We start from the raw sequence: 57,395 nt of genomic DNA, 5'->3' as shown, positions 1-57,395 counted from the left end.
ACTCCCCCGCCCGCACGTCGAGCCAAACGTCGTCCAGCAGCCGCCGGCCCGGCTGCCGGCCACGCGGTCCGGGACGGCGGGCAGTCCGACGGAAGCGTGGACGACGGCGCGGGGTCGCCGGGGCGTCCAGCTCGGTGCGGTCCTCCGCGGGGAAGCTGAAGCCGACGTCCCGGTAGGACAGCAGCACCTCCGGGCCGGAACCGGCGGCCGGATCCGGCTTGCCGGCGGAACCGGGCTCCCCGGGCGGCGGCACGGCGGCGGGTACGGAAGGGGTGCCTGGGCAGCGCCGGGCCGCCGGCCTGCCCGACGTCGCCGGTTCCATGACCGGCCCGGCGACTGCCCCGAATGCGCTATCGGCACCCAACACAACCCCGGCCACGGCAGCTTCACGGCGCACGCCGGCCGCGCCCTCGGCCGTCACCGCGCCGTCCTTCAGCAGCAGCAGGTGTCCGGCTTCTTCCACCAGATCATCGAGCGTCTGGGTCAGGAGCACGACGGCGGTGCCCGCGCCGCGCAGTTCCCGCACCGCGGCGGTCACCCGCGAGGCCACGTCCCGGTCGAGTCCGGCCAGGGGCTCGTCCAGCACCAGCACCGGGGCCCGCCCCACGGCGGCGGCCGCGATGGCGACGAGCCGTTCCTGGCCGCCGGAGAGCCGGGCGGGGTGGCGCGGCAGCAGGTGTTCGAGGCCGAACAGCGCGGCAGCCTCGCGCACCCGCTCCCGCATCGCTGCGAGCGGCAGGCCGGCGTTCTCCAGACCGAAGGAGAGCTCTTCCGCGACGGTGGGACGCACCTGGGACAGGTAGTTCCGCGCATCCTGCGGCACGCAGGACACCTGGCCTGACCACTGCCGGAGGTCGACGGCGGGCGGCTCCGCGCCGCCGTCGTACGCCACCTGTTCCCCGGCGAGGCGGACCGTGCCGGCCATCCGCCCGCCGGTCCGCCCGGGGAGGGTGCCGGCCAGGATCCCGGCGAGGGTGCTCTTGCCGCTGCCGGAGCCGCCGGCAATCACGGTCAGCGTGCCCGGCTCGACGGTCAGGCGGAGCCCGGAGAGCGCGGGGGCGCTGCGCTCCTGGTGCCAGTAGTGCTCAAGCTCCAGCTGCATCAGAGGCCGCCAGCCAGCAGGAACACCACCAGGGCGGCGAGGAACAGCACGGCGGCGGCGGCAGGCAGCTCCCACCGCCGGGCCCTCACCGTGACGTATTGGGTACGTTCGGGGCCGCCAGGGAACCCGCGCAGCTGCAGGCTCACGGATCGCTCCGTGGCGTCCTGGAGGCTGGCGAGCACCAGCGGCACCGCCAGCATCCGGGCCGCCATGAGGCGACTGGCGGGGCCTCGGCCGCCCGCGCCACGGACGGCCTGTGCCTGGGAAATCGCCCTCGCGCGCTCCATCGTGGCGGGCACCAGCGCCAGGGTGGCGGCGATGACGTAGCCGAGCTGGGCGGGCACCCCGGCCCGGTCCAGCGCCCTGACGAGGGCGTAGCGGTCCAGGGTCAGCGAGTAGAGCAGGAACACCGTGGCGAAGGCCGCCACCCGCAGCCCCAGCCCGCCCGCCGTCGTCAATCCCTCCGCCGTCAGGCGCACCGGTCCCCAGGCGAGGAGCACGTGGCTGCCGGTCCGGTCGAATACCGCGTGCACCAGCAGCTGGGAGAGCCAGAGCGGCGCCAGCACCGCGGCGGCCGTGCCCGCCAGGCGCCGGGTGATGCCGCGCCGGTGGGCCAGCACCAGGCACGCGGCGACAATAGCAAGGCTCAACCACCAGCGGTCGGCGGCCAGGCTGACCATGGCAGCGGCGCCGGCAAAGGCCAGGCCGGTGAACGGATGGAGGCGTGCCATCGTGCGGAGGTCAGTCCCGGTTCGCGGCGGCGCGGCGCGGAAGCGGGAACTGCAGCCGGGTCCGCCGCGGCAGGACCAGCACGAGCACGGCCGCGACCAGGAAGGCCACCGCCTTGTCCGCCGGGTCGGAGATCAGAGCCTGCTTGGTCACCGAGGCGAGCAGCGAATCGCCCATGGCGCGGAACATGCCCACGATGGCGCCCGTAGCGGCACCGGACGTGCCGCCGTAGACGAAGGCCGCGACCGGCGCGGAGACCACGGCGGCGACGATGCCGGTGAGGAACCCGGCGACCGGGGCCAGCCAGGCGCGGCGCAGCACCAGCGTGCCGACGGAACCGGCCAGGAAGCCGACCACGGCTGCGCCCGCGGCGAAGGGCAGCACGGTGGGGTTGAACAGGGACCAGACGAGCGAACCGAGCACCCCGGTGGCGGCACCGGCGGAGCGGCCCGCGAGCAGGCCCACCAGCACGGTGCCGATGGAATCCAGGTACAGCGGCACGAGCGTGCTGCCGACGAACTGGCCGAACACGATGTTGAGCACCAGGCCCACGGGGATGACGGTCAGGACGGAGGCCGGCAGCTGCGGCAGGACGCCGGCCAGCAGCAGGACGGCGCCGGCCAGGTAGCCCGCGAAGGCAACGACGGCCGGCCAGCTGGAGAGCCCTGCTGCGGCCTCCGCGGGCTGGAGCAGCACGAGCATGGCGTAGGTGGCGGCGATGAGGGCCGCGCCAACCAGCGGCAGCAGCCGTGTGCGCAGCGTGGCTCTGGAACGGGCGGGCAGGAGCAGGGAATTGGACATAGGTCTTCCTCGGAAAAGCTGGCGGGGATGGGCCTATGTCACCTCGACCCGGTGCCCATTCTACCGAACCGGCCCGGGCTGCCCTTCCAGCCGGCGGGCCAGGGCGGAGATGGAGCCGAGGACTTCGTCGAACACCGCCGGCGGGTCGTTCCAGCTCACGATGCGCGCGTTGGGCTTCCTCCCCCACAGCCCGCGGTAGTCGGCCACGGTGGTGCCCACCAGCGGGCCCGGCGCCGTCTCGACGTGCACGGTGGCCGGCCGGGCGCGGTACTCGACGGTCCCGGCGGCCACGGCCGCGGCGAAGACGTCGTGCACGTGCGCGACGTAGCCCTGGTCGTACTGGCGGTGGAACTCGAAGTAGAAGCGCAGCGCGTCCGAGAGGAAGCGGACCAGCGGGCTGGAGGCCGTGCTGCGGGTCCCCGCGGCATCGTCCGGGCGAAGCAGCTCCTCCGCCGCGCAGCCGGACTCCCGGGCGAGCCGGGCCACATGCGCCGGCTGCAGCTCGATCCGCTCGGTGGTCTCCAGGGCACAGACGACCGGCAACTGCTCCTCCGGCAGCCCCTCGAACGCGGCGAAGACCTCGGCCGCCGCGTGCGGGTCCACATGGGTGTTCCACTCGGCCGTGGGCGTGGTGTTGCCCTGGTAGAAGTAGCAGCCGCCCATGATCACGGTGCGCTTGAGCAGCCGCGGCAGCTCCGGGTCGCGGCGCAGCGCAAGCGCGAAGTTCGTCAGCGGCGCCGTTAGCAGCGCCGTCAGTTCGCCGGGGGCCCGGCGGACTTCCTCGATCCAGAGGTCGACGGCGGCGCGCGGCGAGACCTGTGCGGAGCCTGCGGCGAGTTCCGCGTAGCCGAGGCCCTGCTCTCCGTGCGTCTCCGGGGTGGTGACCAGCGGGATGGACAGCGGATCGCTGGCCCCGGCCGCCACCTCCACGTCCGGCCGGCCGCACAGCCGCAGCAGGGCGAGGTTGTTCCGGGCCACCTGCTCGGCCGAGACGTTGCCGGCGGAGCAGGTGATCGCCGCCAGTTCGACGTCGGGCCGGCTGAGCAGGTAGACGAGCGCCAGGGCGTCGTCGATCCCGGTGTCGTTGTCGAAGATGACGCGCACGGACCGGCCTAGAAGAGGGCGACCTTGGGCGTTGCCGGGAAGATCCCGTCCAGCGCGGCCAGGTCGTCGGCTGATGGCTTCCACCCTGCGGACGAGGCGTTCTGCCGGATCTGCTCCGGCTTGGTGGCTCCGGCAATCACCGAACCGACCGACGGGCGGGACGCGAGCCAGGAGAAGGCCACCTCGATTTCCGCCAGCCCGCGGTCCGCCGCGAACTTGGAGAACGCACCGAGCTGCTCCCAGTCGGCGTCCTGGAGCAGGTTGGTACGCGAATGGCTCAGCCGGCTGCCCTCGGGCGCCTTGCCGTCCTTGTACTTGCCGGTCAGCAGCCCGTTGGCCAGCGGGAAGTACGGCAGCACGCCCAGCCCGTACGCCTCGGCCGCCGGGGTGACCTCAAGCTCCGCCCGGCGGTCCAGCAGATTGTAGTGGTTCTGGCTGGAGACGAAGCGCGTGAAGCCATGCATCCGGGCGGTGAACTCGGCCTCGGCGATCTGCCAGCCGGCACGGTTGGAGTGCCCGATGTAGCGCACCTTTCCGGCCCGGACCAGGTCGTCCAGGGCGGAGAGGGTCTCCTCGATCGGCGTCAGCGGGTCCGGGGTGTGGAACTGGTAGAGGTCGATCCACTCCGTGCCCAGCCGCCGCAGCGAGGCCTCGGCTGCCCTGACGATGTAGCGCCGCGAACCGCGGGCGCCGAAGTCCTCGCCGTTGGCACCGCGCATGTCCATCCCGAATTTGGTGGCGACGACGACGTCATCCCGCCGCTGTCCCAGGGCCCGCCCAAGGAACTCCTCGCTCAGCCCGGGCTCTTTCCCGTAGCTGTCCGCGACGTCGAACAGCGTGACGCCGGCCTCCAGCGCCGCATGTACGACGGCGTCCGTCCCGTCCTGGCTTTCCGTGGGCGTGCCGGCACGGCCCAGGTTGTTGCAGCCGAGCCCCACAGCGGAGACAGTGAGACCGGAGTTGCCGAGTCGGCGGTATTCCATCCTTGGTTCCTTCGCGTTGGCCTATGTAACCCGCCTCGCATCCTACCGCTCCATGCTGGTGCAAAACCGGGTGCACGGGTGATTTCGCGCACGTCACGAAGCCGCTAACGCGCGGCCGCTTCGGCCTTTGGCGCCCGGTGCACCTATTATCGAGAACATGGCCAAAGTTCTCACTTCTCTTCCCGTCGGCGAACGCGTCGGCATCGCCTTCTCCGGCGGACTCGATACTTCCGTGGCAGTTGCGTGGATGCGTGACGGCGGCGCCGTGCCCTACACCTACACTGCGGACCTCGGTCAGTATGACGAGCCGGACATCGACGCCGTTCCCGGACGTGCGGCCGAATACGGCGCGGAGCTCTCCCGCCTGGTCGACTGCAAGCCCGCCCTGGTGGAGGAAGGCCTGGCCGCGCTGGCCTGCGGCGCCTTCCACATCCGTAGCGCCGGGCGCGCCTACTTCAACACCACCCCGCTGGGCCGTGCGGTCACCGGCACCCTGCTGGTGCGTGCCATGCGCGAAGACGGCGTGGACATCTGGGGCGACGGCTCCACCTATAAGGGCAATGACATCGAGCGGTTCTACCGCTACGGGCTCCTGGCGCACCCGCGCCTGCGCATCTACAAGCCCTGGCTCGACCCGAAGTTCGTCTCCGAGCTGGGCGGCCGCAAGGAAATGTCCGAGTGGCTCACCGCGCATGACTTCCCCTACCGCGACTCCGCGGAGAAGGCCTACAGCACCGACGCGAACATCTGGGGCGCCACGCACGAGGCCAAGACGCTGGAGCACCTGGACACCAGCCTCGAGGCCGTCGAGCCCATCATGGGCGTGGCCTTCTGGCGCGACGACGTCGAGATCGCCACCGAGGACGTCACGATCCGCTTCGAGGCGGGCCGCCCCGTGGCCATCAACGGCACCGAGTTCGCCGACGCCGTCGCCCTGGTCAACGAGGCCAATGCCATCGGCGGCCGCCACGGCCTGGGCATGAGCGACCAGATCGAGAACCGCATCATCGAGGCCAAGAGCCGCGGCATTTACGAAGCTCCGGGCATGGCCCTGCTGCACATCGCCTACGAGCGGCTGCTCAACGCCATTCACAACGAAGACACCGTGGCCAACTACTACGCCGAGGGCCGCCGCCTCGGCCGCCTGATGTACGAGGGCCGCTGGCTGGACCCGCAGTCGCTGATGCTGCGCGAGTCGCTGCAGAAGTGGGTCGGCTCGGCAGTGACCGGCGAGGTCACCCTGCGCCTGCGGCGCGGCGAGGACTACACGATCCTGGACACCTCCGGACCGCACCTGAGCTACCACCCGGACAAGCTCTCCATGGAGCGCGTCGGCGACGCCGCGTTCGGGCCGCTGGACCGGATCGGCCAGCTGACCATGCGCAACCTGGACATCGCGGATTCGCGGTCGCGCCTGGAGCAGTACGCCGCGCAGGGACTCGTCGGCGGACCGACCGCGGAACTGGTCGGCGCACTGGAGGCCGGCGGAGCCAACGAGATCGCCGACACCAAGCAGGTGGACGAGGCGGACCGGGCGGCAGACGAGGCCCTGGACCGCGCAGCGTTCGACGCCGGAACGGACTAAGGGTATTCCCCGCCGTCGCACGTGACGGCGGGCAAGGGCCCGGTGCTCCCGCCTGAGAGGCGGGGCGCCGGGCCCTTGCCATGCCCGGCACTTCGCCCTGGACGGCTCGTGCGTGACAGAGTGGGACGGTGCGCTTTACCCGTGACGAACTGCTCAGCTACCGCGACGCCACGGTGCCGGACCTGCTGGGGCCGGGGCTGCGCCTGCTCTTCGTGGGCATCAATCCCGGCCTGTGGTCGGCGGCGACGGGAACCCACTTCGCGCGGCCGGGCAACCGCTTCTACCCCGCTCTGGCGGCCGCGGGCATCACGGACCACCTGATCGATGCAGGAAGCGGCATGGCGGATGCAGACCGCGGCCAGCTGGTGGCCCGCGGTGTGGGCATCACCAACATCGTCGCCCGGGCCACGGCGAGGGCGGACGAACTGGCGGCTGCGGAGCTCAGGGACGGAGCGGACCGCCTCGCCGCGAAGGTCGGGTCGCTGGGCCCGCGCGTCGTGGCGGTGGCCGGAATCACCGCCTACCGCGTCGGGTTCGGCAGGCCGAAGGCGCGGCTCGGACGGCAGCCCGAGACGATCGCCGGGGCCGAGCTGTGGGCCGTACCGAACCCCAGCGGCCTGAACGCGCATGAGAGCGTGGCCAGCCTGGCGGACGCCTATCGCGCCGCGGCGCGCGCCGCAGGCCTGTGCCTGCCCGGAAACGGCGCGGACGGCGAGGCGTAGCCCCCAAAGAGCGCTTCCGGTCAGCCCAGGCTGAACGGCGCCTTGGCCGGGAGCGGATGCTTCTGCTTCAGCGCGGCCCGGTCCTCAGGCGGGGCGGTGGCGATGGTCAGCTTGGTGAAGTCCAGCTTGGCCTCGCGCAGGCAGACCTTCAGGCCGGCCACGGCCTTGGAAGCGTCCGGGGCCAGGCAGTAGATGTTCAGCTTGTGCGGGGCGAACTCGGTGCGCTCCACGGTGCCAAGGCCGCGCCAGGCAAAGAACTCGGTGATGGCGCGCCGGGCCTTGTCCTCCAGGTAGCGGTCCCGCTCGCTGCCGTCCGCGGTCTTCAGCGCGTACTGGGCCACCACCGTGGACTGTTCCTCCGGCGGGATCTCGGCATAGCCGTCCTCGGCACACTGCTGCGCGAAGGCGTCCAGCAGCGCGCCCGCGGCCTCGGCCGTGACGTCGCGGGTCTCCTTGGTGCTGCTCTGGTGTCCGACGGTGCCGTGGTTGACCACGAACTGGGCATAGTCCTCGTCGAACCACGCCTCCCGGAATACCAGGGTGCCGTCGTCGAGACGCTTGTAGAGTCGGAGGAAATTCATGCGCGTGCCTTCCTGAACCAGTCTGCTGCCGTGCCGTCGAAGGGGGCCGCATGGTCCCGCACAGCGGTGTAGATGCGGTCCGCCTCCGCGCGCATCGCCTCGATCACCGGTTCCGGATAGGACATGGCCGCCTGGTGCGCGGCGAACTCGTCTTCGTCATCGATCCAGGTGCCGGGCCCGTTGAAGGTCCTGATCACATCCAGGTCCATATCGACGAGGGTCACCTCGAAGCCGCGGCCGGCGTGCAGCTCGCCCCACCTGATGTCCGTGGCGATATCAACATAGATTTCCACGTCTTTCGGGTGCAGCTCGTCGAAGAACGTCACCACATGGTTGCCGCTGTGCGGCACCATCACCAGCGCATCCGAGGCCGCGTAGAATCCGTAGCCGGGCTTGGACACGAAGGAGCCCTCCGGCTGCCAGATCCAGTGTCCGAAGCCGTCCCGGCCCAGGTATTCGCCCGGGACCACCCAATGGGGCGTCCCGTCCCACTTGCGGTTGCGCAGCACCACCAGCTGGCCGCGGTCGATGGAGTCCGGTTCCCTCACTGGATCTTCGGGATCTGTCCGGTGGGCAGTTCCTGCCCCGGCAGCGGCCGCGCGAACGGAACCTTCGTGCCCAAAACCTGGGCAACGACGTCGTGCGTCACCTGCTGCGCGGTGAGCCCCACCCGCTCCATCACCTGCGGGCGGGTACCGTGGGCGAGGAACTCGACCGGAAGTCCGACCTCGTTCAGCGCTGTGTCCACGCCGGCCGCGCGCATCTCCTGGCGGATCCGCGAGCCGACGCCGCCGGCCCGGACGCCGTCCTCGATGACGATGACGATCCGGTGCCGGGCGGCCAGCGAGATGATCGACGGCGGGACCGGCAGCACCCAGCGCGGATCCACCACGGTGGAGCTGATGCCCTGGGCTCCGAGCCGGTTGGAGACTTCCAGCGCCAGCTCTCCCATGGCGCCGACGCTGACGATGAGGACGTCGTTCTCGGTGGATCCGGAGGGGCGCCGCGCAAGCACGTCCACGCCGTCGGACAGCCGCTCGATGGCACGGACCTCCTCGCCCACGGAGCCCTTGGAGAAGCGCACCACGGTGGGCGCGTCATTGATCGCCACCGCCTCGCGCAGTTCCTCGCGCAGCCGGGTGGCGTCGCGGGGAGCCGCAAGGTGCAGTCCCGGGACGATCTGCAGCATCGACAGGTCCCACATGCCGTGGTGGCTGGGCCCGTCCGGCCCGGTGACGCCGGCACGGTCCAGCACCACGGTCACGCCGGCCTTGTGCAACGCAACATCCATCAGCAGCTGGTCGAAGGCGCGGTTCAGGAAGGAGGCGTAGACCGCGACCACGGGATGCAGGCCGCCGTAGGCCATTCCCGCGGCGCTGGTCAGCGCGTGCTGTTCGGCGATGCCGACGTCGAATACCCGGTCCGGGTGCTTGGCCGCCAGCTTGTGCAGGCCGACCGGGATGAGCATGGCGCCGGTGATGCCGACGATGTCCGGGCGCTCGTCCGCGATCGCCGCGATCTCGTCCGAGAACACGGACGTCCAGGACTGCACGCCGCCGGCGTCCAGCGGCTCGCCGGTTTCCGGGTCGATGACCCCGACGGCGTGGAACTGGTCGGCCTCGTGGGCACGGGCGGGCGCGTAGCCGCGCCCCTTCTCCGTCAGCGCGTGCACGATCACCGGGCCGCCGTACTTGCGGGCCTGGGTCAGGGCATCTTCCACCGACGCCATGTCATGGCCGTCGATGGGGCCGATGTACTTCATGCCCAGGTCCTCGAACAGGCCCTGCGGGGCCCACCAGTCCTTGATGCCCTTCTTGGCCGCGTGCAGGCTCTTGTAGGCCAGCTGGCTGAGCAGGCCGCCGTGCTGAAGGCGCCGCTTCCACCAGTCGAGCGTGCCCTCGTAGGCCTTATGCGTGCGGACCCTGTCGATCGTGGCGCGGAGCGCGGCCAGCTGGTCAGCGAGGCCGCCGATCGTCGGGGCGTAGGACCGGCCGTTGTCGTTGACCACGATGACCACGCGGCGGCTCTTGTCCGCGGCGATGTTGTTGATGGCCTCCCAGGCCATGCCGCCGGTCAGGGCGCCATCGCCGATCATGACGACGACGTAGCGTTCCCCCTCGCCGTTCAGCTGGCGGGCGCGGGAGATGCCGTCCGCCCAGGACAGGGAGGACGACGCGTGCGATGATTCGACGATGTCGTGGATGGATTCCGCGCGGTCCGGGTAGCCCGACAAGCCGCCCTGCTGGCGGAGCGTGGAGAAGTCCTGCCGCCCCGTGAGGAGCTTGTGCACGTACGACTGGTGCCCCGTGTCGAAGACAATGCTGTCGCGCGGGGAATCGAAGACACGGTGGATCCCCAGCGTCAGCTCCACCACGCCGAGGTTCGGGCCGAGGTGCCCGCCGGTCTGGGCGACATTCGTGATCAGGAACTGCCGGATCTCCGCCGCCAGGCTCATCAGCTGCGCCGTGCTGAGCTTGCTGAGGTCCTGAGGATTACGGATTGTCTCCAGTAGGCCCATAGTGCCTCCCTTGCCGGTGTCTAGACTGCCTCCGCGCGCTGAAGACTTCGCGGTGGCCAACACTTAACCATAACGCGCAGCGGGCCCCCGGCCCGCCCGAAGGACGGATTGCCGGGGGCCCGCTGCGCTGGGGCCGAACGCGCTTAGGCCGCGGTCAGCTGACGCAGAACGTACTGCAGGATGCCGCCGTTGCGGTAGTAGTCGGCTTCGCCCGGCGTGTCGATTCTCACGACCGCGTCGAACGTGGTGACCTTTCCGTCTTCGTCGGTGGCGGTGACCTTCAAGGTCTTCGGGGTGGTGCCGTTGTTCAGTTCGGTCACTCCCTCGATCGCGAAGGTCTCGGTGCCGGTCAGGCGCAGCGAGGCGGCGCTCTCCCCGGCCGGGAACTGCAGCGGCAGCACGCCCATGCCGATGAGGTTGGAGCGGTGGATGCGCTCGAAGCTCTCCGCGATGACGGCCTTGACGCCCAACAGCGCCGTGCCCTTGGCAGCCCAGTCGCGGGACGAGCCGGAACCGTACTCCTTGCCGGCCAGGACGACCAGCGGAGTTCCGGCGGCCTGGTAGTTCATCGCCGCGTCGTAGATGTAGGCCTGGGGCCCGCCGGTCTCGGTGAAGTCGCGGGTGAAGCCGCCCTCCACGCCGTCCAGCAGCAGGTTCTTCAGCCGGATGTTCGCGAAGGTGCCGCGGATCATCACTTCGTGGTTGCCGCGGCGGGAACCGTAGGAGTTGAAGTCCTTGCGCTCCACGCCGTGTTCCAGCAGGTAGCGGCCTGCCGGGCTGTCGGACTTGAAGGAGCCGGCCGGGCTGATGTGGTCCGTGGTCACGGAATCGCCCAGCTTGGCCAGCACCCGGGCCCCGCTGATGTCCTGGACGGGCTCCGGCTGCGCCTTCATGCCCTCGAAGTACGGAGGCTTGCGCACGTAGGTCGAGTCCTCGGCCCAGGCAAAGGTGTCGCCCAGCGGGGTCTCGAGGGCGCGCCAGCGGTCGTCGCCGTCGAACACGCCGTCATAGCCCTTGGCGAACATCTCTTCGTCGATGGAGGAATCGATGATGCTCTGGACCTCGGTCGGGCTCGGCCAGATGTCCTTCAGGAAGACCTCGTTGCCCTCGGAGTCCGTGCCGAGCGCGTCCTTCTCGAAGTCGAAGTCCATGGAACCGGCCAGGGCGTACGCGATGACCAGCGGCGGCGAGGCCAGGTAGTTCATCTTGACGTCCGGGTTGATCCGGCCCTCGAAGTTACGGTTGCCCGAGAGCACCGCGGTCACGGAGAGATCGTTGGCCTGGATGGCCTCGGAGATCTCGCCTTCCAGCGGACCCGAGTTGCCGATGCAGGTCGCGCAGCCGTAGCCCACGGTGAAGAAGCCGAGCTTCTCCAGGTAGGGACCCAGGCCGGACTTCTCGTAGTACTCGGTGACGACCTTGGAGCCGGGGGCAACAGAGGTCTTGACCCACGGCTTGGAGGTCAGGCCCTTCTCGACGGCGTTACGCGCCAGCACCGCGGCGGCCAGCATGACCGACGGGTTGGAGGTGTTGGTGCAGGAGGTGATGGACGCGATGGTGACGGCGCCGTGGTCCAGCACGAACTCGCGGCCGTCCTCCATCTTGACGTCGACGGCCTTGCTCGGGCGGCCGTTGGAGTTCGAGGCTGCCGAGTGGCGCACGGTCGAGGTCATCGCCGGCGCGTCCGAAGCCGGGAAAGACTCTTCCAGCGCCTCGTCGAGGGCGTCCTCGTTGGCTGCCTTGACGTAGCTGCCCAGGTCCTTGCGGAACTGGTCCTTGGACTCGCTGAGCTCGATCCGGTCCTGCGGACGCTTCGGGCCGGCAATCGAGGGAACCACGGTGGAGAGGTCCAGTTCGAGGTACTCGGAGAAGCGCAACTCGCGGCTCGGGTCGTGCCAGAGGCCCTGTTCCTTGGTGTAGGCCTCGACGAGGGCAATGTTCTCCTCGGAGCGGCCGGTCAGGCGCAGGTAGTCCAGGGTCACGTCGTCGATCGGGAACATCGCGGCGGTGGAGCCGAACTCGGGGCTCATGTTGCCGATGGTGGCGCGGTTGGCCAGCGGCACCGCAGCAACGCCCTCGCCGTAGAACTCCACGAATTTGCCGACGACGCCATGCTTACGCAGCATTTCGGTAATGGTCAGCACCACGTCGGTGGCGGTGGCACCGGCAGGGATCTCGCCGGTGAGCTTGAAGCCGACCACGCGCGGGATCAGCATGGAGACGGGCTGGCCCAGCATCGCGGCCTCGGCCTCGATGCCGCCGACGCCCCAGCCCAGCACGCCCAGACCGTTGACCATGGTGGTGTGGGAGTCGGTGCCGACGCAGGTGTCCGGGTAGGCACGCAGCTTGGTCTGCCCGTCTTCGACTACCTCGCGGGTCATGACCGTCCGGGCCAGGTATTCGATGTTGACCTGGTGCACGATGCCGGTGCCCGGCGGGACAACCTTGAAGTCGTCGAAGGCGGTCTGGCCCCAGCGCAGGAACTGGTACCGCTCGCCGTTGCGCTGGTATTCGATCTCCATGTTGCGCTCGACCGCCTGGGCGTTGCCGAAGACGTCGATCTGGACGGAGTGGTCGATGACCATCTCGGCCGGGGCCAGCGGGTTGACGCGCTTCGGGTCGCCGCCGAGCTCCTTGACGGCCTCACGCATGGTGGCCAGGTCGACCACGCAGGGAACGCCGGTGAAGTCCTGCATGATCACGCGGGCGGGCGTGAACTGGATTTCGGTGTTCGGCTGGGCGTTGGGGTCCCAGCCGGCCAGGGCGCGGACGTGGTCCGCCGTGATGTTGGCACCGTCTTCGGTGCGAAGCAGGTTCTCCAAGAGAACCTTGAGGCTGAACGGAAGGCTGTCGGCGCCTTCGATCGAATTCAGCCGGAAAATTTCGTATTCGGTACCGCCGACGTTCAATGCGCCTTTGGAACCGAAGCTGTCCACATTGCTCACAGGGGACTCCTCTCGCCATTCACATCTTTGTTGCCCGTCCGGGCGAGCCGCCAGTTAGGGCGGCCTTATCGGCAGGGGTGCGGTTGGATTGCGGCCGAGCCGTGGCCAGCCTATCCCCGCACCCCTGAGGGCAGACCCCCGGGGCCGGGGATCTCTTGACATCAAGATTTACAACGACCCTACTTTCCCCATATCTTGATGTCAAGATAGTTTGGGGTGGACAGAGCCGGCGCGAACGATCAACGGGACCTGGAGCGGCACATGGATGCGGTGGACGAAATCATCGATGGATGGCAGCGTGTTTTGCCGTCGGAGGACGTCGAGCCGATGGGCGTCTTCAGCCGCATCGGCCGGCTGGCCCAGCGCTTCGACGCTCTGCGGCGCAACGCCTTGGCCGCCCACGGCCTGCAGCTGGGTGACTTCGATGTGCTCTCGGCCATCCGACGCTCCCCGGACGGCACGATGACCGCCGGGCAGCTGGCCAAGGAGAACCTGGTGACCTCAGGCACCATGACCAACCGCATCGACCGGCTGGTGGCCCGGGGCCTGGTGGGCCGCTCGGCGGACGTCGCCGACGCGCGGATCGTCCGGGTGAAGCTCCACCCGGAAGGGCGGCGGATCGTGGATGCCGCGTTCGTCGAGCTCCTGCGCATCGAGCACGAGCTCCTCGGCTCCATCCGGGACGCCGACCGCCAGCCGCTGGTGGACCGGCTGCGCGAGCTGCTGGCGCGGATCGAGGCCTAGCCGCTTCCACCGTCCCTTGCGCGTCAGGCGCGCACCAGCCGGGCGAAGGACTCCATGTGGTGCGTGTTCGGATAGAGGTCGAACACCCGCAGATCCTGCAGCTCCCATCCAAGCTTGAGGAAGTAGCCAAGGTCACGCGCGAAGGACGCAGGGTCGCACGCCACGTAGCCGACCACCGAGGGGCGTTTGCCGTGCAGCTGCTCCACCACCTTCCGGCCGGCGCCGGCGCGAGGCGGATCGAGCACCACGGCATCCAGCCGGTCGTGGTGGCGGCTCAGGACGTTCTCGACCTTGCCCTGCACGATCTGCACCTGTTCCATCCCGTGCAGGTTCTTGCGGGCGTCGCGGCTGGTGCCCGGGGAACCTTCCACGGAGAGTACCGCCCCGGAAGGCCCGACGGCGGCGCCCAGTGGCGCGGTGAACAGTCCGGCACCGGCGTAGAGGTCCGCGACCCGCTGCCCCGGCTGGGGGTCCACCCCCGCCAGCACGGCGCCGGTCAGCACCTGCGGAGCCAAGCGGTGGATCTGCCAGAACCCCTCCCCGGTCACGCGGTATTCGTGGCCACGGCAGCTTTCGGCCACCCAGGTCCGGCCGCGCAGCCGCGTCAGCCGCTGTTCCTCGGGTTGCCATACGGCGACCGACGCCGGCGCCGGAATCCGGCCCGCGATGGCGGCCAGCCGGCGGGGGCTCGCTCCCTCGGCCGGCACAAGCAGCACCAGCGGCGCAGAACCGTTGGCAGGCGCCGCCACCTCCACCCGCACCAGCTGGCTCAGGTCCTGTTCCCAAAGCCGCAGCTCATTGATGGCGGGCACGGCCAGCGGCATGTCGGTCACCGGGATCAGCTGGTCCGAGCGGTGGGCATTCATGGCCAGCCGCCCGGACGGGTCCACGGCAAAAGCCGCCCTTGTACGCCAGCCCAGCCCGCCGTCGTCGTTGGCGTCCGCAGGTTCCACGCTGACGCTGCGCTCCACCCCCGCCAGGCGGTGCAGCTGTTCCTCGAAGATCGCGGCCTTCAGCGCACGCTGTTCGGCGAGGGCGATATGGCCGAACTCCGCACCGCCCACCGGAGGCTTGCCCGCCCTGGCGGCCAGGAGCGCGTCGGCGGGGGCCCAGGGGTGCGCCACGCGGTGCGGCGAGGCCTCCAGCACCTCGACGGTGTCGGCGCGCCAGAACCCGGCGTCCGGGCCCCCGTCCGTGACGCGGACCCGCACCCGCTCCCCCGGCAGGGCGTGCCGCACGAAGACGACGCGGCCCTCATGCCGCGCCACGAAGTGGCCGCCATGGGCCGGCGCGGAAACGGTCAGTTCTAGTTCAAGGTCGGAGTAACGCTCCGTGGCCTGCGGCATTTTAGGAAAGCTCCTGGAATTTGCGGACCGCATCGGAGGACGCGAGCTGCCATGGCACGCTGGCCACCATGACGCCCGGTTCGAAGTGCAGTCGGGTCTTGATCCGCAGGGCGGTCTGGTTGTGCACGAGTTGCTCCCACCAGCGCCCCACGACGTACTCGGGAATGTACACGACCACCAGGTCCCGCGGGGAATTGCGCCGGATGCTCTGGATGTAGTTGATGATCGGCGTGGTGGTGTCCCGGTAGGGCGATGCGAGCACGGTGATCGGCACCGGGATCTTCAGCCGGTCCCAGTCCGCCAGGGTCTGCGCGGTCTCCTCCTCGTCGATGTCCACGATCACGGCGTCCAGCTTGGACGGCCGCGAGGCCCGGGCGAACGCCAGCGCGCGCAGCACCGGCTTGCGGACATGCGAGACAAGAATCACCGCGTGCACCCGCGACGGCAGGGCCGTGGCCTGGCCCGTCTCGTCCACCGCCAGCTCGCGGGCGACCTGCTGGTAATGCCGGTTGATGCTGTACATCGCCAGCCCCAGCAGGAAGATGCCGGCGACCGCAATCCAGGCGCCGAAGACGAACTTGCTGACCAGCACGACCACCAGCACCGTGGCGGTGAGGATGAAGCCGATGAGGTTGATCAGCCGGGACCGCATCATCTTCCGCCGCAGGCGCCGGTTCGGCGTGGAGCGGATCAGCCGCGAGAAGTGCTTGATCATGCCCAGCTGGCTGAAGGTGAAGGAAACGAAGACACCAACCACATACAGCTGGATCAGCTGGGTCACGTCGGCCCGGAAGAGCAGGATCAACAGCAGCGCCGCCCCGGCCAGCGCCAGGACCCCGTTGCTGAAGCTGAGCCGGTCGCCGCGGGTCCGCAGCTGGCGCGGCAGGAACCCGTCCGTGGCCAGGATGGACGCCAGCGCAGGGAAAGCGGTGAAGGCCGAGTGGCTGGCCAGCACGAGGATCAGGCCGGTCACGGCGACCACGAGGTAGAAGAGCACGTTGCCGCGGTCGAACACGGCGGCTGCCAGCTGGCTGATGACCGGCATCTGCACGTAGTCGGCCGGCAGCGGCCCGCCATTCAGGCGCAACTGCTCCGCGGGAACCTGCACCACGTGCACGCGGGTGGCCCGGGCGAGGTACAGCACGGCCATGGTCATCACGGTCGCGGCGACGCCAAGCACGAGCAGCGCCGTCGCCGCGTTCCTGGCCCGCGGCGGCCGGAAGGCCCTCACGTTGCTGGCCGGGGTCTCCACGCCGGTCAGCGCGGCGGCGCCGGTGGAGAACGCCCGCAGCACCAGGAAGGCGCCGGCCAGGCCGGTCAGGCCGGCCTGGAACTCGGCGTCCGGCACGATGTCCAGCGCGGCGCTGGGGGCCAGTTCCAGCTGTCCGCTAAGGTCCTGGATGAAGCCGACCAAGCACATCAGCAGGATGAGGCCGACGAACGCGTAGGTGGGGATGGCTACGGCTCGACCGCCGCGGCGCAGACCGCGCAGGTGGAGGAACGCCAGGACAACGACGCCGAGGGCAGCGGCCATCGGTTGTCCTCCGTGGAGTGCGGGGAACGCGGCAATCAGGTAGTGTGCCGCCGACGACATCGACACCGCGACGGTGAGCACGTAGTCGAACATCAGCGCCGAGCCGACGGTGATGCCCGCGGTCTTGCCGAGGTTCTCGCTGGCAATCTGGTAATCGCCGCCGGAGGGGTAGGCGTGCACGCTCTGCCGGTAGGAGGCGATGATAACCAGCAGGACCACCATGACCGCCAGTCCGACCAGCGGCGACAGCGCCACGGCCGCGACGCCGGCCAGCGCCAGCGTGAGCAGGATCTCGTCCGGCGAGTAAGCCACCGAGGACAGCGCGTTGGCCGAAAACACCGGCAGGGCCAGCCACTGCGGCAGCGGCTGCACCTTGGCCCGCTCCGTCCGGAAGGGCCGGCCCACCAAGATCCGCTTGAGGGCGTCGAGATATGTCAGCACAGCCCACAACCGTAACCGCTTGCCTGCAGGGTTGTCATGGAATCACTCTAAGCCGCCGGGCGGGCAACAAAGGGTTAAGCTGGCAGCAGGACAGCTTGGATCAGCGGAAGAGGCATCGACAGTGGCGCATTTCGTCATCATGGGCTGCGGACGCGTAGGCGTCACCCTGGCCCACACGCTCGACGACTCCGGCCACAGCGTCGCGGTCATCGACCAGGACGACCGCGCCTTCCGTCGCCTGCGCAGCGATTTTTCCGGCCGCAAGGTCACCGGCGTGGGCTTCGACCGGGACACGCTCCGCCACGCCGGCATCGAGAAGGCCTACGCCTTCGCGGCGGTTTCGAGCGGCGACAATTCGAACATCCTCGCGACCCGGGTGGCGCGGGAGACCTTCCACGTACAGCACGTCGTCGCCCGCATCTACGACCCGGGGCGCGCGGAAATCTACCAGCGGCTGGGCATTCCCACGGTGGCGGCGGTGCGCTGGAGCGCGGACCAGGTGCTGCGCAGGATCCTGCCCGAGCAGAGCATCAAGGGCGACTACCGCGAAGCCTCCGGCCGGCTGATCCTGGGCGAGGTGTCGCTGCACGAGGCGTGGGCCGGCCACTTCCTCACCGAGATCGAGGCCCTGTCGGGGGCTCGGGTGGCCTACCTCACCCGCTTCGGCGAGGGCATGCTGCCGGGCCCGGAGACCCGCTTCCAGCACGGGGACATCGTGCATGCCATGATGCGCGTCGATGCCACGCATGAAATTTCCGCAGTCCTGTCCAAGCCTCCGGTGAAGGAGTCCGAATGAAGGTCGTCATTGCCGGCGCCGGCAGCGTCGGCTCCTCGATCGCCCGCGAACTGCTGTCCAACAACCACGACATCCTGCTCATCGACCAGAAGCCCGAGGTGATCGGCCGCAGCGGGCTCAAGGGAGCACGCTGGCTGATCGGTGACGCGTGCGAGATCACTACCCTGCGCGACGCGAAGCTGGAAGAAGCCGACGTCGTTGTGTCCGCGACCGGCGATGACAAGGTGAACCTCGTGGTGTCCCTGCTGGCCAAGAGCGAGTTCGGCGTCGGCCGGACCGTGGGCCGGGTCAATAACCCGAAGAATGACTGGATGTTCGACGATTCCTGGGGAGTCGACGTCGCCGTCAACACCCCGCGGCTCATGACGGCCCTGGTGGAAGAGGCCGTCGAGATCGGCGACCTGGTCCGCCTGCTGACGCTGCAGACAGGCGTGGCCTCGATCGTGGAATTCACCGTACCCGGGGACTCTGCACTGATCGGCAGCACGCTCGGCTCGGTGGACTGGCCCCAGGACGCGACGGTGGTCGCCATCCTCCGCGACGACGCACCCATTACCCCCAGCGCCGATGACGTGATCGAGGCAAGCGACGAACTGTTCTTCGTCACCACGATCGCCGCCGAACAGGAACTGCGGTCAGTCCTGCTCGCCCGCCCGGCCGGCGCTGCCGCCGGGGAGGGCGCTGCCGGCCGGGCGTGAAACCAGCCAGGCCAGCCACAGCCCGAGGGCATATAGCGGCAGGCCCATGACCAGCCGCGCGGTGCCGAGTGCGACCAGGCCGTCTTCGCCCATGAAGTACAGCGGCACCTGCACCAGCAGCCGCAGCACCAGGACCGAGGTGACGATCCAGGTGGCCAGCACGTACGCCTTGAGCCGGCGCGGGTGCTTCCGCCAGTCGATGCCTTCGCCGCGGATGAAGCCGAAGAGCAGCCCGGCGAGCGGCCATTTCACCAGGACGGATACCACCATGCCGACGATGTACGCGGCGTTGGTGATGAAGCCCCAGACGTAGAAATCCTCGGCACGCCCCGTGCTGTTGGCCACGAACGCGCAGATACCTACGCCGACCAGGCCCGAGAAGGCCTGAGTCACGGTTCCGCGCTGGATGAGCCGCAGCACAGTGAATACGGCCGCCGTGCCGAGGGCGCCGATCAGGGCGGGACCGAGGTCCCGGCTGACGGTAAAGACAACCAGGAAGATGATGCCGGGCAGGACGCTCTCGACAAGGCCGCGGACTCCGCCGATGGATTTGAGGACGTCGATTTGCCCGTCGTCGCGCCGCTCCATGCCCGCCTTGGCGGCATAGCTGCCGGCCAGGTCGGACAGCGACTTCTCGGGTTCGTCCCGCGGTGCGGGCTTTTCAGTCATGACTCGTTCTCCAACAGGCTCAGGATCTCGTACCCCGGGTTGTACATGGTCGGCAGGCCGTCGACCTCGGACACCATACCGTCGAACCCCAACCGAATTCCGGCGTCGATCCCCGGCACCCTGCGCTGGCCGAGCCAGACCAGGCGGATCCGGCCCCGCCGGGACGCCGTCTTGGCCCCGGGCTCGGCGGCGGGCAGTTCGGAGGCGACCACGGCCGAGAAGCTCGGGGCCTCGCCCGCGGGCAGGATGGTCACCGACTCAACGAAACCGGACGAACGGATCCGCCCGCGCCCGGGCATCCGGTCCAGCGGCACCGTTGCCGCCGCCGGCCGCAGCCGTGCACCGGAATCAACCAATGTGCGTGATTTCCGGCCCGCGTTCCGGGGCGCTGAGCCCCGGTGCGGCCTCGGCCTCGGGCTGCGGAGCCGCGTCCTTCGGAAGGCGCAGCTGCAGCAGGTCCCGGGGAGGCAGCGGCTGGCTTCCGCGGACCACGACGGTGGAGCGGAACAGTTCTTCCAGGTCTGCCGACTTCTCCCGGTCGAGAGCCGCGGCGCCGCCGATCACTCCGCGCAGGAACCAGCGCGGCCCGTCCACGCCGACGAAGCGTGCGACCCGGTAGCCGGTCTTGCCGTCCGGGGTCTGTGCCGGAAGCTTGGCCACTACTTCGGTACCGAGCGGTCCCTCAAGCTCCTCGATCTGCCCGCCCTGCGATCCGACCGAGGCAGCGATCTGCTCCCGGATCTCCGGCCAGAGCGACTCGGTCTTCGGCGCGGCAAATGCCTGCAGCTGAAGGCTCGACCCGGCCAGGTCCAGCGTTACGGCGATGACGCGCTGGGTGCGTTCCTCGACCTCCAGCCGCAGCTGGAGGCCTTCGCGCGGCCGGATCTTCAGGGCACCGAGGTCCAGGTAGTCTTCCCCGGTGTCCTTTTCGGCGCTGTCGAAGGGCCCGTCGGAACGGAAGGCGTCCTTGTCCGGCAGGCCCGCGGAGCCGGTTTCGCTGCCGGGCTCCTGTCCGGAGGCGGCAACTTCTTCCGTGCCCGCGGCCTCGGTGCCATCGGCAGGCTCGACAGGTTCGGCAGCGTCACTGCGCTTCTTGCGGCGCCCAAATACCATCGTGGCTTTCCTCTCGGACTTGATGCGGTGGCCGGCGGCCGGAGGGCGCGCCGGGACGTTCCTTTACTGCGCGGCTGTGAACCCGCCGGTGGATCCGAAGCCGCCGGTGCCGCGGACGGAGCCAGGCAGCTCGGCAACCAGTTCGAAGGACGCCGTTTCGACGCGCTGGATCACCATCTGGGCGATGCGGTCCCCGCGCTTGATCTCGAGTGCCGCCGAGGCGTCCGTATTCAGCAGCGTCACGGCGATCTCGCCCCGGTAGCCGGCGTCCACGGTGCCGGGGGCGTTCACGATGGTCAGCCCGTGCTTAGTGGCCAGTCCGGAGCGCGGATGGATCAGCGCAACGTAGCCCACGGGAAGGGCAATCGCCACGCCCGTCGGCACCAGGACGCGCTCCCCAGGCCCGATCCGGAAATCGATCCTGGTGCGCAGGTCGGCGCCGGCGTCGCCGGGGTGGGCATACGAAGGTGCCTCCAGCGCGGCGTCGAGCATTTTCAGCTGAACGTTCAGCGTTGGTTGAATTTCCTGCACTCGTGACCGTTCCTCGTTCGGCGCGGCGAAGCCGCCGCGGGCGTTTCCGCACATCACTCTATCCCCTTTGGCCCGGGCCCAGCTACGGCGCCCGTGCGCCGGCGTCCCGGCAGCGCCGCCCGCCGGGATAAGCTGAAACGCATGAGCGCAACACCTTCCCCCGCCGCCGGCCAGCCCACCGGATCAGCTACGGAACCGATCTACCAGGAGCGGCTCTGGCCGAACTTCTGGGTCTGGCTCATCGCGGCGGGCGTTTCCGGGGCGGTCATCTTCGTGCTGGCTCCGATCAGCCTGACCACCGGCTACATCGCCGCCGTCGTCACCGCCCTCATCCTGGGCTTCCTGCTCTTCATCTCCACGCCGCGGATCACCGTGACCGGCCGGACCCTGCAGGTGGGCCGCGCGCAGATCGAACGCGAATTCATCGGTGCGGTCGAAGGCTTCCGCGGAGACGCCGCCGTCGAACAGCGCGGACCCAAGCTCAACGCCACCGCGTACCAATGCATCCGCGGCTGGATCTCGCCGGTCGTGAAAATCGAAATCACGGACGAAGCAGACCGCACACCCTACTGGCTGACGTCCACGCGCCGCCCGGAACAGCTGGTCGCCGCCCTGGGTCAGCCTTCGCAGTCCTTGCAGTAGAGCAGCCCGTCCTTCTCCTTCGCTACCTGCGAGCGGTGGCGGACCAGGAAGCATGAAGCGCAGGTGAATTCGTCCGACTGCGCCGGCATGACACGGACCAGCAACTCTTCGCCCGACAGGTCCGCGCCGGGCAGCTCGAATCCCTCGGCGGCCTCCGCTTCGTCTTCGTCCACCACGGCTGACTGTTTGTCGGTCCGGTGCGACTTCAGCTCTTCGATCGAGTCCTCGCTCAGCTCCTCGTCGGGTTTGCGCGGCGCATCGTAGTCAGTGGCCATGATCGTCTTCTTCACGCTCCGGTTCTGTGGGTTGGGTCCTCCGCGGACGGAAGCCCGAGGCAGGCTTCTGGCGGGTGTGTCAGAGCACAACGCCCGGGATGCCGGGTTTGTGCCCGCAACGCGAAGATTGTTGCCTACTTGCCGCGCAAACGCCAACCGGCCGCCGGGACGAAACCGCAAGGCCCGCGCGCACGAGCGACTGCGTTGGGCCGTGGACGCGGGCCGACGGGCTGCCGCCCGCCCAGCTAGTCCGCGCCACACCCGCGCAAACAGTAGGAAATAGGCCCTTTCGATGGCAGAGTTTCAGCAGGAATTGTCGTCGGGTGGAGGGTTTTCATGCAGGATCTGCGGCTGGTGGGTGTCCATGAGGATGGCGAACATCTGCTGTTGGGCGGCGAAGGCGGAGAAAGCTACCGCCTGGCCATCGACGAGGCGCTCCGCTCTGCGGCGGCCCGCCCGTCCATGCGTGTGCCTGCGGCGGACTCCTCGGCATCCGGCCCCGTGATGTCGCCGCGGGAGATCCAGGCGCGGATCCGTGCCGGTGCTTCCGCCGAGGAAGTGGCGGCCGAGTCCGGTGTTTCCATGGAACGCGTCCTGCGCTATGAGGGCCCGGTCCGCGCGGAACGCGACTACATGGCCGAGCAGGCTCAGCTGGTCGAGGTCGCCGCCGCCCTCCCCGCGCATGAGGGCTACCGGTCCGGCCAGGGCGATCAGCCAGCCACGCTCGGCGCCATGGTGCTCCACCGCCTCCCGGCCTTTGGCATCGACCCGGACACCCTCGTCTGGGACTCCTGGCGGCGCGCGGACGGCACCTGGGAGGTGCTCGCGCAGTTCAGCCTGCCGGCCGAAGCCACTGGCACGGTCGGCGAAGAGCCGCCGGCGCGCTGGATCTACGACCACAGCCGCCGCACCATCCGGAACACCAGCCGCTGGGCACAGCAGCTGAGCGAAATCGAGCCTCTGGACGGCCCCGTCCCGGGCCGCCGCCTGACCGCCGTTGCAGACCGGGTCTTCGACTTCGAAACGGATGCGGAGCCGGAAGCGGACGGCCAGGATACGTCGGCGGAGGCGCAGGAAGACGCGGATCCGGACAACCTGCTCGAGGTCCTGCGCTCGCGCCGCGGCCAGCGGCTCGGCGTCGATGAGGACGCGGACGATGCCCTGGCCCTGATGCTGAACCGCGGCGCCGTTCCGGCGGCGCACCCCCGCGACAGTAATTCGGGCGAGAGCCACACCGGCGCAGAGGAGGGCGGAGACCACCCGTCCAAGGGCCTTCCCTTCGGGCTGAGCCTCGCTCCGGCGTACGACGACGGGGGCGACGGTCCGCTCGATCTCCCGGAGGGCGTGAGCACGGAAACCCGCGAGATCACCGTCTCCGGCGCGCCCGTCCGCGGCAAGGAGCAACCTGCCGCCGGTCCGGCCGCCGCGGAGGAGGCCGGGGGCGGGCCTGCAGAGGACGCTGACGGCAAGGCAGACGCTGCGGAAGAAGCCGAGGCGCAGCCGAAGCGGTCGCTGCGGCCCAAGCGGTCGAGCGTGCCGAGCTGGGACGAAATCGTCTTCGGCACCCGGCACGAGTGAGCTGCCGGGCTCAGGAGCGTTTTCGCCGCCCCTGATTCCCGCCGGCCTTGCCCGGTTTGCCCACCGTGGAGCCCAGCACCAGCAAGGGGACGTCCCGCTCGGGACGGGTGAGCGATCCGTGCTGGCCCACGACCTCGAGGGCATGCGGCGGAACCCGCCGGGTGTCGTAGAGGGCGACCGGTTCCCGCGCGGCAATCATTAGGTCCCCGATCCTCGGCAGCACCGACGGCTGGACCTCGCCGAACAGACCGTGCGCAATCGCCTCGTCCCGTTCCAGCACCCATGCGTACTTGCCGAACGCCGCCTGCCAGGCTTCCGCCAGCTGCTCCCGGTGCCGGTCGCCGGCGTCGGGCTCCAGATACAGGTGGACCATGCGCGGTTCCCCGCCGGTATGCCGCACCCCGGCCACCAGCGCCGGATCCTGCGAGTAGTCGTGCCGCTGGCTGGCAGGCACGTCGAGCATTCCGTGGTCCGCCGTCAGCAGCAGGAGCGTGTCTGCGGGAAGCTGGCCCGCCAGCCGGCGCAGGTGCGAGTCCACTTCTTCCAGCGCGTTGCCCCACTCGGCTGACGCACAGCCGTGGCGGTGGCCGGCCTTATCCAGCTCGTTGAAGTAGAGGTATACGAGCACCCGCTCGTGCTCAGACAAGGCCTGCGCCGCCGCGAGTGTGCGGGCATGTCCGGAGGTAGCCGGCACAAACGAGCCTCCGCGCAGGGCAGCCCGGGTCAGGCCGGACTCCGCGAACCGGGGGAGGCTGACGGTAACCACCGGCAGCTCTGCGGCGACACGTTCGAAGACCGTTGGATGGGGCTGCCAGCGCAGCGGATCCACCCCGGCGTCCCAGCCGCCGAGCTGGTTGACGACCTTGTCCTGGTCCGGGTCGAGCACGTCGTAGCCCGCCAGCCCGTGGGCACCAGGAGCCAGGCCCGTGCCGAAAGTGGCCAGGGCCGACGCCGTCGTGGACGGAAAGGCGCTGCTCAACGTCCGGGAGTTCTCCATCGACCGGCGCAGGAACGGCGCGTGGCCGCCGCGCTGCTTGAGGAGCGCCTTGCCGAGCCCGTCCACCAGCACCACGCAGACCCGCCGGGCGGCCGGCAGCGCGAGCGTGTTGGCGAAGCCGGCTACCCCGAGCGAGGCGGCGGCACTCGTGAAGACCTCCGCGACGCTGTCCCGCCCGTAACCGGGGGCGGGCGGCAGTACATCCAGGTGCCGGACCATCCCTAGCGCTGGTGGTGGCCGCGGGACAGCCGGGTTCCGAGCCGTCGCGGCTGGACCGGATCCACCATCCTGGGCAGTGCCGGCGGAGCCGTGTTGACCTTCCGCAGGGCGCGGGCGAAGGCCTTGGCGTTCTGCACGGCCTGCGCCCCGTCCGCTTCCGAGCTCACCCTGAGGACGATGTCTTCCTGGACGATGTTGCCGGTGTAGCCGTGGTCCGCGTCGCACTGCGGATCGGCGCAGCCCGCAGGCCCCATGTCGAGGCGCTGGCCGCCGGACCAGGCGATCGCCAAGGTCAGCTCGCGGGCCTGGTCGGAGGGCTTGTAGTCCTGCGGCTGCGCGTAGATGTAGCTGAGCACCACCGAGCGGATCTGGCTGACCGGCACGGATTCCGTAGAGATCTGCGCGACAACCTGCTCGCCTTCCTCGTCCAGCTGCTGGTCATCAACGTGGGTGATGACGAGCATGTCGTCGGTCAGGACCAGCACCGTGATGTGCCGGTGGACCTCGTTGCGGTCGAAGTGGGTCTCCAGATGGACCAGGTGGGACAGCGGCTCGCGTCCGTCGAGCGCATCGTGAACCACGTCGGCCACCATGACCGGGTAAAAGCCGGCACGGTTAAGGTCCTCGTCGAGGCTGCGTTCTTCAGTGGTTGGCGAATGGCTCATGAATTCCATTCTGGCCCAGCCGCTGGCCGATTGCGAACCCGGCACCGCGGCCACCGGCCGGGGTCCGCGCCGGTACGATCAGTCCCGCATGGCCCTACGCGCGCTGTCCGTGCGCTGCGCGTAATTGCCCAGGCGCAGGTCCGCGCTCAGAACGGTGAGTCCCTGCGGCGACACCAGGACGGGGTTGAATTCCAGCAGCGCGATCTCAGGATGGTCGTCCTTCATCAGCGCCACCCGGTTGACCAGGTCTTCCAGCGCGGCCACGTCCACGGCCGGCAGGCCCTGGTAGCCGAACAGCTTGGGGGCGGCCCGCGGGCTGCGGATCAGGTCCGCGACGTCGACGGAGGTCAGCGGCGGAATCCGGTGCGACCAGTCCCCCAGCAGATTGACTGCGTCCCCGGACAAGCCGAAGGAGACGACCGGCCCCAGGAGCGGGTCCTCGATCGCCCGGATGGTGCAGGACTGGCCGGACGCCGCCATGGACTGGAGCTCCAGCCCGATGTCCCCGAACGGGCGTAGCACCTGGCGCATGTGCTCGATGTTCCGCCGCAGCGAATCGGCGTCGACGATGTTCAGCCGCACGCCGCCGAGGTCGAGCCGCTGGCGCAGCCTGTCGTCCATTGCCTTCAACGCCACCGGCCAGCCCAGGCGATCGGCCGCCGCGACCGCTTCGTCCGCCGTCGAAAAAGCAGCAGAGGGCAGCACGCTGATCCCGTAGCAGCCGAGCAGCTCGCCGGCCTGCTCGGTGGTGGTCTGCACCAATTGGTCCCCCGCAACGCCCTCGAGCAGTGCATCGATCATGTCCGCGGCGCGGTCCCGCTCCAGGCCGCTGGGTTCCACGACCTCGCCCTGGTCGCGCCCGAGCCATTCGGTGTAGCGCACCACGGCGGCCAGTGCCTCGATGCCGCTGCCCGGGCTGGAGAACGTGGGCACCGCGGGCTGCCGCGCCGCGCCTTCGTCCGCCGCCCCGACCGCGAGCAGTCCCTCCGCAACCGCCTGGGGATCCAGGACGCCGGTGAATGCGGCGATGACGGGCTTGCCGGCTTCCTCGCCGCAGGCACGGAGCACCTGCGCGATCTCTTCGTTGTCCAGGCCGTTCACGGGCAGCAGGGTGACGAAGGCCGAATGCACCTCCTGAAGCGCCAGCGCCTCGCGCAGCTTGCCGCGGAGCAGGTCCAGCGCCTCCGACCGCGCGGCGTCGAGTCCGAGCGACGTCGCGAGATGCACCGCCTGCAGCTGGTGCGTGGCCGCCGCGTCCGCGATGACCTTCCCCAGCGCCAGGGAATTGCTCAGCACCGCGACCCCGGGCCCGGCCGGCAGCGGCTGGCTGACCACGATCTGGGCCACGTCCATCAGCTGTTCGTAGGTGTCGACCCGGACCACGCCGGACTGCCGCATCATGGCGTCGAGGGCGCCGCCGGGCGCCTGCGTTGTCCGCACATGGTGGCCGGGCGGCAGCTGCAGGCCCATCAGATCCGACTTCGCCACGATGACCGGTTTGCTGCGGGAGAGCCGCCGGGCGATCCGGGAAAACTTGCGCGGGTTGCCGAAGGACTCCAGGTAGAGGCCCACGGCCCCCGTCGCCGGATCGTCCTCCCAGTACTGCATCACGTCGTTGCCGGAGACGTCGGCCCGGTTGCCCGCCGACAACGTCGAGGACAGGCCCAGTCCGCGGCGCGTGGCGGCGGCGTAGAGCATCACGCCGATCGCGGCCGACTGGCTGAACAGGCCCAGCCGCCCCCGCCGCGGCAGGTGCGGTGCCATCGACGCGTTCAGCGTGACCGCCGGATCCGTGTTGATGATGCCCAGGGAGGCCGGTCCGACCACCCGCATGCCGTTCGCCCGGGCGTTGCGGACCAGCTCGCGCTGCCGGGCCAGTCCCTCCTGCCCGGTGTCCGCGAAACCGGCCGTGGCGACGATCAGGCCCTTCACGCCGGCGTCGGCGCACTCCTGCGCGACCTTGAGCACCTGGTCGTAGGGCACCGCGATGATGGCCAGCTGGACGGGCTCGGGCACCTCGCCGATCGTGCCGTAGGAAATCATCCCGCCCAGCTCCAGCGCCTGCGGGTTGATGGCGTATACCGGGCCGGTAAAGCCGCCCTCGACGATGTGCTCGAGCAGGGCGTAACCGATGCTGCCGTATTCCCGGCTGGCCCCTATGACGGCAACGGACGACGGCGCCAGCAGGCTGGCGACGCTGCGCGCCTCCGCGCGGTGCTCGCGTGATTCCATCACGGCGCGCGAACGTTCCGTCGGGTCGATATTGAATTCGAGCATCACGACCCCGTCGTCGAAATGCCTCCGCACCTCGTAGCCGGCGTCGTTGAACACCGTGACCATCTTGCGGTTCTCCGGCAGCACCTCCGCGGAGAACCGGCGGATGCCGTTTTCGCGCGCCGCCGCCGCCAGATGCTCCAGCAGGATGGACCCGAGCCCGCGGCCCTGATGGCTGTCCGCGATGTTGAAGGCGACTTCCGCCTCGTCCGGGTCGTCCAGCCGGTCGTAGCGACCGATGCCGATGATGTCGCCGGCGATGGTGATGACGAAGGCGACCCGGCTGTGGTAGTCGACGTTGGTGAACCGCTCCAGTTCGCGGGCGCTAAGCTTCGCCTTGAAGGTGAAGAAGCGCAGGTAGATCGAGCTCTCCGACTGTCCCATGTGGAAAGCCTGCAGCGCCGGTCCGTCCTCCGGGACGATGGGCCGCAGGTGCGCGGTCCCCCCGTCGCGCAGCACGACATCGGCCTCCCAGTAGTCCGGATAATCCCGGGTTTGCGCCTCTTGAGCCATAAACTCACTTTAACTGCTTCAACAGATGTAAGGACCCGATCTCTCCATATGGCCCGCCGACCCAAGCCCTCTGCCAGCCAGGCACTGCCCGAAGACCTCGTCGAGAACATCGTCGATATCGACGTCACCTCCGAGATGGAGGTCTCCTTCCTCGAATACGCGTACTCGGTGATCTACTCCCGGGCACTGCCGGACGCGCGCGACGGGCTGAAGCCGGTCCAGCGGCGCATCCTGTTCATGATGTCGGAGATGGGGCTGCGCCCGGACCGCGGACACGTGAAGTCCGCCCGCGTCGTCGGCGAGGTCATGGGCAAGCTGCACCCGCACGGGGACACCGCCATCTACGACGCGATGGTCCGCATGGCCCAGGACTTCGCACTGCGCATGCCGCTGATCGACGGGCACGGCAACTTCGGCTCCCTCGATGACGGCCCCGCGGCCCCGCGGTACACCGAGGCGAGGCTGGCGGCTCCGGCGTTGGCCATGACGAACCATCTGGACGAAGAAGTCGTCGATTTCATCCCGAACTACGACAACCAGTTCATGCAGCCGGAGGTCCTCCCGGCCGCGTTCCCGAACCTCCTGGTCAACGGATCCTCCGGCATCGCCGTCGGCATGGCCACCAACATGGCCCCGCACAACCTCGGCGAGGTCATCGCCGCCGCCCAGCACCTGATCGCCAACCCGGACGCCCAGCTGGACGACATCATGGCCTTCGTCCCGGGGCCGGACCTGCCCACCGGCGGCAAGATCGTCGGCCTGGCCGGCATCCGCGACGCCTACGCCACCGGCCGCGGTTCCTTCAAGACCCGGGCCACCGTGCAGGTCGAGCAGATCTCGGCCCGCCGCACGGGCCTGGTCGTCACCGAACTGCCGTACCTGGTGGGTCCGGAAAAAGTGATCGAGAAGATCAAGGACGCGGTCACGTCCAAGAAGCTGCAGGGCATCAGCGATGTGGTGGACCTGACGGACCGCCACCACGGGCTGCGCCTGATCATCGAGCTGAAGAACGGTTTCAACCCGAACGCCGTGCTCCAGCAGCTGTACCGCTACACGCCGATGGAGGATTCCTTCGGCATCAACAACGTCACGCTCGTCGACGGCCAGCCGCGCACGCTCGGCCTGCTGGAACTGCTCCAGGTCTACGTGGACCACCGCATCGGCGTGGTCCGCCGCCGCACCACCTTCCGCCTCGGCAAGAAGAAGGACCGCCTCCACCTGGTCGAGGGCCTGCTGATCGCGATCGTGGACATCGACGAGGTCATCCAGATCATCCGGTCCTCGGACGAGACCGCCCAGGCCCGTGAGCGGCTGATGGGGGTCTTCGACCTGACCGAGATCCAGGCCAACCACATCCTGGAACTGCGCCTGCGCCAGCTGACCAAGTACTCCCGCATCGAACTGGAGAAGGAGCAGGAGGAACTGCGCCAGGCGATCGCCGAGCTGGAGGAAATCCTCGCCTCCGAGCCGAAGCTGCGCAAGCTGGTCTCCGACGAACTGGGCGAGGTCGCCGCCAGCTACGCAACCCCGCGCCGCACGCTGCTGCTGGAAACCGAGGCCACCGCCGCGCTCGCCGGCGCCGCCCCGGCACCGGCGGGCAAGAAGGCTCCCGTGCAGCTGGAGATCGCGGACGACCCGTGCTGGGCCATCCTCTCGGCCTCGGGCCAGCTCGCCCGCACCGCCGACCAGCAGGAGCTGGCGGACGGCGGTCAGCGCATCAAGCATGACGTGTTCACCTCCGTTGTCCGCACCTCGGCCCGCGCGGAAATCGGCGCCGTCACCTCGCTGGGCCGGATGCTGCGCCTGCAGGTCGTGGACATGCCCACGCTCTCCCCCGGCTCCGGCACGCCCAACCTCGCCGGCGGCGTGCCCGCCCGGGAGTTCATCACGCTGGCCAAGGGCGAAACGCTCGTCGCCCTCGCGCCGCTCAACGCCGTGCTGGCCATCGGCACTGCCGGCGGCATGGTCAAGCGGGTCAGCCCCGATTACCCGCTGAACCGCGAAGACTGGGAGATCATCACGCTCAAGCCGCAGGACCACATCATCGGAGTCTGCGTCGCGCGTGAGGACGAGGACCTGGTGTTCCTGACCCGGCACGCCCAGCTGCTGCGCTTCCCCTCGTCGACGGTCCGGCCCCAGGGCCGCACGGCGGGCGGCGTGAACGGGATCAAGCTGGCCGCCGAGGACTCGGTAGTCTTCTTCGGCGCGGCCGACCCGACGGACGACGCGGCCGTCGTCGTCACCATCGCCTCCGCCTCCGCGGCCCTCCCCGGCACCTCCCCCGGCTCGGTCAAGGTCACGGCGCTGGCCGAGTTCCCGGCCAAGGGCAGGGCCACCGCCGGCCTGCGGGCGCACCGTTTCCTCAAGGGCGAAGACCAGCTCAGCCTCGGCTGGGCGGGCCACGGTCCGGCCAAGGCCTCGACGTCCGCCGGGGTGGTCCGGACGCTGCCGGTGGAACACGGGCGCCGGGACGGCTCCGGCGTCCCGCTCTCGCAGACAATCGACGCTGTCGGGCCCGCGCTCGGCTGACCCGCGCCTACACTTCTGCCATGCCGATCGTTCCCGACACCAAGGACTGGACCTGGGTCACCCGGCTTCCCGGACTGGGACCAGGACCGGGAAGCACTGGAGGGCGCGTACTCGGAAGCGGATCCGCACCGCGTAGCGCAGGAGCTGGAGGCCGGCGCCGCCGCCGTGGCGGTCGCCTTCGCGGCGGTCCCACGGGAACAGTGGGACCGGCGCGGCCTCCGGAGCAACGGTTCGGCCTTCACCGTGCGCACCCTGGGCGCCTATTTCGCGCACGACGTCGTCCATCACCTGCACGACGTCGGGGCCTGAGTCCGAGCCTGAGTCCGCGCCTGAGTCCGCGCCTGAGTCAGCGGGTCAGGTCAGCGGCAGCTGCCAGGCGAAGTCGCGTTTGGTCGGCTCGTACCCCATCCGGGTGTAGAGGCCGAGGGCACCGCTGGGATTCTCGGTGTCGACGCCCAGCCCGGCATGCGCGATGCCGGCGGCCTTGAACCGGCGCATGGCCTCGGCCAGCAGTGCCGGGGCGAACCCGCGCCCGCGCCAGGCCCGGCGCACGCCGAGCAGGTCGGTGAAGCCCTCGTCGTAGCCGGCGTGCTTGCGGTAGTCCGGGTCGAAGCTCGCGAGCTGGTAGGCCACGGTCTCGCCGGTGGCCGTCTCCACGACCGACATGCTCCACTCCGGCTTGAGCTGAGGATGCTCCACGGTGAACTTCCAGCGCTGCCGGTCGCGCGGCTCGCTGCCCCAATGGTCGGCGAATGCCTCATTATGGGCGAGCCGCACGGCCTCGCTGTCCGCAGAATCGAGGGTTCGGAAGACATAACCGGCCGGCAGCGGCAGGTCCGGTATGGGGACGTCCAGAGAACGCGTCATCTCGGTGAAGTACCGGACGATGCGGGTGCCCACGGCCTGCATCAGCGCGTTGTGGCCGGTGTTCTGTTCCTCCGTGTAGGTCCGCAGGACCCCGCCGGAGGTCCCGGCGGCCTCAAAGCGGGCCCGCTGGCAGTCCGCCTGCCAGGCGTAGAGTGCCCGGCCGATCCCCCGGCGGCGCCACCCCGGGTCCACTCCGCCCCAGGTGTGGGCGACGGCCGAGCCGGCGTTCCCATGCACCCGTCCGACGGCACGCAGCACGCCGCCCTCGTCGAAACCGGCCGCCGTGGTCGCGGCCGGGTCGTTGTGCGCGGTCCCGAAGACTTCCTCCAGGTCCGCCCGGGTCTCGGTCCACACAGGCTTGTCCGCCTCGGACATGCGCCCGATCAGCGCATGCCACGCGTCGATGTCGGCCTCGGTGAGGGCCCGCCAGGAGAGGCCGTGGTCTGGAAAGGGCGGCGGCGCGGCGATCGTCATGTCCTTCAGCGTAGGACAGCTGCCTTCGCGGCGGAACCCAGCTCCAGGATGCGCGGACACGCCGCCGCCTCGGCCGGATCATGCGTCACCATGACCACAGCCTTTCCCGCCAGCGCCGTCCGCAGGTCGGCCAGCAGGCTCGAGGCCGACTCCGGGTCCAGATGCGCGGTCGGCTCGTCCAGCAGCACCACATCCGCTTCCGTCAGCAGCGCCCTGGCGACGGCGACGCGCTGGCGCTGGCCGCCGGAGAGGAAGTGCCCGTCCGGTCCCAGCCGGGTGTCCATTCCCTGCGGCAGGGCCGCAGTGAAGGATCCGAGCCCGACGGCGGCAAGTGCCGCGTGCATTTCGGCGTCCGACGGCGGGTTGCCGCGTTCCCGGGCCAGCAGCAGGTTGGCCCGCAGGCTGGAGTTGAACAGGTGGGCTTCCTGGGGCGTCCACGCAATCCGCCCGGCCAGCCCGCCTCCCGCCTCGACCGGGACTCCATTGACCAGGTAGTGGCCCTGCCGCAGCGGCAGGAAGCCCAGCAGCACGCCGAGCAAGGTCGACTTGCCGCTGCCCGAAGGGCCGGTGACGGCCAGCCAGTCCCCCGGCGCCAGGTCGAGTTCCAGTCCGGTGAAGACCGGCTCCGCCTGCCCCGGATAGGCGTAGCCGGCATCGCGCAGCTGCAGCGACGCCACGGGCGCGCCCTCCGCTTCGGGCCGGGCGCCCGCAGGTGCACCCGCCTGGCCTGCCCCGGCTGCCGGGCGCCGGGTTTCCGGCTGCTGGTCGGCGCTGCCCAGCTGCGGCAGCACCCGCTCGCCCAGCTCGCGCCAGGCGCCCCACTGGTGGGCCGCGGCGTTGACCGCCACGAACGGCTCCACCAGGGCCAGCTGCATGAGGATGACCACGGCAGCGGCCCCCGGATCCGTTCCGCCGGCCGAACCGATCATGGCCAGGGCAGAGAGCGAGCAGGCCAGGACGATGACGGCCTGTCCCAGGCCCTGCGCCCAGGCACCCCTCCGGAGCACCGCCGTCGTCCTTTCCTCCAGCTCACGTGCCCGCGCCAGCAACGGTCCCGCGGCGCGGTTGGGCGCCAGGTCCGCCGCTGCCTGCAGGAGCCGGGTGAAGGCATGCAGGGTCCGGCCCTTCAGCCCGACGCTGGCGGCCTGGCCGGAGCGGTCGGCCCACCGGGTTACCGCCGGGGCGAGGCCGAGCCCGGCAGCGGCGAGCAGCAGCTGCCAGCCCAGTCCCGCCGGCATCAGCAGTCCGGTTGCGATGCACGACGCGGCTGCCGTGAGCACGCCGACCAGCGGCGCGAACACCGCGCGCGGCGCCACGTCGCGCAGCTCATCGACGTCGCCCACCAGCTTCTCCAGCGCCTCGCCGCCGCGGGCGAGCTTGCGCCACCCGGCCGGGCGCTGCTGCAGCCCGTTCCAGAGCCGGATCCGCAGCCGGTCGGTGGCCGCGAAGACGGCGTCGTGCAGCCGCAGCCGCTCGTGGTAGCGCAGCACCGCCCGGCCGATGCCGAAGAACCGGACCCCCACAATGGCCGTCATCAGGTGCAGGATGGGCGGCTGCTCGCTCGCCCGGACAATCAGCCAGCCGGACAGCGCGGTCAGGGCGACGCCGAAAAGCGTGGCGCCCAGCCCGAGGAAGAGCGCTGCGATGAACTGCCGGCTCCATGGCTGGAGCATCCCCAGGTTCCGCCAGAGCGGAACGCGGGAGCGCCCCGACGACCGTCCGCCGAACTCGCCCGGGGAAGCGGTCCGTCCCCGCGCGTCCTGTTGCTGCGCCGTCGCCGGCGCGGCACACTCCTGCGGGATGTCCTCCCGCACGGCGCCCTCGTACCGGACGGCACCCTTCCGGACGGCGGGCGTCGGATCGTCCTTGGGCCGCGCCGGCCGACCGGCACCATCGGCGCCGTTACGGGCGGCGTCCACGGGCACGACTAGGTCGGCCAGCCGCGCGGTCTGCGGATCATGCGCCACCAGCACGGTCGTCACACGGCCCCGCAGGCGCGAGAGCGCCCGCTCGATGGCGCGCGCGCTCGCGTCGTCCACGTGCGCGGTGGGCTCGTCGGCCAGCAGCACGCGGACGCCGGGAACGTGGCCGATCCGGGCGAGGGCGCGGGCGACGGCGAGCCGCCGCAGTTCGCCCGGGCTGAGTTCGCCGGTCTGCGCGTCGATGAGATGGGCGGCGTTGACCTCGGCCAGCACCTCCAGAGCGGCCTCGCGGGCGGCCGGTCCGGCCAGTCCCGCGTACAGGGCGATTTCCGCCGCGACGGTCTCTTCCGCCGGCACGGGGTGCTGCGGGACCCATGCGATCCCGTCCCGGTAGACGCCGCTGACGACACCGAACACGGCGGCCTGCGGTCCGTCCTGCCGCAGCCCGGCGAGCACCTCCAGCACCGTGGTCTTGCCGCTTCCGCTCGGCCCCGCCAGGAGCGCGATGTTGCCGGCCGGCACGGTGAAGTCCAGCCCCTCGACGGCGGGCAGGTCCCGGTCCGGGTAACGGACGGACAGCCCGCGCACCTCCAGATCGGGCCGACCTGCCGGTTGGGCCAGCCCGGGGTCGCAGGTCCGTGCGGCGGCCCCGTCGGCGCCGGCCTGCGGCGCAGCGGCCACCAGCGGGCGGCCGGCCGGTGCCTGCAGGACGGCGTTGCTGCGCTTGAGCGACTCCAGCCCGTCCTCGCTCGCGTGGTGCGCCGTGCCGAGGTCCCGCAGCGGCTGGAAGCACTCCGGGGCGAGGATCAGCGCGAGCAGTCCGGCCTCGAGGCCCATCTCGCCGTGGACCAGCCGGACGCCGATGAACACCGCCACCACCGCTACGGAGATGGTGGAGATCAGCTCGAGCGCCAGCGAGGACATGAAGGCGACGCGGAGCGTGTCCATGGTGCGGCTGCGGTACGCCGCCGCCATGTCCGCCAGCGCCCGCGTCTGGGCGGACGCCCGCCCCAGGCCCACCAGCACCGGCAGGCCGCGGGCCAGCTCCAGCAGCTGGTCCGAGAGCCGCTGCAGCGCCTGCGCGGCCTGGCTGGTCCGGTCCTCGGTGTGCAGGCCGATCAGGACCATGAACACCGGCACCAGCGGCACGGTCAGCAGCACCACCAGGGCGCTGGTGAAATCCGCTCCCAGGATCCGCAGGCCTACCAGCAGGGGAATGACGGCGCAGCCCACCAGCGCCGGCAGGAACTTTGCATAGTAGTCATCCAGCGCGTCCAGACCGCGGGTGGCCAGCACGCTCAGCGCCCCGCTGCCCGGACCGCCGCCGGCTCCCGTCGCGCCGCCGTCGTTAATGACCCGCTCGGCGAGACCGGCCCGCAGCTGCGCCTTGACGCCGGCCGCGGCGCGCTGGGACAGAACCTCCTGCCCCCAGGCCGCGAGGGCCCGGAGCACGGCCCCGGCCACCGCCTCGACCGCCACGGCGTTCCAGTCCGGGCCGCCGCCGGCCAGCCCGGCCACGCCGGCCGCCACGGCCTGCGCGAGCAGGACGAGCCCGGCGGCCTTTGCTGCGGCCAGGACGCCCAGCAGGTAGAGCGCACGCTTGCCGGCGGCGCCGACCGGCAGCAGCGGCTTCACTGCGGGACGACGGCGTGGGCGGCGGGGATGGACTCCGCGCTGACGCGCTTGCGGAACACCCAGTACGTGTAGCCCTGGTAGACCAGCACGGCGGGAATGCCGAACGCGCCGATCACGCTCATCACGCCCAGCGTGTAGTCGGACGAGGACGCGTTCTCCACCGTCAGCGAGAACGCCGGATCGAGGCTCGAGGGCAGCACGTTGGGGAACACGGCGGTGAAGATCGTGGTGGTCCCGGCCACCAGGAAGATCCCGAGTCCGGCGAAGCTCAGGCCGTCCCGCTCCCGCCGGGCCAGCAGCCACGCCGCGACGGCGCCGAACACGGCCATGGCCAAGGTCACCCAGGTCACGGGCTTCCCGCCGGCCAGCACCACGAGGATCGCCCACAGCGCCATCGGCAGCAGAGCCACCGGTAGCCAGCGCAGCAGCAGCCTGCGCGCCCGCACCCGGATGTCGCCGTCGGTCTTCAGGACCAGGAACGCGGCGGCGTGGACCAGGCAGAACAGCACGACCGCCAGCCCGCCGAGCACCGCGTAGCCGTTGAACCAGGCGAACGGGCCGCCCACGCGGTCGCCGTTGGCGTCCAGTGGCAGGCCGGTGGTGGTCAGCGCCAGCATGGCGCCCACGCCGAAGGCCGCCACGAAGGAGCCGAGCGCGATGGCCCAGTCCCAGGTGGCCCGCCAGCGCGGGGAGTCGTGCTTGCCGCGGTATTCGATCGCCACGGCCCGGAAGATCAGGGCAAGCAGTACCAGCACCAGCGGAAGGTAGAGGCCGGCGAAGAGCGAGGCATACCAGTGCGGGAACGCGGCGAAGGTGGCGGCGCCGGCGGTGATCAGCCACACCTCGTTGCCGTCCCAGACCGGGCCGACGGTGTTGAGCAGCACCCGGCGGTCCGTGTTGTTCCGGGCGAAGCCGCGCATCAGCATGCCGACGCCCAGGTCGAAGCCTTCCAGGAACAGGTAGCCGGTCCAGAAGAAGGCGATGATGATGAACCACAGAGTGGGCAGGAAATCCATGTCAGCTCTCCAAGATGGTCAGGTTGCGCATGTTGCGGCCGGCGGAATCAGTACGCGAAGGCGAGGACATCGTCGTCGTCCTTTCCCTGGCCGCCGCTGCCGGCGCCGCCGTCCGGGTGCTCCAGCACTTCGGGCATGGCCGAAGGCACGCCGCCCTTGCAGTAGGCGAAGAGCAGCTTGACCTCCACCACCAGGAGCACGCCGTAGACCAGCGCGAAGGCGCAGAGCGAGAAGACCAGTTCGGCGAGGGACACCCCCGGCGAGACCGCGGCAGCGGTGAACATGAAGACGTTGTCGATGCCGTCGGGATCCGGGTTAGGCGCCACCACGAAGGGCTGGCGGCCCATCTCGGTGAAGATCCAGCCGGCAGAGTTCGCCCCGAACGGCGCCAGGATGCCGAACACGGCCAGTCGCATCAGCCATTTCGACTCCGGAACCGTGCCCTTGCGGGCGATCCAGAGGGCCACCAGCGCGGCGCCGGCCGCGAGCATGCCGAAGGTGATCATGATCCGGAAGCCCCAGTAGGTGACCTCCATGACCGGGACGTAGTCGATCTCCGTGCCGGCGCGCTCGCCGTAGACGGGGTTGTCGGGCAGGTGCGTGCCGAAGCGTTCCTGGTACTCCGGGATCAGCGTGTTGATGCCTTGGACTTCGGTGGTGAAGTCGCCGTTGGCCAGGAAGGAGAGCAGCCCGGGCAGTTCTACCACCGCAACCATGTCGTCGCAGTCGTTGGAGCCGAGGTCGCCCACGGAGAGGACGGAGAAGCCGGTGCCGTCGTGGCAGGCAGCCTCGGCGGCGGCCATCTTCATCGGCTGCTGGTCGAACATCAATTTGGCCTGCAGGTCGCCGGTCAGGGAGACACCTGCGAAGGACACCATGGCGACGACGGCGCCGACCCGCAGCGACGTCAGCCAGACCTTGTGATCGGTGGCGTCGCGGCCGGTGGCCGGGTTGCTGCCCACCATCACCTTGCCGTCGGCGCCGACGGTGTCGGTGCCGTCCCGGCGGCGCTTCCACAGGTGGTACCAGGCGATGCCGAGCAGGAAGCCGCCGGCCACGGAGAAGGCGCCGAAGAGGGTGTGCGGGTAGGCGACCAGGAGCGTGTTGTTGGTCAGCACCGCCCAGATGTCCACCATGACCGGCCGGCCGTCGATCATCTCGACGCCCACCGGATGCTGCATCCAGGAGTTCGCGGCCAGGATGAAGTAGGCCGAACCCATGGTGGCCAGCGAGGCTGCCCAGATGCTCAGCAGGTGCATCCCCTTGGGCAGGCGCTTCCAGCCGAAGATCCACAGACCCAGGAAGATCGACTCGACGAAGAATGCGAGCAGCGACTCCAGTGCCAGCGGAGCGCCGAAAACGTCACCAACGAAGCGGCTGTACTCGCTCCAGGCCATGCCGAACTGGAATTCCTGCACCAGGCCCGTGGCCACGCCCATGATGAAGTTAATCAGGAACAGCTTGCCCCAGAACTTGGTCATCCGCAGGTACTGGTCCTTGCCCGTGCGGTACCAGGCCGTCTGCAGGACGGCCACGGTCAGGCCCAGGCCTATGGTCAGCGGCACCATCAGGAAGTGATAAACCGTGGTGATGCCGAACTGCCACCGGGCGACTTCGAGGGCTTCCACATTCTCCCCTTCGACGTGATTTCTACAGAACGTAGAACAACTTGCTTCTACGCAGTGTAGAACAAATCCGGCAAAGCCTGTAAATTGGATAGGGAAGCCACACGGGCAGCGCTCAGGCTGCCGGTGTGGGGTTGTTTTTGGGCGCGGATGAAGGATGTAAATGGCCACTCTTGGAGAGCTGGAACGGGCAGTCATGGATCTGCTGTGGGAGCAGAACGGACAGCCCCAGGGGGAGAATGCACTGACCGCGAACGAGCTGCGCGACCGGCTCGCCCACAGCGGCAGCGCGACGAGGGACGGCAAGGAGCTCGCCGTGACGACGGTGCTCACGGTGCTGTCCCGGCTGGAGAAGAAGAGCCTGGTCCAGCGTGAGCGGGACATTCGGCCGCACCGCTACCGCGCAGTGACGAGCCGCGAGGCACACACCGTGGAGCTCATGCACGAGGTTCTCGGCTCCGCCCGGGACCGCGAGGCCGTGCTCGCCGCCTTCATCGGTTCGGTCTCGGCCCAGGAAGCCGAGGCCCTGCGGAAGATGCTGACGGCCTAAGCCTCCGTGCGGATCGCATAAACCGAGGTGTTCTGGGCCTCCTACCTGCTGGCCGCCCTGGCCGTAATGCTGGCTTGGCCGGTGCCGGTCATGCTCTCGCGCGCCCGCTGGCCGGCGAGGGCGCCCAAGACGGCGCTGATCCTCTGGCAGGCGATCGCGCTCGCCGGCGGCCTCTCCATGATCGGCGCGATGCTGACCTGGGGGCTGGAACCGCTCGGCGACAACCTGCTGGCTGGCCTGCGCGGACTCACCGCCCTACTGGCCAGCTATGAACCCGCCCCAGGACTCGACCTGATCCACGTCTTCGCCCTGAGCGCTGCCCTCCTGCTAGGCGTCCACCTCGTCTTCACGCTGCTGCTGACCTACTACCGGATCGCCAAGCAGCGCCACCGGCACCGAATGCTGCTGAACCTGTTGAGCTCGCCGGCCAAGGACTCCCCCAAGACGCTGGTCATCAACCATCCCGCCCCGGTCGCCTACTGCCTGCCCGGCGGCAGTGGATCCGTCACCGTGCTTTCGGAAGGCCTGATGGAACTGCTGACTCCGGCGGAACTGCAATCCGTGCTGCAGCACGAGCGGGCACACCTGAACCAGCGGCACCATCTCCTGCTGTGGGCCTTCGCGGCCTGGCGGGCCGCCCTGCCCTGGCTTCCCACCTCGCAGCTCGCGCAGCGGGCCGTCAACGAACTCATCGAGATGCTGGCCGATGACGCGGCCCTGGAAACCACGGACCGGCAGACCCTCATCCGCGCGGTCGCACTGGTCGCCGGCGGCGAACGCCCCGGCGGCGGCGCCGTCGGGGCTCCGGCGCGTGAACTGCTGAGCCCCGAAGAGGCCCAGGCCCTCACCTCGGCCCACCGGATCCGCCGGCTGCTCACGCCGATGGCGCCTCTGGGCAGCGCGGCCCAGACGCTCGTCGTGGCCGGCGCAGCCCTGCTGCTGGCGGTGCCGACAGTGCTGCTGATCGTCCCCGGGCTCGCCGGCTAGGGCGCCGACTCAGGCACCGCCCAACGCGTTCCGCGGCGGCAGGCAGTCGTCGGCCTGTTCCCGGTCCGGCACCGCCGTCAGGCGTCGATCTGTTCCCGGTCCAGCACGGCCGCGCCGGCGATGATGAACTCCTTGCGCGGAGCCACGTCCGAGCCCATGAGCAGGTCGAAGGCCCGCTCGGCCGCCTCGGCGTCCTCGATGCCCACGCGCCGCAGCGTCCGGTGCCTCGGATCCATGGTGGTTTCCGCCAGCTGGTCGGCGTCCATCTCGCCCAGGCCCTTGTAGCGCTGGATCGGCTCCTTGTACTTGCGGCCGGAGGCCTCGAGACCGCCCAGCAGCTGGTGCAGCTCCTGCTCCGAGTAGGTGTAGACGATTTCGTTGGACTTCGCCCCGGGATTGATGATCTCCACCCGGTGCAGCGGCGGTACGGCCGCGTAGACCCGCCCGGCTTCCACCAGGGGCCGCATGTAGCGGAAGAACAGCGTCAGGAGCAGCGTGCGGATGTGCGCCCCGTCGACGTCCGCGTCGGTCATCAGGATGACCTTGCCGTAGCGTGCCGCCTCCAGCTGGAAGCTCCGGCCGGAGCCGGCGCCGACCACCTGGATCAGCGCCGCGCATTCGGCATTGTTGAGCATGTCCCCGATCGAGGCCTTCTGGACGTTCAAAATCTTGCCTCGGATGGGCAGCAGGGCCTGATGGTCTGAGGAACGGGCCAGCCGGGCGGTGCCCAGGGCGCTGTCGCCCTCGACGATGAACAGTTCGGAGCGGTCCACCGCGGTAGTGCGGCAGTCCAGGAGCTTGGCCGGCATCGTGGAGGTCTCCAGCGCGTTCTTGCGCCGCTGGGTTTCCTTGTGCATGCGGGCCGAGACGCGGGACTTCATCTCGCTGACGACCTTCTCCAGCAGGAGGGCGGACTGCGCCTTGTCGGCCCGCGCCGAGGAGTTCAGCTTCGCGGTGATCTCCTTCTCCACCACGCGGGAGACGATTGCGCGGACAGCCGAGGTGCCCAGGACCTCCTTGGTCTGGCCCTCGAACTGCGGCTCGGCCAACCGGACGGTGAGCACGGCGGTCAGGCCCGCGAAGACATCGTCCTTTTCGACCTTGTCGTTGCCGGCCTTCAGCTTGCGTGCGTTGGCCTCGATCACCTTGCGGAAGGTCTTCAGCAGGGCCTGTTCGAACCCGGCCTGGTGCGTACCGCCCTTGGGTGTAGCGATGATGTTCACGAAGCTTCGCACCGACGTGTCGTAGCCGACGCCCCAGCGCAGGGCCACGTCCACCTCGCACTTGCGCTCCACCTCGGCGATCTTGCTGTGGCCACGCTCGTCGAGCACCGGAACCGTCTCCTTGAAGGAGCCGGCGCCGTGGATCCGCCATACGTCGGTGACCCCGCTGTCGTTGGCGAGGTACTCCACGAACTCCGCGATGCCGCCGTCGTGCTGGAAAACCTCCTCCACCGGACCGTTCTCCCCCGGCGTTCCCGGCTGCCGGCGCTCGTCCCGAAGCGTCACCCGCAGGCCGGGGACCAGGAACGACGTCTGCCGCACCCGGGACTGCAGTTCCTCGTAGGAGAACTTGGCGTCCGGGGTGAAGATCTGGTGGTCCGCCCAGTACCGGATGCGCGTACCCGTCACGCCTCGCTTGGCCTTACCCACGATGTCCAGCGAGGAGCTCTCCAGGAACGGCTCGAATTTCGCCTCGGGACTCGGCGTCCGCCCGGTATCGATGAAGTGCCCCGGCTCTCCCCGCCGGAACGACATCTGGTAGGTCTTGCCGCCGCGGTCCACCTGGACGTCCAGCCGCGAGGACAGCGCGTTGACCACGCTGGCGCCGACGCCGTGCAGCCCGCCTGAGGCGGTGTAGGAACCGCCGCCGAACTTGCCGCCGGCGTGGAGTTTGGTGAAGACCACCTCGACGCCGGTCAGGCCGGTCCGCGGCTCCACGTCCACCGGGACGCCGCGGCCGTCGTCATGGACCTCCACCGAACCGTCGGCATGCAGGATCACGGTGATGTTCTGCCCGAACCCGGCCAGCGCCTCATCGACGGAGTTATCGATGATCTCCCAGAGGCAGTGCATCAGCCCGCGGGAGTCCGTGGAACCGATGTACATGCCCGGACGCTTGCGGACCGCCTCCAATCCTTCCAGGACGGACAGATGCCGCGCGGTGTAGTCGGTGCTCGGTGGGGTCACTTAACCAATACTCCTAGGCCATGCAGGTGGAACCGGGACAGGCACGCCGCCCCGCAGTCTCGGCGCCCGGCCGTCGGGCACCCCCTCTAGGCTAGTCCCCCTCGGGGCCCGGACCCGCACAACGCACCGCCGGGCGCGTGGCGGCGATGGTCACAGCGGCTGCCGGGTAACGCCCCGGTGATACGCGGTCAGCGAAAGTTGATGGTAGAGACGAAGAAAACGGGCCGCCAAGTGGTTGTATGTAGGTACGCACTTGTAAGGAGGTCATCATGACAACAGCAGTAGCCACCCGAGAACTGACCGCAATGGACCGCTGTGACCGCTGCGGCGCCCAGGCCTACGTCCGTGTTGTGTTGGAGTCCTCCGGAGGGGAATTGCTTTTCTGCGGACACCACGCCCGTCAGCATGAACCGCAGCTTCGCCCCATCGCGGCCGAATGGCAGGATGAGACCGGCCGGCTGAACACCAACGCCGAGATGGCGGAGGAAACCCAGTAAGCACGGTGTGAGCAGCCCGGCTCAGCCGCGGTTGCCTCTGGTCAATAACAACGGACCAAAAACGACGGCGCCGGCCTCCTTTCGCGAAGGAGGCCGGCGCCGTCGTTTAATGCCTGTCCGGCCCTAGTCCAGGTAGTCCCGGAGGACCTGCGACCGCGACGGGTGGCGCAGCTTGGACATGGTCTTGGATTCGATCTGGCGGATCCGCTCGCGGGTCACGCCGTAGACCTTGCCGATTTCGTCTAAAGTCTTCGGCTGGCCGTCGGTCAGGCCGAAGCGCATGGCGACCACGCCGGCTTCGCGCTCGGACAGGGTGTCCAGCACCGAGTGCAGCTGCTCCTGCAGCAGCGTGAAGCTCACGGCGTCGGCCGGGACAACAGCCTCGGAGTCCTCGATCAGGTCGCCGAATTCCGAGTCGCCGTCCTCGCCCAGCGGGGTGTGCAGCGAAATCGGCTCGCGGCCGTACTTCTGCACCTCGATGACCTTTTCGGGGGTCATGTCCAGCTCGACAGCCAGTTCCTCCGGCGCCGGTTCGCGGCCCAGGTCCTGCAGCATCTGGCGCTGGACACGGGCCAGCTTGTTGATGACCTCGACCATGTGCACGGGGATGCGGATGGTGCGGGCCTGGTCCGCCATGGCGCGGGTGATCGCCTGGCGGATCCACCAGGTGGCGTAGGTGGAGAACTTGAAGCCCTTGGTGTAGTCGAACTTCTCGACGGCGCGGATCAGGCCCAGGTTGCCTTCCTGGATCAGGTCCAGGAAGAGCATGCCGCGGCCGGTGTAGCGCTTGGCCAGCGAGACCACCAGGCGGAGGTTGGCCTCCAGCAGGTGGTTCTTGGCGCGCTTGCCGTCGTGCACGATCTGCTCCAGGTCGCGCCGCAGGCGGGTGTCCATCGAGCCGTCGTCCTTGGCCAGCTTCTCCTCGGCGAACAGGCCGGCCTCGATCCGCAGGGCCAGGTCGACTTCCTGCTCGGCGTTCAGCAGGGCGACCTTGCCGATCTGCTTCAGGTAGTCCTTGACCGGGTCGGCCGTCGCTCCCGCGCTGACAACCTGCTGGGCCGGCGCATCGTCATCATCGGCGTCCGAATAGACGAAACCGGATCCGCTGGCGGGCTTGGCCGCCGGGGCTTCGCCCTCCTCGACGAGTTCGGCCTCGTCCGTCAGGTCGGGTTCCGCCTCGATGTCCTCGTCCTCGACCTCGGAGTCCACCTGGTCTTCGTCGGCTTTGGTGGTCTTCTTGGTGCCGGTTGCCTTCTTGGCGGTGGCGGTGCCGGGCTTGCGGCCGCGGCGCTTCGGTGCGGCCGGACCGTCTGCGGCCGTCTTCGCCTTGGCGCCCCTGGCAACCGACGGCGTCGTGGAGGGTGCAGTTGCCTCTTCGGGCGCTGCAGCAGTCTTCTTGTCAGGTGACACAGAGAACCTTTCATATCCGGTCTGCAGTGCTACCTGCGGGTAACACCACTATGACCCTGTCAAGTCCGTGGTGATTTCCAAACGCAGGCCACGGTGCAGGGTCTCCCTTCGGAAACACTCACCATCTCAGCCCTATTCCCCGTTACGGCGAATACATTTGAAACACGGACCCGACCGGGTCTTGGCTCCCATTGTCTCACGACTTGGCCAGGGAAGTGAACGCTGCGCCGGTCGTCCCTTCGGCTGCCGGGGCCGGCGCATGGAGGTCAGGCCGCCGCCGACGGGCTCTGTCCTGCCGCCCCGGGAGGCCTGCGCAACCAGGCCGGCAGGGTGCCCAGCCCGAAATAGCTTTCCAGGAGTCCTGCCAACCGGTAGTCGGGCGACTCCGCAAGCACGGTGCGCAGGTGTTCGTGGGCCAGCGAGCTGCGGCCCTGGGCCCATTCCAGCCACGCGAGCATCGTTCCGGCGGCCGGTTTGGCGGCTCCTTCCGCCATCCGGTGCAGCAGGGCCAGCAGTTCCGATGCCCGTGCAATTCGCTCCCGGTCGACCGGCGGCTCGTAGCTGCCCAGGAGGATGTCCGTGAAGAGGTCGGCCCCGGGTTCCGGACCGCTGCGGCCGGGAAGGTACCCTTCGAACGGCAGCGCTGCCGCCAGCTCGGGGGGAACCGGCCGCAGAGGATCCACCCGTCCGTGGGCGGCCGCACCGTAATAGGCGGCCGCCGGATCGAGGCAGGCCAGGACCAGGACGGCGTCCCGCACGTGGTGCGACTCGAGGCTGGCGAGGAGCACGGCCAGTACCCCGGGTTCGGCGTCGCCGCTACTGATCGCCTCGTCCCAGCTTCCCAGCAGCCGCATGAATACGCCGCCGGCTTCCCACTGGCCGTCGAAGCCTGCTGCGAGGTCCCGCGCCCGGGAACGGATCGCGGGCGCGGCGTCCGGAAGGCTACCCGAGCGGACCAGGACGGCCGCCTCTCCGGCAGTCGCGGCGACGCTGCTGCCGAGCAGCATCAGCTCAAGGTTCACATGGCTCTCTGTGATCCGCTCCTTGGGATGTCCCTGCGGCGGACAGCATGGCGACGTCCGGCATTGGACGCAGCGGAACGAGTCCGGACCGACCACCCAGGCGCCGCGCACCGGCGTGCCGGCGGCTCCGAGCAGGTCCTCCAGGAACACCGCGAGCGGCCAGTACGCGAACGATGTCGGATTCGTCGGGTCTGCCCCCTCCGGAGAATCCGTGTAGAGCACCACCAGTGAACCGTCCGCGTCCCCATCCGCACGCAGATAGGACACCGCGGTTTCGGCGAAGGCGGCGAGCCGGACGTCGTCGCCCGCCTCCGGCAGATCCAGCCGGAGGGTGGCCCCGAGGCTGGAGCCCCTCATCGACAGCAGCACCAGGCTCTCGCGCGGGTGGAACGTGAGCTGGTGCGGCACATATCCCAGAACGTCTTCGGCACGGGAGGCCCTGATGTTGATTCTGTTCTTCATGCGGACCACTCTGGCCGCGGGGCGGCGCGGCCGACAGCACCGGCCAAGCCATTGTGGAAGCGGGGCGTCCGCGCGACGGCTGTGGAGGAGCAGTACTCAGGACTGCTTGCCGGCGCCGGGTCCCACGTCCCGGTTCCGGCGGCGCTGCCGGCCCAGCTCACGTTCGCGAGCCAGGGCTGTCCGCAGCGGCAGCACCACCGTACCCTGCTCGGCCAGCCGGTCGCGGACCCGCCGGCGCACGGCGAGCATCGCCAGGCTGCCGCCGGCTAGGAACAGGAACTGGAGGCTGAGCGCGATGCGGAAGGAGTCGAGGGCGTAGAGATTGGCGCCGGAGAATCCGCTCGAATACAGCGCATCGAGCGTCAGGCCGATGCCGAACATCACGAGCAGGGCGGAGACGAAGCCCCCGACGTTGACGATGCCGGTCGCGGTACCGGCCCGGCGGATCGGGTTGAAGGTGCGCGCAAAGTCGAAGGCGATCATGGATCCGGGGCCTCCGACGGCCAGCACCAGGACAAGCGCCACGAGCAGCCACAAGGGTGCAGGTACGGGATAGGCCAGCACGGCCAGCCAGGCTACGGCGGTTGCGCCGACGATCAGCAGCACCATCGTTGAACGGCGCAGCGGATGGCGCGCCACCAGGCGCCCGATCATCGGGCCGGAGACGAGGGCCACGACGACAAAGAGGGACATCAACGCCGAGGCCACGGCCGGCGGCTGCCCTTGGGCGGAGACCAGGAACGGATAGCCCCAGGTCAGGACGAAGACGTTGCCGGCGAACTGGACGGTGAAGTGCGACCACAGGCCCAGCCGCGTACCCGGCTCTTGCCAGGCCTCCGCCAGCGAAAGCCGCGTCTGCCGCAGTGTCGGCGGCAGCTCCCGCTCGGTGCCGCCCGGGAAGTCGCGGATCACGGTGACCGCGAGCACGCAGGCCAGCACCGCCAGGGCGGCCACAGAGAGGAAAGACGTGGTCCAGCCCTGAAGGTTGAGCAGGGCGATGAACGGAATCGTGCTGATCAGCTGGCCCAGTTGGCCGAACTGGCCGGTCAGCTGCGTCAGCAGCGGGATGCGCTTGCCGCTGAACCAGGCCGGCAGCAGCCGAAGCACCGAGACGAACGTCATCGCATCGCCGGCCCCCACCAGCAGGCGGCCCAGCAGGCCCTCGGGAATCGAGGATGCGAACGCCAGCTGCACCTGTCCGGCACACATCAGGGCGGCCCCGCCGGTGATCATGAAGCGCGAACCGAACTTGTCGACCATCAGCCCGACGGGAATCTGGAGCCCGGCGTAGACCAGCAGCTGGACGACGGTGAATGCCGAGAGTGCGGCCGCCGTCGCGTCGAAGCGCTCGGTGGCATGGAGCCCGGCTACGCCGAAGGACGTCCGTTGGGTGATCGCGGCCAGGTAGGCGAAGACCCCGATCCCCCACACCCACCATGCCCGCCGCGTATCCACATCAGCATTATCGTCACGCCTGGGCCCGGAACTCTAATCAGCCGCGCCGCCCCCGCCCGGCGAACTGCCTGCCCCGGGCGCCTCCGGATTGGCCGGGAGCGTCGCGAGGAAGGCCTCCACCTCTGAGCCGAGCTCGTCGGCATCCGGCAGCTCGTCATTGTCCTTGGTGAGCAGGGAGCGCCTGGTCTCCCGTCCGGCGTACTCGTCATAGCGCTTCTCCAGCTTGGTCACGACCTGCTGGACCTCCGCCGAATCGCTGACCTGCTTGGCGATCTGGGCGCCGACGTCCAGGCCGGCGGCCCGCAACCGGTCGGTCGGCAGCACCAGGGATGACGCCGCACCGAGGTACTCCATGGCCGCCACGGCGGCCTGCGGATATTCGGCTTCGGCAAGATAGTGGGGCACGTGCACGGAATAGCCTGCCACCCGGAGGCCGGCTTCGATCAGGCGGATCTCGAGCAGCGCTCCGATGCTGGCCTGCACGTGGGCCGTCGGTTTCCACGCGGTGATGCCGTCGATCAGCTCCGGCTGATTGCCGTGGACGGTGACGCCGATCGGCCGCGTGTGCGGGACGGGCATGGGCAGGGCCTGGACCCAGGTCACCAGCCCGACCTCCAGCTGCCGGGCCAGGAGAATGACGGCACGGCAGAACCGCTCCCACTGCAGGTCGGGTTCCGCGCCGGTGAGGAACAGGAACGGCTTTCCCATGCCGTCGAGCAGCCGGTACAGCTCAATCTTGGGCCGCTCGTAATCGGTGAAATGGTCCCCGACAAAGGAGACGACGGGTCGCTGGCCCCGGTAGTCGATCAGCTGGTCGGTATCGAAGGAGGCGATGAGCTCGCCGTCCAGCTGCTCGAGCAGCTCCGTCCCCAGCTGCGCGACCACATGTCCTGCCTCGGCCGAGCCGGTGAAGCCCATCAGCAGATCGAGCCCCCGCATTTCGTCGGATTCGATCAGCTCCGCGTTCACCGAGAACAACGACTGTGCGTCCAGCAACTTTTCCTCCTTGTCAGCGCGGATCCATGCCGCCTGCTGCCTGCCGGCCCCTCCCCTCAAGGACGGGACAAGCCAACTACCCTTTGTACCAGCGCAGCATCGCGGCAAATAATTCCGCACGCCTGTCCCGTGCCCCGCAGCCAAGCAGCTACGATCTGATTTGTAGCCGGTGGCCTGCGCGCGGGGCCTTGCCCGGCGTACCCGGCGCAATTTAGCGGCAACGACGACGGCGACCGCACCGTCCCGGTGCCCCGTTGGATCTTCCGAGACGAACAGTGAGGACAGCCCTTAGTGATCAAGACCACCGAGCTCAAGATCAATGCCGCGAAGGATCCCCGCAAGGTCCGGTGCGACGCCCTGGTAGTCGCGGTCGGCCAGGGGCCGGACGGCCCTGAGCTGGTGGACGGCTCGCTCGGCGGGAAGGCCTTGCAGGCACTGTCCCGGTCGCTGGGCGTCCTCGGCATCACCGGCGCCGCCGACGAGGTGCGCCGCCTGCCGGGGATCGACGAGTTCCACGCGGAAGTCATCGTCCTGGTCGGCATCGGCCAAATTTCCGCCGCCGCCGACCCGACAGAGGAGAAGCTTCGCCGGGCCGCCGGTTCCGCCGTCCGCCAGCTGCGCGGAGTGGGCCACGTCGCCCTCGCCCTGCCCGCGGCGTCCGTTCGCGCGGCGGCCGCCGTGGCCGAAGGCGCGGCCCTCGGGGCCTACGCCTACACCGAACACCGCTCCGCGAAGGATGCCGGGGACGTCGTCGCCGCCGTCACCGTGGTGACGCCGGCCGCCGGGGAGAAGTCGCTGCCGGCAGCCCTCGAGCGCGCCGCCATTCTCGGCCGGGCGGTCAACGCCACCCGGACCCTGGTGAACCGGCCGCCGAGCCACCTGTACCCCGAGACGTTCGCCGCGGCCGCCCAGGACCTGTCGAAAAACCTGCCGGTCAAGCTCACGGTGCTCGACGAGGAGAAGCTTGCCAACGACGGCTACGGCGGGCTGGTCGGCGTTGGCAAGGGCTCGTCCCGGCCGCCGCGGCTGGTCAAGGTCGAGTACGCTCCGGCGCGGGCCAAGGTGAAGCTGGCCCTCGTAGGCAAGGGCATCACCTTCGACTCCGGCGGACTCTCGCTCAAGCCAGCCACCGGCATGACGACGATGAAGTGCGATATGGCGGGCGCCGCCGTCGTCCTTAATGCCCTCCTGGCGATCGCCGAACTGGGCCTGCCGCTCAAGGTGACCGCCTGGCTGTGCCTCGCCGAGAACATGCCGTCCGGCCACGCACAGCGGCCCTCGGACGTTATGACCATCTTCGGCGGCAAGACCGTCGAGGTGCTCAACACCGACGCCGAGGGGCGGCTCGTCATGGCGGACGGACTGGCCGCGGCCAGTGCCGAGGAACCGGATGCCCTGATCGACGTCGCCACGCTCACCGGCGCGCAGATGGTGGCGCTGGGCAGCCGGGTGTCCGCGGTGATGGGCGACGACGGCGTGCGCGACGCGGTCAAGGCGGCGGCCGACCGGGCGGGCGAACTGTTCTGGCCCATGCCGCTGCCCGAGGAACTGCGCCCGAGCCTGGATTCGCAGGTGGCGGACCTGGCGAACATGGGCGAGAAGTTCGGCGGCATGCTCACGGCGGCCATCTTCCTGCGCGAGTTCGTCGGCGAAAGCAACGGGCGGAAAATCCCGTGGGCGCACCTGGACATCGCCGGACCGGCTTTCAACGAAGGGGCACCCTACGGCTACACGCCCAAGGAGGGCACCGGCGTGGCCGTCCGCACGCTCGTCGCCTACGCCGAGGACGTCGTCGCCCGGGCCGGCTGAGCGCCGGGCAGCACAAGCTCGTTTCGGCTGTCACAGCACCGGGTGAATCCCGGCACAAACGGGCCCCGCCGGACCTTCATCAAGTAGATGATGGAATATGGGTGGGGCTAAGGTGAGAGTCAAAACATCGAAGATCACTTCACCCAATCAAACAGCAGGCGTGCAGCGGCACGTCCAAAAATATCGAGGGAGCGTACACGTGGCCGATTCGGCAACTGCGCAAGAGTTCGACATCCTGATCCTCGGCGGCGGTAGCGGCGGATACGCCGCGGCGCTGCGTGCCGTGCAGCTGGGATTCACCGTCGGCCTGGTCGAAAAGGGCAAGCTGGGAGGCACCTGCCTGCACTGGGGCTGCATCCCCACCAAGGCCATGCTGCACTCGGCCGAGCTGGCCGACCACGCCCGGACGTCTTCCAAGTACGGCGTCAACGTCACGCTGGATTCGATCGACATGAGCGCGGTCAAGGCCTACAAGGACGGCATCGTCGCCGGCAAGTTCAAGGGCCTGAGCGGACTCATCAAGATGCGCGGCATCACGGTCATCGAGGGTGAAGGCAAGCTGACCGGCAAGGACACCATCGAGGTCAACGGAACGACCTACACCGGCAAGAACATCATCCTGGCTACCGGCTCGTACTCCAAGACCCTGCCGGGCCTGGAAATCGGCGGGAAGGTCATCACCTCCGAGGAGGCCCTCGACCTGACCGAGCTGCCCGAGAAGGCTGTCATCCTCGGCGGCGGCGTGATCGGCGTGGAGTTCGCCTCCGTCTGGAAGTCCTTCGGCGTCGACGTGACCATCGTCGAGGGCCTGCCCTCGCTGGTCCCGAACGAGGATCCGGCGATCATCAAGAACCTCGAGCGGGCGTTCAAGAAGCGCGGCATCAAGTTCAACACCGGTGTCTTCTTCGAGAAGGCCGAGCAGACCGAGAACGGCGTCGTCGTCACGCTGGCGGACGGCAAGACGTTCGACGCGGACCTGCTGCTGGTCGCCGTGGGACGCGGGGCCGCCACCTCCGGCCTCGGCTTCGAGGACAACGGCATCACCGTTGACCGGGGCTTTGTCATCACCGACGAGCGCTGCCACACCGGCGTCGGCAACATCTACGCCGTCGGCGACATCGTTCCCGGCGTGCAGCTGGCCCACCGCGGCTTCCAGCAGGGCATCTTCGTTGCCGAGGAAATCGCGGGCAACAACCCGGCCGTCGTCGAGGACATCAAGATCCCGAAGGTGACCTTCTGCGAGCCGGAAATCGCCTCCGTCGGCCTCAATCAGCCGCAGGCCGAGGAGAAGTTCGGCAAGGAGAACGTCGAGACCGCCGAGTACAACCTCGCCGGCAACGGCAAGAGCTCCATCCTGGGCACCAGCGGCATCATCAAGATGGTCCGCCAGAAAGACGGCCCCATCGTCGGCATGCACATGATCGGCGGCCGCATCGGCGAGCAGATCGGCGAGGCGCAGCTGATCGTCAGCTGGGAGGCCTACCCGGAGGACGTGGCGGCCCTGATCCACGCCCACCCGACGCAGAACGAATCGCTCGGCGAAGCGGCCATGGCCCTGGCCGGCCGTCCGCTGCACGGCTAAGAACACGCCTTTGCTTAGTCCACCCGCCCGCACGGGCCGGGTGGACTAAGCTCAATCACAGGACTTCCCGGCCCCTTTGCGCGGCCTGGGCCTTAGACACAAAGAATTAGGAGAACGGGGACGACATGTCTGAAACCGTTAACTTGCCCGCACTCGGTGAAAGCGTCACCGAAGGCACCGTCACTCGCTGGCTGAAGCAGGTCGGCGACCGGGTCGAAGTAGACGAACCCCTGCTCGAAGTTTCCACCGACAAGGTCGACACCGAAATTCCTTCCCCGGTTGCCGGCGTGGTCGAGGAGATCCTGGTCGCCGAAGACGAGACGGCCGACGTCGGAGCTGCGCTGGTGCGCATCGGCGACGGTTCGGGTTCCGGCTCGGCCGAGGCCGCCCCCGAGGCGCCCGCCAAGGAAGAAGCCCCGCAGGAGGCTCCGGCCGAACAGCCCGCCCAGGAAGAAGCAGCGGCGCCGGCTCCCGAGTCCAAGCCCGCCGCCGCCGGCACCGGCGAAGGCACCGAGGTCAAACTGCCCGCGCTGGGCGAGAGCGTCACCGAGGGCACTGTCACCCGCTGGCTGAAGCAGGTCGGCGACTCGGTCGAGGTCGACGAGCCGCTGCTCGAGGTTTCCACTGACAAGGTCGACACCGAGATTCCCTCCCCGGTGGCCGGAACCCTGCAGGAGATCCGCGTCGGCGAAGATGAGACGGCCGAGGTCGGCTCCGTGCTCGCCATCATCGGCTCCGGAGCCGCAGCGCCGGCTGAAGCCGCACCGGCCAAGGCCGAGCCGACTGCCGCCGCCCCGTCCGGCGACCGCCCGGCACCTGTAGAGGAGCCGGCCGCCCAGGCACCGGCACCGGTCAAGGAAGAGGCGCCGAAGCAGGAGGCTCCAGCCCCCGCCGCACCGGCCCAGCCCGCTCCGGCAGCCGAAGCGGCCCCGGCCACCGAGGCCGGCTACGTGACCCCGCTGGTGCGCAAGCTCGCCAACCAGCACAGCGTCGACCTGTCCATCGTGACCGGCACCGGCGTGGGTGGCCGCATCCGCAAGCAGGACGTGCTCTCCGCCGCCGAAGCCGCCAAGGCCTCCTCGGCCCCGGCAGCCAGCGCCCCCGCAGCGGCAGCCGCCCCGGCCGCGCCTGCGGATTCCGCCAAGCGCGGCACCGTGGAGAAGGCTCCGCGCATCCGCCAGGTCATCGCCCGCCGCATGCGCGAGTCGCTGGACACCTCCACCCAGCTGACCCAGGTCATCGAGGTCGATGTCACCAAGATCGCCAAACTCCGTGCCGCTGCGAAGAATTCCTTCCAGCAGCAGAACGGTGTGAAGCTGACCTTCCTGCCCTTCTTCGCCAAGGCCGTGGCCGAGGCGCTGAAGCAGCACCCGAAGCTCAACGCGTCCTACGACGAAGAGAAGCAGGAAATCACCTACCACAACGCCGAGCACCTGGCGATCGCCGTCGATACGGAGAAGGGCCTGCTCGTCCCCGTCATCAGTGACGCGGGCAGCCTGAACATGGCCGGACTGGCGGGCAAGATCGCGGACGTGGCAGACCGCACCCGGACCAACAAGATCGGTCCGGACGAGCTGTCCGGCGGCACGTTCAGCATCACCAACCTGGGCAGCGTCGGAGCCCTCTTCGACACCCCGATCATCAACCAGCCGCAGGTGGGCATCCTCGGCGTCGGCGCCATCGTCAAGCGCCCCGTGGTCGTCACGGGACCTGATGGCGAAGACGCGGTTGCCATCCGCTCCATGGTCTACCTCGCCCTGACCTACGACCACCGCCTGGTCGACGGCGCGGACGCGGGACGGTTCCTGCAGACCATGAAGGCACGCCTCGAAGGCGGCGCGTTCGAGGCGGACCTCGGGCTCTAGACCGCCGGCCGCAGGCCATTAGCGACGTCGGGTGCACTCCTTTTCGCAAGGGTGCACCCGACGTCGCTCTTTGCTTTGTTTCCGCGCCTCTCCCCCGACGGTACTACGCGTTGTAGAAAAGTTACCCGCTCCGCCGGGTTCGGGAGCGGGACAGCGGTTCCCCTGTCGATAGGATCGACAGTATGGAATTCCTTCGGTATCTCTTGCTTTTCGTCCACGTCGTCGGGGCCGCGGCCATCGTCGGCGTCTGGTTCGCCAACTTCCGCAGGCCCGGAGTCAGCCCCTGGCAGTTCCACGGCGCCTGGGTCCAGCTGCTGACCGGCCTGCTGCTCGTCGGCGTGATCGAAATGGGCGACCTCGCCGAGGTCAACAACATCAAGGTCGCGGTCAAGCTGATCATCGCCCTGGTCGTCTTCGTGGCGGCCCTGATCGGCTACCGCAAGCAGAAGAAGGGCGAGCCGGTCTCCACCGGGCTGGCCCACGCCGTCGGCGGCATGGCCCTGATCAACATCGCCGTAGCCACGCTCTGGCAGTAGCCCCTGGTCCCAAGACGGCCGGCTTCCCCTCCGGGAGGCCGGCCGTCTTCATGTTCGGGCCCCGGTGGCCTTGCCCCAGCCGCGCCCCTAGGATGAGGAAGAAGGCGCCGCCGCGGCGGCGCCTGAAGGAAGAAGCACAACAGGACGATTCCTACGCAAGGAGTGCACATGGCTACAACACGTTCGGCCCACACCGTCTGGAAGGGCGACCTCTTCTCCGGCTCCGGCCAGACTTCCCTCGATACTTCCGGCCTGGGCACCTACGACGTCACCTGGAAGGCCCGCGCCGAGGACGCCAAGGACAAGACCAGCCCGGAGGAGATGATCGCCGCTGCCCACTCGGCCTGCTTCTCCATGGCCTTCAGCAACATCCTCAAGGAGGCCGGCCACGCACCGGAGAGCATCGAGACCGCCGCCGAGGTGGATTTCGACACCTCGAACGGGCCGCAGATCAGCGAGATCCGCCTGATCGTCAAGGCGACCGTCCCCGGCATCAGCGACGCCGACTTCCAGAAGAGCGCCCAGGCCGCCAAGGAAGGCTGCCCCGTCTCCAAGGCCCTGGCCTCGGTCCCGAGCATCACGCTCGACGCGACGCTGAATTCCTGACGGTTCCGCCGTTAGACGGACCGAGGGCCCGGCGCATTGGATGAACTGGTCCCCTGAAGCTGGACTGGGTAATTAAGAGCCTAAACCTTGAGGGCCTGAGCACGGTATTGCACCGGGCTCAGGCCCTCAAGCTTTGTGGAGATCCTTTCGGTGTTGTACCAGCGGATGTATTCGTGGATGGCTGATGTGAGTGCGCCGGTGCTGAGGAATCGGACATGGTGGAAGAGCTCTTCCTTGAGGTGTCCGAAGAAGTTTTCCATCACTGCGTTGTCGTAGCAGTTGCCCTTGCGGGACATCGATTGGATGGCGTTGGCGCCCTGCAGGAGTCTCCGCCATGAGGCGTGCTGGTATTGGAATCCCTGGTCTGAGTGCACGATCGGTTTCTGCCCATACTCGAGCGTTGCCAGCGCCATACGCAGTGAGGTGTTGGTGAGCGCCAGGTTCGGGGACAGGCCGACGGTGTAGGAGAGGATCTGCCGGTCGAAAAGGTCCATGACGGGTGAGAGGTAGAGTTTTCGACCGTCGACTCTGAACTCGGTCACATCCGTTACCCACTTCTGGTTCGGGGCATCGGCATCGAAGTCCCGGTTCAGCAGATTGGGGGCAGTTTTGCCCTGTTCGCCTTGGTAGGAGTTGTAGCGTTTCCTTTGCCGGACCTTGCAGACGAGCTGCAGGGAACGCATGAGCTTCAGCACGGTCTTCTTCGCGATCGTCCACCCTTGCCGGGTCAGTTCAGTGTGGATGCGGCGGTGCCCGTATCTGCCATGGTTCTTTGTGAAGATGGTCGTGGCAGCGCTCTTGACTGCTTCCTTCGGGTCGGGAGCCCTGAGTCGGGCCTGGTGGTAGAAGAACGTCGAACGGGCCAAGCCGGCGACCTGCAGCAGAACCGGCAGCGAAAAGTCGGCCTTGAGGGCGATGATGGCCTGAACCTTCACCGTTGTTTTGGTGCCCTCAAGGCCCGCAATTTTCCCAGGTAGGCCACTTCCGCCCGCAGCCGTTCATTCTCCCGGCGCAGCCGCTCCAGTTCAGATGGCTCCGCCGGCGGTGGAGCGCCGGGCTTCCTCGGTCTGCCTTTAGGCTTCGGACGCAGGGCGTCCGCGCCCTGGCGGTGATATACCCGTACCCATGTCTCGAGCAGACGAGGTGAGGACAGGTCCGCCTCAGCCGCGAGGTCCGAAGCGCTCTCACCGGCCAGGAACTTCTCTACCAAGGCGAGCTTAAACTCGAACGAGTACGCCTTTTTTGTCGGTTTGCCCACGAGCGCTCCTCGACCATGGATCCTCCACCGCCGATAAAGGTGCCTAACCGGCCAGCGGGCCACGCCCAGTATGGTTGCGGTCGCCGTATCTGCGATGCCCTTCTCGAACCACGCTACAGCGGCCTCCCGCTGCACAACCGACAACGAACTACGTGCATACATAAAAGTGCTCCCCGGATGTCGGAACTGAATTTCTCAGTCCAACTTCCGGGGAGCACTTCATGGATTGCGCCGGGCCCTCTCGTGTTGCCGCGTGCTTGCGGCGCGGCGGCTACGCTCAGTTGCCCTGGGGACGGGGCGGCAGCGGCGCGGTCCGCAGGGCGGGGTAGCCCGCCAGCGCCGGGGGCCGGTCGGTCGGCAGTTCCTGGAGCATCTCCTTGAGGATGCCTACGCCGTGCTCCAGCTGCGGGTCCTCGCCGGCGGCATAGGCATGCGGAGGGAAGGGCACCTCGATGTCTGGTTCGACTCCGTAATTCTCCACGCTCCAGCCGACGCCCTGGGTGAACCAGAAGGCGTAGCGGGGCTGGGTGACCCCGGTGCCGTCCACCAGCGAGAAGCGGCCGTCGATGCCGACGACGCCTCCCCAGGTCCGTGTGCCGACGACCGGCCCGATGCCGCGGAGTTTGGCCACCTGCGTGATGATGTCGCCGTCCGAACCGGCGTACTCATCGGTCAGCATGACGACGGGACCGCGTGGCGCGTGGGCCGGATACGTACCGGGCTGTTCCCCGCGCGCGAGGTTCCAGGCGGTAACCTTGCGCCCGATCAGCTCCGCCACCAGCTGCGAGGTATGGCCGCCGCGGTTGCTGCGGACATCGATGATCAGCGCGTCCCGGGCCGTCTCCACATCCAGGTCACGGTGCAGCTGTGACCAGCCGCGGGCGACCATGTCCGGAATGTGCAGGTACCCGAAGCGGCCCTCGGACGCCTCCTGGACGATCCGCCGGTTGCCGGCGACCCAGTTCTGGTACCGCAGCCTTTCCTCGTCACTGATCGGCACGACGGCGATGCGGCGCTGCCTGCCCGGCTCCGCACTGTCGGGGCCATGGACGATGGTCAGCTCGACGGTCTTGCCGGCCGCCCCGGACAGCAGCGGGGCCGGCCCCGTGCGGCGGTCCACCGGGACGCCGTCGACGGCAGCGACGATATCCCCCGGCTTCACGCCCGCCCCGGGGGCGGCCAGCGGGGACCGGGCCAGCGGATCAGAGGACTCCCCCGCCAGGATGCGCTGCACCGCCCAGCCGGCCGGTGTGCTGGCCAGGTCGGCTCCCAGCAGGCCCTGCTTTCCGGCGCCAGCCTCGGCAGCCGGCGCCGGCGTGACGTAGGCGTGGGAGGTGCCGAGTTCGCCGTGCAGTTCCCACAGCAGATCCACGAGGTCGTCGTGCGATCCCAGCCTGTCGACGAGCGGCCGGTACCGGCGGTAGACCTGCTCCCAGTCCAGGCCGGCCATGTCCTCGGCCCAGAAGAAGTCGCGCTGCAGCCGCCAGGCCTCGTCGAAGGCCTGCCCCCAGACCTTCAGCGGTTCCAGCTGGACACGGATCCGGCTCAGGTCCACCCGGACGTTCTCCGGCGAGTCTTCCTCCACCTTGGCAGCCACCGGAACGCTCCGGACCTTCTTCTGGTTCACATAGACCAGGCGCTTGCGGTCGCCGGAGACCAAGTAGGAATCGAGCGCAGGCACCAGCACGGTCACCTCGCGCCGGGAGATGTCGAAGCGTTCGAGCCGGTGCGGTTCCGCCGGTGCCTCCGCGGAGGCGCGGCCCTCGCCGGTTACTCCGGACAGGTCGCTGGCCAGCCAGAGCAGCGCGCCGTCCACGGCGCTCAAGTCGCTGTACCGGCCCTGGGCGACGGGGATGGGAATGATCCGCCCGGCCAGCTGGACGGGGTCGACGGCGGTGCGGGCGGGCTGTGCCTCGGCCTCACCCTCGGCATCGTTGCGCGGCTCGGCCTCGGGCACCGTGCCGTGGACCGCCGGGCCAAAGGGCGAGGGCGTGGTCG

General features: G+C 69.2%; 48 protein-coding genes (2 of these 48 running past the window's edge). 17 read left to right on the top strand and 31 right to left on the bottom strand.

Annotated features, from left to right (window positions below; genetic code table 11):
- The 5 genes in view from OC550_RS05660 to OC550_RS05640 are tightly spaced (at most 60 nt apart) and all read right to left on the bottom strand, a layout consistent with a single transcriptional unit that may run on beyond the window.
- Nucleotides 1–1,102: the 5' portion of an ABC transporter ATP-binding protein gene (locus OC550_RS05660; protein WP_262104309.1), read on the bottom strand. It extends 551 nt beyond the left edge of the window; only the first 1,102 of its 1,653 coding nucleotides appear in the window; the start codon lies at nucleotides 1,100–1,102; its stop codon lies off the left edge, out of view.
- A complete protein-coding gene (locus OC550_RS05655) occupies nucleotides 1,102–1,833 on the bottom strand; it encodes an energy-coupling factor transporter transmembrane protein EcfT (protein WP_262104308.1) in 732 nt (243 codons plus the stop codon). Before OC550_RS05655 ends, OC550_RS05660 begins: the two co-directional genes overlap by 1 nt.
- Before the next feature lie 10 nt (nucleotides 1,834–1,843).
- Complete coding sequence (locus tag OC550_RS05650; RefSeq protein ID WP_262104307.1) at nucleotides 1,844–2,632, bottom strand: ECF transporter S component; 789 nt, start codon at nucleotides 2,630–2,632, stop codon at nucleotides 1,844–1,846.
- Between the two features lie 60 nt (nucleotides 2,633–2,692).
- The gene (locus OC550_RS05645; RefSeq protein WP_262104306.1) at nucleotides 2,693–3,736 is read right to left on the bottom strand and encodes a nucleoside hydrolase; all 1,044 of its coding nucleotides are present in this window, start codon (nucleotides 3,734–3,736) and stop codon (nucleotides 2,693–2,695) included.
- Between the two features lie 8 nt (nucleotides 3,737–3,744).
- Nucleotides 3,745–4,719 (bottom strand): aldo/keto reductase, encoded by a 975-nt coding sequence (locus OC550_RS05640; protein WP_262104305.1) that lies wholly within the window; start codon nucleotides 4,717–4,719, stop codon nucleotides 3,745–3,747.
- A gap of 157 nt (nucleotides 4,720–4,876) precedes the next feature.
- Between OC550_RS05640 and argG the strand changes: the two genes are divergently transcribed.
- Together argG and OC550_RS05630 are read left to right on the top strand one after the other, a co-directional pair.
- On the top strand, nucleotides 4,877–6,304 hold the full coding sequence (gene argG / locus OC550_RS05635; RefSeq protein WP_262104304.1) for an argininosuccinate synthase: 1,428 nt from the start codon (nucleotides 4,877–4,879) through the stop codon (nucleotides 6,302–6,304).
- Nucleotides 6,305–6,432: 128 nt separating this feature from the next.
- On the top strand, nucleotides 6,433–7,026 hold the full coding sequence (locus OC550_RS05630; RefSeq protein ID WP_262104303.1) for a mismatch-specific DNA-glycosylase: 594 nt from the start codon (nucleotides 6,433–6,435) through the stop codon (nucleotides 7,024–7,026).
- A gap of 20 nt (nucleotides 7,027–7,046) precedes the next feature.
- On the opposite strand, the gene OC550_RS05625 is transcribed toward OC550_RS05630, so the two are convergent.
- The 4 genes from OC550_RS05625 to acnA all read right to left on the bottom strand — a co-directional run bounded on the left by OC550_RS05625 (nucleotide 7,047) and on the right by acnA (nucleotide 13,070).
- A complete protein-coding gene (locus OC550_RS05625; RefSeq protein ID WP_262104302.1) occupies nucleotides 7,047–7,607 on the bottom strand; it encodes a hypothetical protein in 561 nt (186 codons plus the stop codon).
- Nucleotides 7,604–8,155 (bottom strand): DUF402 domain-containing protein, encoded by a 552-nt coding sequence (locus OC550_RS05620; RefSeq protein ID WP_262104301.1) that lies wholly within the window; start codon nucleotides 8,153–8,155, stop codon nucleotides 7,604–7,606. The genes OC550_RS05625 and OC550_RS05620 overlap by 4 nt, the downstream gene beginning before the upstream one ends.
- Entirely contained in the window at nucleotides 8,152–10,125 is a 1,974-nt protein-coding gene (gene dxs / locus OC550_RS05615; protein ID WP_262104300.1) for a 1-deoxy-D-xylulose-5-phosphate synthase, read from the bottom strand. Before dxs ends, OC550_RS05620 begins: the two co-directional genes overlap by 4 nt.
- Before the next feature lie 143 nt (nucleotides 10,126–10,268).
- Entirely contained in the window at nucleotides 10,269–13,070 is a 2,802-nt protein-coding gene (gene acnA, locus OC550_RS05610; RefSeq protein ID WP_262104299.1) for an aconitate hydratase AcnA, read from the bottom strand.
- 216 nt (nucleotides 13,071–13,286) lie between these two features.
- Here acnA and OC550_RS05605 point away from each other — a divergent pair, with 216 nt between their 5' ends.
- Nucleotides 13,287–13,814: a MarR family winged helix-turn-helix transcriptional regulator gene (locus tag OC550_RS05605; RefSeq protein ID WP_262104298.1), complete on the top strand. Its 528-nt coding sequence runs from the start codon at nucleotides 13,287–13,289 to the stop codon at nucleotides 13,812–13,814.
- Nucleotides 13,815–13,837: 23 nt separating this feature from the next.
- On the opposite strand, the gene OC550_RS05600 is transcribed toward OC550_RS05605, so the two are convergent.
- Together OC550_RS05600 and OC550_RS05595 are read right to left on the bottom strand one after the other, a co-directional pair.
- Complete coding sequence (locus tag OC550_RS05600) at nucleotides 13,838–15,160, bottom strand: class I SAM-dependent RNA methyltransferase (protein WP_262104297.1); 1,323 nt, start codon at nucleotides 15,158–15,160, stop codon at nucleotides 13,838–13,840.
- A gap of 1 nt (nucleotide 15,161) precedes the next feature.
- On the bottom strand, nucleotides 15,162–17,135 hold the full coding sequence (locus OC550_RS05595) for an APC family permease (RefSeq protein ID WP_262104296.1): 1,974 nt from the start codon (nucleotides 17,133–17,135) through the stop codon (nucleotides 15,162–15,164).
- A 121-nt stretch (nucleotides 17,136–17,256) separates the two neighbouring features.
- Here OC550_RS05595 and OC550_RS05590 point away from each other — a divergent pair, with 121 nt between their 5' ends.
- Entirely contained in the window at nucleotides 17,257–17,931 is a 675-nt protein-coding gene (locus OC550_RS05590) for a TrkA family potassium uptake protein (protein ID WP_262104295.1), read from the top strand.
- Nucleotides 17,928–18,629 (top strand): TrkA family potassium uptake protein, encoded by a 702-nt coding sequence (locus OC550_RS05585; protein ID WP_262104294.1) that lies wholly within the window; start codon nucleotides 17,928–17,930, stop codon nucleotides 18,627–18,629. Before OC550_RS05590 ends, OC550_RS05585 begins: the two co-directional genes overlap by 4 nt.
- Here the strand turns inward: OC550_RS05585 and OC550_RS05580 are convergent.
- From OC550_RS05580 to dut, 4 genes are all read right to left on the bottom strand, one after another.
- Complete coding sequence (locus OC550_RS05580) at nucleotides 18,567–19,298, bottom strand: DUF3159 domain-containing protein (RefSeq protein ID WP_262104293.1); 732 nt, start codon at nucleotides 19,296–19,298, stop codon at nucleotides 18,567–18,569. The two genes, OC550_RS05585 and OC550_RS05580, sit on opposite strands and share 63 nt — an antisense overlap.
- Entirely contained in the window at nucleotides 19,295–19,654 is a 360-nt protein-coding gene (locus tag OC550_RS05575; RefSeq protein ID WP_262104292.1) for a hypothetical protein, read from the bottom strand. Before OC550_RS05575 ends, OC550_RS05580 begins: the two co-directional genes overlap by 4 nt.
- Entirely contained in the window at nucleotides 19,647–20,411 is a 765-nt protein-coding gene (locus OC550_RS05570; RefSeq protein WP_262104291.1) for a DUF3710 domain-containing protein, read from the bottom strand. Before OC550_RS05570 ends, OC550_RS05575 begins: the two co-directional genes overlap by 8 nt.
- Nucleotides 20,412–20,474: 63 nt before the next feature.
- On the bottom strand, nucleotides 20,475–20,996 hold the full coding sequence (gene dut / locus OC550_RS05565; protein ID WP_262104290.1) for a dUTP diphosphatase: 522 nt from the start codon (nucleotides 20,994–20,996) through the stop codon (nucleotides 20,475–20,477).
- An 87-nt stretch (nucleotides 20,997–21,083) separates the two neighbouring features.
- Between dut and OC550_RS05560 the strand changes: the two genes are divergently transcribed.
- Nucleotides 21,084–21,584 (top strand): DUF3093 domain-containing protein, encoded by a 501-nt coding sequence (locus OC550_RS05560; RefSeq protein ID WP_262104289.1) that lies wholly within the window; start codon nucleotides 21,084–21,086, stop codon nucleotides 21,582–21,584.
- Here OC550_RS05560 and OC550_RS05555 read toward each other — a convergent pair.
- Nucleotides 21,560–21,859 carry a DUF4193 domain-containing protein gene (locus tag OC550_RS05555; RefSeq protein ID WP_262104288.1) on the bottom strand — a complete coding sequence of 100 codons (300 nt, stop codon included), beginning with the start codon at nucleotides 21,857–21,859 and terminating at the stop codon, nucleotides 21,560–21,562. The genes OC550_RS05560 and OC550_RS05555 overlap by 25 nt on opposite strands.
- 336 nt (nucleotides 21,860–22,195) lie before the next feature.
- On the opposite strand from OC550_RS05555, the gene sepH reads away from it, so the two are divergent.
- On the top strand, nucleotides 22,196–23,437 hold the full coding sequence (sepH, locus tag OC550_RS05550; RefSeq protein WP_262104287.1) for a septation protein SepH: 1,242 nt from the start codon (nucleotides 22,196–22,198) through the stop codon (nucleotides 23,435–23,437).
- 10 nt (nucleotides 23,438–23,447) lie between these two features.
- Here sepH and OC550_RS05545 read toward each other — a convergent pair whose 3' ends face one another.
- The 3 genes from OC550_RS05545 to OC550_RS05535 all read right to left on the bottom strand — a co-directional run bounded on the left by OC550_RS05545 (nucleotide 23,448) and on the right by OC550_RS05535 (nucleotide 28,105).
- Nucleotides 23,448–24,653: an alkaline phosphatase family protein gene (locus OC550_RS05545; RefSeq protein ID WP_262104286.1), complete on the bottom strand. Its 1,206-nt coding sequence runs from the start codon at nucleotides 24,651–24,653 to the stop codon at nucleotides 23,448–23,450.
- Between the two features lie 2 nt (nucleotides 24,654–24,655).
- Nucleotides 24,656–25,318 carry a DUF5998 family protein gene (locus OC550_RS05540; RefSeq protein ID WP_262104285.1) on the bottom strand — a complete coding sequence of 221 codons (663 nt, stop codon included), beginning with the start codon at nucleotides 25,316–25,318 and terminating at the stop codon, nucleotides 24,656–24,658.
- Nucleotides 25,319–25,396: 78 nt separating this feature from the next.
- Nucleotides 25,397–28,105, bottom strand: coding sequence for a GNAT family N-acetyltransferase (locus tag OC550_RS05535; protein WP_262104284.1), 2,709 nt, complete (start codon nucleotides 28,103–28,105; stop codon nucleotides 25,397–25,399).
- 48 nt (nucleotides 28,106–28,153) lie between these two features.
- On the opposite strand from OC550_RS05535, the gene OC550_RS05530 reads away from it, so the two are divergent.
- Both OC550_RS05530 and OC550_RS22350 read left to right on the top strand, forming a co-directional pair.
- On the top strand, nucleotides 28,154–30,634 hold the full coding sequence (locus OC550_RS05530; protein ID WP_262104283.1) for a DNA topoisomerase (ATP-hydrolyzing) subunit A: 2,481 nt from the start codon (nucleotides 28,154–28,156) through the stop codon (nucleotides 30,632–30,634).
- Between the two features lie 165 nt (nucleotides 30,635–30,799).
- Entirely contained in the window at nucleotides 30,800–30,943 is a 144-nt protein-coding gene (locus tag OC550_RS22350) for a hypothetical protein (protein WP_368736936.1), read from the top strand.
- Between the two features lie 45 nt (nucleotides 30,944–30,988).
- On the opposite strand, the gene OC550_RS05520 is transcribed toward OC550_RS22350, so the two are convergent.
- Genes OC550_RS05520 through OC550_RS05505 form a run of 4 tightly spaced genes read right to left on the bottom strand, consistent with a single transcriptional unit; the run spans nucleotide 30,989 to nucleotide 38,176 of the window.
- Nucleotides 30,989–31,975, bottom strand: coding sequence for a GNAT family N-acetyltransferase (locus tag OC550_RS05520; protein WP_262104282.1), 987 nt, complete (start codon nucleotides 31,973–31,975; stop codon nucleotides 30,989–30,991).
- A 5-nt stretch (nucleotides 31,976–31,980) separates the two neighbouring features.
- The gene (gene cydD, locus OC550_RS05515) at nucleotides 31,981–35,532 is read right to left on the bottom strand and encodes a thiol reductant ABC exporter subunit CydD (RefSeq protein ID WP_262104281.1); all 3,552 of its coding nucleotides are present in this window, start codon (nucleotides 35,530–35,532) and stop codon (nucleotides 31,981–31,983) included.
- Nucleotides 35,529–36,548, bottom strand: coding sequence for a cytochrome d ubiquinol oxidase subunit II (gene cydB, locus OC550_RS05510; RefSeq protein ID WP_262104280.1), 1,020 nt, complete (start codon nucleotides 36,546–36,548; stop codon nucleotides 35,529–35,531). The genes cydD and cydB overlap by 4 nt, the downstream gene beginning before the upstream one ends.
- Before the next feature lie 47 nt (nucleotides 36,549–36,595).
- On the bottom strand, nucleotides 36,596–38,176 hold the full coding sequence (locus OC550_RS05505) for a cytochrome ubiquinol oxidase subunit I (RefSeq protein ID WP_262104279.1): 1,581 nt from the start codon (nucleotides 38,174–38,176) through the stop codon (nucleotides 36,596–36,598).
- 160 nt (nucleotides 38,177–38,336) lie between these two features.
- Here OC550_RS05505 and OC550_RS05500 point away from each other — a divergent pair, with 160 nt between their 5' ends.
- Together OC550_RS05500 and OC550_RS05495 are read left to right on the top strand one after the other, a co-directional pair.
- A complete protein-coding gene (locus tag OC550_RS05500; protein WP_262104278.1) occupies nucleotides 38,337–38,723 on the top strand; it encodes a BlaI/MecI/CopY family transcriptional regulator in 387 nt (128 codons plus the stop codon).
- A 27-nt stretch (nucleotides 38,724–38,750) separates the two neighbouring features.
- Complete coding sequence (locus OC550_RS05495) at nucleotides 38,751–39,710, top strand: M56 family metallopeptidase (RefSeq protein ID WP_262104277.1); 960 nt, start codon at nucleotides 38,751–38,753, stop codon at nucleotides 39,708–39,710.
- A 77-nt stretch (nucleotides 39,711–39,787) separates the two neighbouring features.
- On the opposite strand, the gene OC550_RS05490 is transcribed toward OC550_RS05495, so the two are convergent.
- Nucleotides 39,788–41,899: a type IIA DNA topoisomerase subunit B gene (locus OC550_RS05490; protein ID WP_262104276.1), complete on the bottom strand. Its 2,112-nt coding sequence runs from the start codon at nucleotides 41,897–41,899 to the stop codon at nucleotides 39,788–39,790.
- Nucleotides 41,900–42,168: 269 nt separating this feature from the next.
- Here OC550_RS05490 and OC550_RS05485 point away from each other — a divergent pair, with 269 nt between their 5' ends.
- A complete protein-coding gene (locus tag OC550_RS05485) occupies nucleotides 42,169–42,396 on the top strand; it encodes a hypothetical protein (RefSeq protein ID WP_262104275.1) in 228 nt (75 codons plus the stop codon).
- 123 nt (nucleotides 42,397–42,519) lie between these two features.
- On the opposite strand, the gene OC550_RS05480 is transcribed toward OC550_RS05485, so the two are convergent.
- The 4 genes from OC550_RS05480 to OC550_RS05465 all read right to left on the bottom strand — a co-directional run bounded on the left by OC550_RS05480 (nucleotide 42,520) and on the right by OC550_RS05465 (nucleotide 47,684).
- A complete protein-coding gene (locus OC550_RS05480; protein ID WP_262104274.1) occupies nucleotides 42,520–43,806 on the bottom strand; it encodes an RNA polymerase sigma factor in 1,287 nt (428 codons plus the stop codon).
- A gap of 266 nt (nucleotides 43,807–44,072) precedes the next feature.
- The gene (locus OC550_RS05475) at nucleotides 44,073–45,290 is read right to left on the bottom strand and encodes a DUF4192 domain-containing protein (protein WP_262104273.1); all 1,218 of its coding nucleotides are present in this window, start codon (nucleotides 45,288–45,290) and stop codon (nucleotides 44,073–44,075) included.
- Nucleotides 45,291–45,386: 96 nt separating this feature from the next.
- Nucleotides 45,387–46,745 carry a nitrate/nitrite transporter gene (locus OC550_RS05470; protein ID WP_262104272.1) on the bottom strand — a complete coding sequence of 453 codons (1,359 nt, stop codon included), beginning with the start codon at nucleotides 46,743–46,745 and terminating at the stop codon, nucleotides 45,387–45,389.
- A gap of 33 nt (nucleotides 46,746–46,778) precedes the next feature.
- A complete protein-coding gene (locus tag OC550_RS05465) occupies nucleotides 46,779–47,684 on the bottom strand; it encodes a proteasome assembly chaperone family protein (protein ID WP_262106264.1) in 906 nt (301 codons plus the stop codon).
- A 348-nt stretch (nucleotides 47,685–48,032) separates the two neighbouring features.
- On the opposite strand from OC550_RS05465, the gene OC550_RS05460 reads away from it, so the two are divergent.
- The 5 genes from OC550_RS05460 (at nucleotide 48,033) to OC550_RS05440 (ending at nucleotide 54,139) form a co-directional block, all read left to right on the top strand.
- Entirely contained in the window at nucleotides 48,033–49,550 is a 1,518-nt protein-coding gene (locus OC550_RS05460) for a leucyl aminopeptidase (protein WP_262104271.1), read from the top strand.
- 199 nt (nucleotides 49,551–49,749) lie between these two features.
- A complete protein-coding gene (gene lpdA / locus OC550_RS05455) occupies nucleotides 49,750–51,132 on the top strand; it encodes a dihydrolipoyl dehydrogenase (RefSeq protein WP_262104270.1) in 1,383 nt (460 codons plus the stop codon).
- Nucleotides 51,133–51,257: 125 nt separating this feature from the next.
- Nucleotides 51,258–52,997 carry a 2-oxoglutarate dehydrogenase, E2 component, dihydrolipoamide succinyltransferase gene (gene sucB, locus OC550_RS05450; protein ID WP_262104269.1) on the top strand — a complete coding sequence of 580 codons (1,740 nt, stop codon included), beginning with the start codon at nucleotides 51,258–51,260 and terminating at the stop codon, nucleotides 52,995–52,997.
- Nucleotides 52,998–53,179: 182 nt separating this feature from the next.
- Nucleotides 53,180–53,533: a hypothetical protein gene (locus OC550_RS05445; RefSeq protein ID WP_262104268.1), complete on the top strand. Its 354-nt coding sequence runs from the start codon at nucleotides 53,180–53,182 to the stop codon at nucleotides 53,531–53,533.
- Between the two features lie 168 nt (nucleotides 53,534–53,701).
- On the top strand, nucleotides 53,702–54,139 hold the full coding sequence (locus tag OC550_RS05440) for an OsmC family protein (RefSeq protein ID WP_262104267.1): 438 nt from the start codon (nucleotides 53,702–53,704) through the stop codon (nucleotides 54,137–54,139).
- An 80-nt stretch (nucleotides 54,140–54,219) separates the two neighbouring features.
- Here OC550_RS05440 and OC550_RS05435 read toward each other — a convergent pair whose 3' ends face one another.
- The 3 genes from OC550_RS05435 to OC550_RS05425 all read right to left on the bottom strand — a co-directional run.
- Nucleotides 54,220–55,074 carry an IS3 family transposase gene (locus OC550_RS05435; RefSeq protein WP_262104266.1) on the bottom strand — a complete coding sequence of 285 codons (855 nt, stop codon included), beginning with the start codon at nucleotides 55,072–55,074 and terminating at the stop codon, nucleotides 54,220–54,222.
- A complete protein-coding gene (locus OC550_RS05430) occupies nucleotides 55,071–55,397 on the bottom strand; it encodes a helix-turn-helix domain-containing protein (RefSeq protein WP_262103508.1) in 327 nt (108 codons plus the stop codon). The genes OC550_RS05435 and OC550_RS05430 overlap by 4 nt, the downstream gene beginning before the upstream one ends.
- Before the next feature lie 277 nt (nucleotides 55,398–55,674).
- Nucleotides 55,675–57,395 carry the end of a S41 family peptidase gene (locus OC550_RS05425; RefSeq protein WP_262104265.1) on the bottom strand. It continues 1,777 nt past the right edge of the window, so 1,721 of the gene's 3,498 nt are visible here — the last part of the coding sequence; its start codon lies off the right edge, out of view; its stop codon occupies nucleotides 55,675–55,677.

The sequence above is a fragment of the Arthrobacter sp. Marseille-P9274 genome (genome assembly GCF_946892675.1).
Taxonomy (GTDB): Bacteria; Actinomycetota; Actinomycetes; order Actinomycetales; family Micrococcaceae; genus Crystallibacter.
This window is presented reverse-complemented; position numbering and strand designations above follow the sequence as displayed.

What these genes read in the sequence shown, in the direction of transcription:
- dxs (WP_262104300.1), bottom strand. Translation starts at nt 10,125, where the DNA reads ATGGGCCTACTGGAGACAATCCGTAATCCTCAGGACCTCAGCAAGCTC.
- OC550_RS05600 (WP_262104297.1), bottom strand. Translation starts at nt 15,160, where the DNA reads ATGCCGCAGGCCACGGAGCGTTACTCCGACCTTGAACTAGAACTGACC.
- OC550_RS05440 (WP_262104267.1), top strand. Translation starts at nt 53,702, where the DNA reads ATGGCTACAACACGTTCGGCCCACACCGTCTGGAAGGGCGACCTCTTC.
- OC550_RS05540 (WP_262104285.1), bottom strand. Translation starts at nt 25,318, where the DNA reads ATGAGCCATTCGCCAACCACTGAAGAACGCAGCCTCGACGAGGACCTT.
- sepH (WP_262104287.1), top strand. Translation starts at nt 22,196, where the DNA reads ATGCAGGATCTGCGGCTGGTGGGTGTCCATGAGGATGGCGAACATCTG.
- argG (WP_262104304.1), top strand. Translation starts at nt 4,877, where the DNA reads ATGGCCAAAGTTCTCACTTCTCTTCCCGTCGGCGAACGCGTCGGCATC.
- OC550_RS05655 (WP_262104308.1), bottom strand. Translation starts at nt 1,833, where the DNA reads ATGGCACGCCTCCATCCGTTCACCGGCCTGGCCTTTGCCGGCGCCGCT.
- OC550_RS05520 (WP_262104282.1), bottom strand. Translation starts at nt 31,975, where the DNA reads ATGACGATCGCCGCGCCGCCGCCCTTTCCAGACCACGGCCTCTCCTGG.
- OC550_RS05465 (WP_262106264.1), bottom strand. Translation starts at nt 47,684, where the DNA reads ATGCGGGGGCTCGATCTGCTGATGGGCTTCACCGGCTCGGCCGAGGCA.
- cydB (WP_262104280.1), bottom strand. Translation starts at nt 36,548, where the DNA reads ATGGATTTCCTGCCCACTCTGTGGTTCATCATCATCGCCTTCTTCTGG.
- OC550_RS05545 (WP_262104286.1), bottom strand. Translation starts at nt 24,653, where the DNA reads ATGGTCCGGCACCTGGATGTACTGCCGCCCGCCCCCGGTTACGGGCGG.
- OC550_RS05570 (WP_262104291.1), bottom strand. Translation starts at nt 20,411, where the DNA reads ATGGTATTTGGGCGCCGCAAGAAGCGCAGTGACGCTGCCGAACCTGTC.
- OC550_RS05500 (WP_262104278.1), top strand. Translation starts at nt 38,337, where the DNA reads ATGGCCACTCTTGGAGAGCTGGAACGGGCAGTCATGGATCTGCTGTGG.
- OC550_RS05580 (WP_262104293.1), bottom strand. Translation starts at nt 19,298, where the DNA reads ATGACTGAAAAGCCCGCACCGCGGGACGAACCCGAGAAGTCGCTGTCC.
- OC550_RS05625 (WP_262104302.1), bottom strand. Translation starts at nt 7,607, where the DNA reads ATGAATTTCCTCCGACTCTACAAGCGTCTCGACGACGGCACCCTGGTA.
- OC550_RS05485 (WP_262104275.1), top strand. Translation starts at nt 42,169, where the DNA reads ATGACAACAGCAGTAGCCACCCGAGAACTGACCGCAATGGACCGCTGT.
- OC550_RS05555 (WP_262104288.1), bottom strand. Translation starts at nt 21,859, where the DNA reads ATGGCCACTGACTACGATGCGCCGCGCAAACCCGACGAGGAGCTGAGC.
- sucB (WP_262104269.1), top strand. Translation starts at nt 51,258, where the DNA reads ATGTCTGAAACCGTTAACTTGCCCGCACTCGGTGAAAGCGTCACCGAA.
- OC550_RS05585 (WP_262104294.1), top strand. Translation starts at nt 17,928, where the DNA reads ATGAAGGTCGTCATTGCCGGCGCCGGCAGCGTCGGCTCCTCGATCGCC.
- OC550_RS05445 (WP_262104268.1), top strand. Translation starts at nt 53,180, where the DNA reads ATGGAATTCCTTCGGTATCTCTTGCTTTTCGTCCACGTCGTCGGGGCC.
- OC550_RS05640 (WP_262104305.1), bottom strand. Translation starts at nt 4,719, where the DNA reads ATGGAATACCGCCGACTCGGCAACTCCGGTCTCACTGTCTCCGCTGTG.
- OC550_RS05475 (WP_262104273.1), bottom strand. Translation starts at nt 45,290, where the DNA reads ATGAAGAACAGAATCAACATCAGGGCCTCCCGTGCCGAAGACGTTCTG.
- OC550_RS05530 (WP_262104283.1), top strand. Translation starts at nt 28,154, where the DNA reads ATGGCCCGCCGACCCAAGCCCTCTGCCAGCCAGGCACTGCCCGAAGAC.
- OC550_RS05650 (WP_262104307.1), bottom strand. Translation starts at nt 2,632, where the DNA reads ATGTCCAATTCCCTGCTCCTGCCCGCCCGTTCCAGAGCCACGCTGCGC.
- dut (WP_262104290.1), bottom strand. Translation starts at nt 20,996, where the DNA reads ATGTGCGGAAACGCCCGCGGCGGCTTCGCCGCGCCGAACGAGGAACGG.
- OC550_RS05560 (WP_262104289.1), top strand. Translation starts at nt 21,084, where the DNA reads ATGAGCGCAACACCTTCCCCCGCCGCCGGCCAGCCCACCGGATCAGCT.
- OC550_RS05535 (WP_262104284.1), bottom strand. Translation starts at nt 28,105, where the DNA reads ATGGCTCAAGAGGCGCAAACCCGGGATTATCCGGACTACTGGGAGGCC.